This window comes from Myroides sp. N17-2 (assembly GCF_002286775.1).
In the GTDB taxonomy this organism is placed as follows: Bacteria; Bacteroidota; Bacteroidia; order Flavobacteriales; family Flavobacteriaceae; genus Flavobacterium.
Genome location: NZ_NSGJ01000026.1, coordinates 1 through 57,671, shown reverse-complemented (window position 1 = coordinate 57,671; position 57,671 = coordinate 1). Strand labels below are relative to the sequence as shown.

The following is a 57,671-nucleotide window of genomic DNA, read 5'->3' as shown; positions in this document are numbered from 1 at the left end:
TGGCTTTTTAATACTTTAGGAGTATAATTACTCCAACCATAAACAACAATACTATAAATTTACTAATCATGAAAAATAAACTCATTCTATTCCTTTCTTTTATGTTATACTTATCTGTACAAGCACAAATAGGCGCCTCTTCAGATTCGATAGCACAAAGAGAATTATTCTTGAATTTAAAACCTGAGTTTGAGAAATACGAAAAGAAACATGGTAATTACATTCAAACAAATAATGTAAATATGCATTATCTAGAATGGGGAAATAAAAAGAACCCTACCCTTGTTTGGATACATGGCACGTATAGTAATGGCTATGAGTTATATGAAGTTATAGATCAATTGTTAAAATTGAATTTACACGTCATCGCTATTGATTATTATGGACATGGTTTTACTCCTATTCCTAAAAAAGATCTTTCAATATATCATGTAGCAGACGATATTAAATTTCTTTTAGACAAAATGAATATCAAAAAAGCAATCATTGGTGGTTGGTCAAGAGGTGGTACCATAAGTTCTGCATTTTATGATGCTTATCCTCAAATGGTTCAAGCTCTAATACTTGAAGACGGTGGTTCTGTTGCTTGGGACTTTCAGATGCAGTCAGCTAACATCGAAAAAGACATAGCAGAAACCAAGGAATATTATAGCAACAAGAAATCAATGGTTTTTGATAATGATTTTAATGCATATTGGTTTATATATAATAATTGGGGAATAAAAGGGAAAGAAAACACAAAACTAAAGAAAGAGATTTTTACTTCTTATGCCAGAATAAAACAAAATGCCTTTGGGAAATATGAAATAAACCCAGGTGCAGAAGTACTTACAGGTGAGAATTCTGCTAAAGAAAACATTGCAATTATTTACACTCCCTTTACTTCTGAAACGGCTTTCGGTGCCTCAACACATCAATTAAATCCTAAAATTATTTATCGAAATATAAACAAACCTATACTCATTTTTGATCCTGTTAGTAAATATGATTGGTTTGATTTTGAAGAAGAGAATAATAAACTTGCCAATGAACACAAACCTTTTATTATTCATAAGGTATATGAAAAAACAGGGCATGGCGTAAAAGATGAACATCCAGAAAAAGTAGTTAATGACATTAAAGTTTTTTTACTAAACAATAAACTGATAAAATAGTACATGTTTCATATAAAAGCACAAAATTTATAGTTGAAGTCATCTTGATTTTTATTTTTCTGAAATTTGTTTAGTCCTATAACAATAAAAGCTATGAAATTCCACGTCATCCAACTAGACAGTGTGGTATCAAATCTATTGAGTAAAGAACGAAAGCTATCTATCCAAGCATTCGTTCTCTCAATCGCATATCTGTCTTTGTATAGTTGTTCATCAAAATAATCATCTTCATTATTTTGTCCATTTCGTTTATTAGGACAGATGTTAGCTATTATTTCTTTATCACTAAATATTTTTCTAAGTTTCTGTGAATCAAACCTATCATCAGCATTAATAAACAATCCCGATAGAGGTATTTCTGCTTTAGTTAATTGATCGGTTATATCTTCAAAATAGATTTCTATATCAAATAAATCATTGTGATTTCCAGCTATCGGTTCTGACATGGCTAAAGGTATGCCTTGACGATCTGTAAAATATAAGGAGTTTGTCGTCTTACGTTTTTTCCTATCTTGATAAGCAACCTGTACTCCTCCTCTTAAAGCTGTGGTATGATTTCCATCTAAATCTCCACTTGATAAATCAAAAAGAGACTTATTCTTTTTTAATAATTCAGTCTAACAAGATTGCCATACACCAGCTTTACACCAATTACGAAAATGACCAAATACTGTTTTATGACTTAGTACTTGAGTACTAAATAAAACTTGAGCTAGTAAATAACTCCACTGGATACCTGTTTTCAATTTATATAATATAGCATTAACTATCTCATAAAGTGGAGCTTTTGATTTATATCCTCTTTTGGGCAGCGGTAAGTGAAGTATTATATCTAATTCTAAACTATCTTTATAGAGTACTTGGTACATAATGATAGTATCTAAATTCCCTACTAAAGTTATCGTCTATACAAGCACACAAACAAAATAGGGTGACCTAAAAGATCACCCTATTTTGTTTTAAAATCACTAAAAAATCTATTCTATTTTGCCTGCTTATTAGAATTAATACCATCTACATCAGATTGATATATTGCCCAAGCTATAGCATTCGCTGTAAATACGGAATTGCTAACGCTTCTTTTTACAGTATGTCCAAAATTATCTCTTGCTATTGGTTTTTTATTAGCATCTAATAAAAACGGAGAAGACAAGTTATCTGTTGAACTTGAATTATCATTAAATCCTCCTTCTCCTGCCCATACAAAATAATATCCATTTTGGCGTAGCGCAGTATATCCAGGTGTACCTTGGTTAGCGGTCTCATTAGGATCTGTAGTAGGTGTTTCTCCACCAGGATTTTCTGGATCAGGTGGTGACACTACAGGTACAGATTGATCCGTTGCATCAGTATATACTAAAAAATCACTTGTCACTAACTCCTCTATTCTAAATGCAGGTCCATTAGTACCCCAATACTTCCCTCTTATATCTCCGAAAGGTCCATTTAATATTCTATCATTTATCATTGACAGTTTATAACTAGAACCCGCCTTATTAATTAAACTAGGGACTAAATTTTTACTCGAAGTAAGTGTTTCAAAAACCTTTGCCATAGAAAGGTTCCCAGTAAACATTAACACAACCCCTTTCTTCGTTAGATACGTATATAGTTGTTCTATTTGTATATCACTAAGTACTGCCTCTTCTTGTACCACTACAATATCAAAAGGAGAAGCTCCTAATAAGTCTGCTGTTAAATCAGCGTTATTACCCACTTTTTTGATACTCTCCCATCCTTCAAAAGAGACTGTACTTGTTGCTAATAAACCGAAGTTCGTGTCTTTAGTAATCATCTGATTAACCGCTGCATTTGCATTAGCTAAATCATAAGCATTAGCAAGTTTAGTATCTCCTACTATTAACAACTTTTTCTTTGGAAGAGTAACTTTTACTTCAGCATAGCAAATACTCACACTTGTATCGTTCGAATTAGAACGAATACGCAATTTCTTTACATCTGTTGTATTTGGCATTCCCTTACCTGCCAACTCAACTGTTTGTGTAGTTGCTGTTAACTTTCCTGTCCCATAAAAGCTAATTCCATCTACCTCTTCAGACTGAATAATATAGGTCGCCCCTATTGCTTCAGGTTTAACGTCTAATGTAACACTAAGTTTATGTTCTGCAGTTAATGCCTTGTCTATCTTATAAATCCCACGTGTGATAATACTTCCACATACCATCTTATAGTTCGGTTTTACACTAGAGTTTTCGACTTCCACATTAAAAGTACAAGCATTAGCATTATCTAAACCATTTAATTTAACAGTAAATTTATCTACCTGAAATTTATTAGGCACACCCATTGCAGGCACTTTAATTAACACTTTTCCTACTCCTATATATTCTCCTTTCGTAAAATAATAATATCCATTATCACTCTCAGGCAAAGCAGTAATAGAATAAACACCTGGTTTAGTTACTACAATAGGAACCATCAGATAATGATTATTACCGTTTAATGGCATACCTGACAGATACTGCCCATGTACCTTGATATCAGCACAATTCTCTACCTTAAACTCCGAATTTCCTAGATTACCACACACACTACTCCATTTGCCCTCAAGCTTATTCCAGTAGTTAAGACAGTTCTCATCTACATTATAAATACCTAATCCATTCTCAAGATTTGTCAGCTTTAGTGCATCTCTCTCTACTGTAGTTAGACGTGGAATAATAATACCTTTATCCTTTAATGGAGCTTCTATATGCAAAGCGGCATTAGGGTTTATTTGGTGTGTATTAATTCCCGTTTGTCCTAAGACTACATAAGTAATTAGTAAACATATTGTGATATAAAAATTTCTCATCATATTATAACTTTTAATTTTTACCTACTTATTGGAATTAATACCATTTTTTTCTGCTTGCATTAATGCCCAAGCAAAGGCATTAGCTGTAAATACTGAATTATAGACAGGTAATTTAAGTTTTCCATTTCCATAAACAGGTTTGGCAATAGGATAGTTATTCGCATCTAATTTAAAAGGACAAATTGTATTACTTACTCCCCCGTTATCAGAATTAAACCCTCCATCTCCCGTCCAAATTAAATTAAAATCCTTATGTCTAAAAGCAGTTAACCCACCTTTACTTGTCATTGCATCAGAAGACCAGTTATAAGCATCAGAATAGACCATAATAGAACTTGTATCTACCCCTACTAATGTAGTTGTCCTAGATGCATCCTCTCCCCATTGCTTTCCTCTTATATCTCCAAAAGGACCATTTAAGATAGGGTCATCTATATTAGAAAACTTATATATTGTCCCTGCAGTCCCTCCTTTTACTGCTGTTACAGAATTTCCTCCTGTTAATTTTGCCATTAAAGCTGTCATTCCACTATTTGACTCACAGTATGCAAGTACCACTCCTCCTTTTAATAAATAATTTCCTACTACTTCTGCTTCTTTTGCATTCATATTCCAGTCGTAACCAAGAATTAAAATATCAATAGGATTAGGTCCTTCCAACCATTCCGTAAGTTTGGCAACACTTGCTGTTGCACCACCATCTTCTATCACTATCTTTCCTTCATACCCGATTACACTAGTTGGCAGATTACCATAATTACGTATTTCTGCAACTAACTTATTAGAAGCACTGCTAGGTCCTGACCAGTTATATCCAAAACCATTTTTACCTATCCCAATACTCACAATTCTTTTTGTAGGAATTAAGACCCGAACATTCGCATAACAAACAGCGTTAGTTAGTGTACTATTTGTTTTAATTGTAAACTTCTTTATGCTTGTTGTATTAGAAACACCGTATCCCTGAAGACGTATTACCTGTCTAGTTTTAGTTATTTCCTCGCTACCTTTAAAGTAAATTCCATCCACCTCATTTGTCTCAATAACTAGAGTAGCTCCCATAGCAGATGCATCCGCATCTATCGTTACTTCTATATAGTGTGATTGATCTAAAGGTTGGTCTAATTTATAAACTCCTACGACCTTAGTATCTCCACAACGCATTCTAAAATCAGGCTTAATACGAGTATCTTCTACTTTTACTTTAAACGTACACGCAGGTTGTAGTCCATTAGCATCTAGATCATTCAAATACACTTTAAAGGTATCCGTACCAAAATTCATTGGCTCACCTGCTGCTGGTACATTTATTGTATATTTACCTATACTTAAAAACTCCCCTGAGACAGCATAGTAGTATCCATTATGAGGAGTAGAAGAAGCCATAATAGAGTATGTCCCTATTTTTTTCACATCTACCTCCATCGTAATAAAATGCTCATTAGATAATGGAATTTTATCTTTATAAATACCATATACTTTTATCTTATTACAATCCGTAATTGTGAATTCAGATTTACCTACTTTTCCACAGACACTTTTCCATTGATTATCTATTTTATTCCAGTAGTTTAAACAATCTTCATCTATGTTATAAATAGTTAATCCATCCTCTGATTGGGTAGTAACGATAGCATTCCTCTGTGCTTCAGTAAGTCGAGGTATAAGCATACCTTTTCCTTTGGCAGAAGCCTCCACATGTAAAGCGCTATTAACACTAGGCAGCGTGCGATTAACAGCTATCTGTCCGAAAGAAAATATACTAAATAAAAAGAAAACTAGTAACGAATATATATATTTCATCTCTTTATTTTTTTATTGAATTAATACCATTGTGTTCTGCTTGATTTAATGCCCATCCGATTGCGTTAGCTGTAAATATTGAATTAATAACAGCCTGTCTTTTGGCAGCTCCTATATTACCATATCCTGGTTTTTCGATTGGGAAGTTTTTTGAATCTAACTTGAATGGACAAATAGTATTACTTGTCCCACCATCATTTGAGTTAAATCCTCCATCTCCGACCCAAATCAGATTATATACACGATGCCTAAACGCAGTCACTCCATTACCTATGGCAGGTGATTTTTCAGTAGCCATATCAAAGCTATCACTATATACATATACCCCGCTAGTATCCATATCTAAAGCCATTGATGTAGCAGAAGCATCTTCACCCCACATCTTACCTCTCACATTTCCAAAAGGACCATTTAGTACAGTGTCATCTACAGCTGAATATACATACAAGGATCCCAATCCCATACCATTTTTTACACTAAGTGAATTATTAGATGTAACTAAACGAAGAAGATTTGTCATTCCAACATTATTCTCAGAAAAAGCTAACACAACTCCACCTCTTACTAAATATTCCATTATAATATTTGCCTGCTCCACATTAGGTCCCCAACTATAACCCAGTATAACAATGTCATATGGAGCGTTACCTAAAAGCCATGTTCTCAAATCTGCTGCAGATGGATTACCACTTCCATCTTTAATCTCTCCCCATCCCTCAAAAGAAATAACACTACTTTGGTCAGTTCCATAATTTAAAGGTTCTCTAATAAGTTTATTTGATGCAGCTGTACCAGAGAAGTTGTATCCATAGCCATTTTTACTATTACCGATACTTAATATTTTCTTCTTAGGAATAGCTATTCTCACATTTGCATAACATACTCCTGTTGTTATACTACTATTAGATCGAATAATAACTCTTTTTGTATCCGTAGTATAAGGGCTACCCTCACCGTATAAGATAATATCTTGCTCAAGACTAGGACTTGTTACTTTTCCCTGTCCTTTAAATTTAATGCCATCTAATTCATCCGTCTCTATAATATAAGTTGAACCAATAGCTTCAGCACCATACTTTATTTTTACCGAAATAAAGTTACCTTGTGCTAATGGCGTATTTAAAAGATATACACCATTAACCTTAGTATTAGTACAGTCCATTCTAAATGCAGGTTTCTTGTCAGAATCTTCTACTGTAATTTCAAAAGAACAAGCAGGTCCATTTCCATTTGTTTTTTCTCCATTTAATAATACTGTCAATTTATCTTTTTGAGCTACTCTAGGTTGCCCCATAGCAGGAATCTTTAAAGTATAAGTACCTAAACTTAAAAATTCACCTGAACCACTAAAATAATAACCATTATCCTTACCGTCATCAGTAATACCCACTATGTGATATGTCCCTTTTTTTGTAACGTTTACTTTCACTGTGATATAGTGGTTGAGATTTACAGATTCTTTACTCTTATATAACCCAAATGCTTTAACATCACTTCCACAATTAAGTATTTCAAACTTAGCTTTACCTAATTGACCACAAACACTCTTCCATTTTTTCTCAGTTATACTCCAATAATTAAAACAACCTTCATCAACGTTATAGATTGTTAACCCATTTTCATTGGTATTATCAACTTTAATTTTATCTCGATCTTGAGTAGTTAACCGAGGTATTAAAAGTCCTTTATTAGCAAGAGGCGCATCTATATGAAGCGCAGCATTGGGATTCACATCATAAGTATTTATCCCTGTTTGAGCAAAAATACAACATGAAAAAAGGAGTAGTAAAACTGAATATAACTTAATTCTCAACATAGCACTCTGTTATTTCATTAATAATATCTACTTTCAATAATGACATTGAACATATCTGTAGAGATAAACATAAGTTATCTCCTACTTTTGTGTAAGTAAAATATTCACTTACCGCCAAATTCACAAACAGTAATTTCTCCATATAAAATATTTTTTGTAAAACTATAAAAAATATTTAACATAAATTAGTGAATAATAAAATAAATAATAAGGTTTTTTACAATTAAAAATTTATTTATTTATAAATTGATGATGATTATAGTTAGTTTATATTTAACAGTAACATTATTTTATTCCTTTTAATTTTTTTCTAAAATTATTCTCAAAGTAAAGCGTGGTATGCCTATTTAAAAGTAGACTACACATATTCGTTTTCAGTTCATTATAAACAATAAATTAATCTAATACTTTTTTACTAAAAATAAGCTTTTGAACATATGTCTAAAGCTTTATTCTTAAGTCAATAGATTAGTTAATTCCACTCATTTTACACAATAATTAATTAACCATAAAATATTAATTATTAATCACTTATGTTTGTTATAGACATCAGTCTAATTTAAATTCTAATTGTTGTTAAGTTAAAAACCTTTTAGGGATTATGACTTGTTGCCAAACTACAATTAGTTTATTGTTAAAAATTAAAATGGAAGAAAATGAAAAATGAAGAGTTAATAATTATCCGGTCTGATGAGAATGACAAACAAGAAATATCAGATCTACTTAAAGGTGCAGTAGGTGACGGATTAACTACAGAACAGCGAGCTAAGAATGGGTTTGTTCAAGGAGCAATGGATGATGAACTGCTAACCAAGTTTCAGCAAGGTCTCGGGGTGTATATTGTCAAAGTAAATGATAAGACTATAGCCGCAGCATTCACCTCAAAAATAGGAATTACTGCTAAAGGTCCTATAGTGCAAGCAGCACAGAGTATTTTAAACAAATTTAAAGACCTTACTTCAGATGATATTTTTCAATATGGCCCTGTAGTGGTTAGTCCTGATTATAAAGGTAAAGGAGTATTGACACAAATGCTTTTGTTCTTATGTGCTACTATGGATAAAGAGTTTAAGAAAGGTATGGCTTTTGTCGAAGAGGCAAATCAACTATCTCTAGACATTCATCACCATTATTTTGGACAAGAAGAAACTACATTTATATACAATGAAAGAAAGTATTATGTATTCTTATTCGACCCTCAATACTTACTACAAAAGTATAAAAAGACTTCCTCTGCAGATTAATGTAATAAAACAAGGGAGGAGTTCGTTATTTACTTATTATTTAGTAAGTTTCTTTATAACAGCTCTAGCATTGTCATTTTTAGGATTAAGCTCTAGAGATTTTTTATAATTCAGTAATGCTTTTTTCTTATTATTATTTAAAAGATACGCCTCACCTAGGCTATCATATAAATTAGCATTACTTACATCCTCTGAAATCGCTAATTCAAATATTTCAATTGCCTTATCTATTTGATTACTATTAATAAGTTCATAACCAAAATTGTTTAAATATATTGATCCTGATAAATAATGTGAACTATCTACTTTTAATTCTTTATATTTTGCTGATGCAAGCTCAAAATTACTTATAAAATCCATTGCTAATAATGATACTAGATTAATTTTAGGGTACATAATTAACTCTGTTTCAATCTTGTTATATAGATTACTCCAGTCATTCTGAGCTGCTTCAGTATTATTGTTCATAATTAAAATCATTCCATACTTAGAATCTGGACAGATTAATATCCCACTTTGAATACCATTTGATGTTCCCGTTTTTCCATAATAAGCACCTTCTTTCTGACCATAGCCTACATCCCATAAGTATCCCTTATCATCACCATCTTGTTCGTCTTTAAATAATAAACGAGTTGATTCTTTAATTAATGGATTGTTACTCTCTAATTGAAATTGCATAAACTTAGTCAGGTTAGGTAGTGTACTAGTCATCCCATGAGATCCTCCTAATAAAGGATTTTTAAGTAAAGGAGCTACGTTGCCATTCTCACCAAAACTTATTGCTAATTGACTTCTGTATTTTTCATACTCATACAAGTGCGTATGCTGTAAGTTAACTTCTGCTAAGAATTCTTCTAATAATTCTTTATATGACTTATCATACACCTGTTCTAAGATATAAGCCATTAGCTCTGGCCCTACTGAATTATATTCATATACAGTACCTGGCTTTTTATCTAATTCAACTGTTTTTAACTCATTAAGTAAATTAGTCATATTATATTCAAAGGCATTATTTTCATAATATCCTTCTCTTACTTTCTGATATACTCGATCTAATTCTTTAGGAGCTTTATCTTTAAGTCCTAAGGTGTGAGTCAGTAAATTTTGAATAGTAATGGGAGTCCCATCAAATTGTAAATTAGAATAACCTCCTTTCAGATACTTTCTAATATCATCATTTAAGGTTATCTTTTGCTCTAAAACTGCCTTGGCTGCTAGAGAACCCTCAAACACCTTAGAAATAGAAGCAATCTCATAAAGCGTATTATCATTAGGATTCTGCCCTGACTTCTGATCTAATTCTCCGTAATATTGCAGATAGACCTCTCCATTACTATAGATAGCTATAGCTAATGAATTTATATTTCCTCTTTTAAGTGTATTCTCAGCATACTGATCTATTATAGTACACAGTTCTTGAAAAGATTTGTCTACTCCTTTTTTTGTACTTTGAAAAGGGGAATTCTTTTCATGAGCATATCCAAAAAAGGAAATAAAAAACAGCACTAATGCAATAATTACTTTATTTCTCATAATTTAAATATACAATATTTTAGAAGGAATGACTATAGAATCTAAAAGACAAAATAAAAGAGCTTATACAACACATCTTTATTTGTAATTTTACCAACAAAACATCCCTTATGAAGATTAAAGATAAAGTAGTCGATATAGAAACTAACGAGGAGTATATAATTAAAGAAATTATAGAGAAGAATAAGTTTATCCCTGAGGATTTGTACAAACTAACTGCTGTAGTTTCTAAAAAAGAGATTCAGGTGTTTAAGAGTACTTTTGATTCAAGCTTTAAGCTAAAGGAATAACGAAGGCTAGACGCATAGAATGATAAAAGCCCTTTATGGAATCTCCATAAAGGGCTTTGTTCTTCAATATCTTCTATTAACCCAGAATAAGCGATAGCCAAATACTATAGTGCACTGTTTTTAAGAGAAGCCATATCAATAACGAATCGATACTTAATATCTCCTTTTAATAAGCGATCATATGCTTTATTAATATCTTGCATTTGAATTAGTTCAATATCAGAAGTAATGTTGTGTTTACCACAGAAGTCTAACATTTCTTGTGTTTCTTTAATACCACCGATTAAAGATCCTGAGAAGCTAAGTCTATTAATAATTAAACTAAATGCAGATACAGGAAGCGGATGTTCTGGTGCTCCTACTAATGTAAGACCTCCGTCTCTTTTTAATAGTGCTAGATAAGCATTAATATCGTGCTGAGCAGATACACAATCTAAAATAAAATGTAGTGTTCCTGTATTGTTTTTCATTTGCTCTGCGTCTGTAGATAGAATAACATCATCTGCCCCTAGGCGCTTAGCATCTTCTACTTTAGACAGTGAAGTAGTAATAACAACTACATAAGCTCCCATAGCTTTTGCAATCTTAACAGCCATATGTCCTAGACCTCCTATCCCTACAATACCGACTTTCTTACCTGGTCCTACATTAGCTCTTCTCAATGGAGAGTAAGTAGTAATCCCTGCACATAATAACGGTGCTGTAGCAGCTAAATCTAGATTAGCAGGTACTTTTAAAACAAAGTCTTCATCAACTACAACACTTTCTGAATAACCTCCAAAAGTTTGGATATTTAAGTATTTGTCAGGGCTATTATATGTTTGGATATTTCCACTCTCACAGTATTGTTCTACTCCTTCTTTACAACTTTCACATTCACGGCAACTATCTACCATACACCCTACTCCTACTAAATCTCCTACTTTATACTTAGTAACTCCATTACCTACATTTACCACACGCCCTACAATCTCATGTCCTGGTACATTCGGATATTGTGTTCCTCCCCATTCATTTCTAGCAGTGTGTAGATCTGAGTGACATACCCCACAGTATAAGATATCTATCTCTACATCTTTTGCCGTCACTTCTCTACGGCTGATGCTCATTTGTTTTAATTCTGCCTCTGGAGCTTGTGTTCCAAACGCCTTTACGTTCTTTGTGTTCATAATTATATGTCGTTTTATTAATTAACTTTAAATAGTTTTGATAACTTTTGCAGGCACCCCTCCAACTATTACATTATCCGGAACATCTTTAGAGACTACGGCTCCTGATGCGACGATGGTATTTTCGCCAATAGTTACTCCCGGTAATATTGTAGCATTTGCTCCTATCCATGCCCCTCTTTTAATATGAATCGCTGCAGGTACAAGAGATTGTCTATCTTGCGGATTAACAGGATGTCCCTCTGATAGCAAACTAACTTTAGGGGCAATAAGCACATTATCTTCTATGGTAATTCCACCAAGATCTAGAAACACACAATCAAAATTGATAAATACATTCTTTCCTATCTTTGTATTCTTGCCATAATTGATATATAAAGGTGTAAATACTTCTGTTGTATCATCTATCTCAGATGCTGTTATCTGACTTAACAGTGTTCTTATTTCAAGAGGATTACTACTATTGTTCATTTGAATAAGCAATTCCTTAGTCTTATAGCAAGCTTCTCTTAATGTATATCCCTGCGGATCATTAGGCCTGACTATTTCTCCTTTTCTTAATCGTTCAAATATGTCTATTTGCTCTTTTTCCATTTTGATTCTTTTTGTGCTTGCAAATTTAACGGGAGACAGTCATTAAAGCTTTTCTGTAAAGTTCTATTTACATTGCTATAAAGCTCAAATAACTTATTCTGAACTAAACTTCTGTTGGTGGTAGTCCATACTGTTTCTTAAAGGCTGTAGAGAAGTGAGAAGGGTTCTTAAATCCTACTTCTATATATACATCTTGTACTCTGCCACCATCTTCTTTTAACCTTGTGTAAGCTGTTTCTAAACGTTTTTTAATTAACCATTTTTGTGGGGTTAGATTACTTACTTTTTTAAAATCTCGTTTAAAAGTAGCTAAACTTCGGCCTGTATAAATAGCAATCTCCTCTATGGTCAAATCATCCATATAATGATCATTAAGAAACTCTAATACATCTATCTTCCAAGGTTGTGTAAAATCAAATAACAAGGGATAAAACACCTCTGAGTTATTTAACAACGCATAAATCCCTTCTAGTAATTTCAGATGAACTACCTGCTCTGATGGTTTTTCATTCTCATTAAAATAAGGAGTAAGGGATTGGAATAAACTTGTCACATCCGCTTTCTCCTCAATAGGAAAGACATTTTTATCTGAAACAGTTATTTCTTTAGGCAAATCCGCTTTGTTTAACTTGCCATAAAACTCACGTAATACACTGCGATTAAACGTTAGGGATATTCCTTTATAGTTCTCCTTCCCCTTATTGTTTTTATAAAGCGTCAACTGATGATTACGTCTTATAAATACACATTGTCCCGGTTTTATCTTTACTTTCTTATTTCTATCTTCTATTACTAACTCTCCTGAATAGACATAAACTAATACGTGCTCTGGTGCTGCATGCACACATTTTGCACTAAAATCAGTATAACACGAAAAGAATATACCTGAATAACTAATAGTCTTTAATGTATCGTTTGAATTCATATTTTAAGTCCTCTTTTAGAAATATAAAGATACGCAACAGTTTATAGTTTACATTACTCTAAAGCTCATAATACTTTTCTTAAAAGCTCATAGTGACACTATGAACTTATATCGTTTGCAAACGACTACAATCCAATTGATCAAATTATTTACTTTAATTAAATAGATTAACACTAATTAAAACATCTATTACCTATACTCTATTGTTAAATATCTATAAATTACATTTAATTACCTAAAATTCAGTAAGTTTGTTTATATCAGTAACTCTTTAATTTGAAATAATATGAAAGATGAACTTAGATCTAAACTATCAGAAAATATAGAGGATAGTATACTTGATGATATTATGAATAATGCAGATGTTCATTCTTTACAAAAAGGAGAAAAACTCGTTTCCTATGGGCAATTAAAGCGCAATATCTATATTATTCTCAATGGCAGTCTTATATCAAACATTACCACAAAACAAGGCACTACTCAAACTGTCATGTTCCATACTTCAGAGTTTTTACCTATCGTCACAAGCATTGATAGTTATCTTCTAAAATCAACCACAGAATATGATATAGTTGCTAACGAACAGACTACCGTTATGGAGGTTAACTTTAATACATTTAATGATTTAATAGAACAAAATCACGCTCTAGCCATTTTTTGTACTAATTATATGATTAAGAAATACTACATAACTGAAGTCTTTAGAAATAATCTAATCTCTAAAACGCCTAAACAGTTTTTAGAGTTTTTATACTCAGATTACCCCTTTTTCTTTCAACGTTTTTCAGCCTTTAGCATTGCTAATTTTATGGGAATTACACCTGAATGGTTTAGTAAAGTCAAGAAAGAATTGCTTTCTTGAATTAATTCAAGAAGCTAGTGCTTTTAGTTACCTTACTTTGTAAAAAAGAAAACATGGAAATAATAAACAAAATTGTAAATAAGAGAACCGCAACAAGCGAAGAAACTCAACAACTTTTTAATAAATTAGAGACTGTCTCTACTGAGTTTATGATTGGTAAATGGAAAGGCGATGAGATTTTAACAGGACATCCTATGAATGGTTTTTTAGCTTCTTCGGGTTGGTATGGTAAAATCTTTGAAAGCGCTGAGAAAGTACATCCTTTAATATTTTATACTGATGCTACAAGAACAGAAACGTTCATTGCGAACCCTACTGATTTTATGGCTTGGGTAAACAAAAATACTAACAATGATTTGTTCCTTGGTGATTTCCGTAAAGAAATGGAAACGACTGAATTTAAAGCACGTTTACGTAGAACTGAATTTAGAAATACTATTAGTGCTACAATGATATATGATGAATTACCAATCAATGATATTTTCAAGAAGATTGACGAGAATACTGTACTTGGTATTATGGATTTGAAAAATGGTCCTGAGAATTATTTCTTCATTCTAGAAAGAGATAATAATAAATAAGAGATTTTTCTTTTTATATAACACTAATACCTTTTTTAAAAACGAAGACAACCATAGTTGAAAAACAATGGTTGTCTTTTATTATAAAAGTCTATAACTTTTTAGAGCCACATTATATAAGCTACTTCACTTTAGTGATTTGCTCTTGAATTACTTTCCAATCATAATATTGAAAAACCTTTCCATTGCTCATCATCACTAACATTCCTTTTTCAAACTGATTATTTAAGCTTACAGAAGTCGCTTCTAATCCATCACATTCTATAGCAGAGATAGGTAATTTTGCTAATAATGTATGTTGATGTGGATTAGTAGTATCTCCCTCTCTTGGATAGATTAATAGAGAGTTATCTTGTTGATCAGATACGATGATATATCCTGTAGTGTTATCTTTCTTGTAGATAGCGATTCCCTCATGATCTCTCTTTGCATCCTTCTGAGCAAAAAACGCTAGCTGCTCTTTCCCTTTATCAGGATCAGCATAATACTTGCGTACTCCTACTGTCTCATCTGAGTAATATACATAACCTAGCTCTTTATCTACAGCGATAGCTTCTATCTCTTTCTTTCCACTATAGCTACCAAACTTGCGAACCACCTGAATAGTAATATCCCCCTGTGTATCAGTATTTAACTCATACTGCCATAGGTAATCTTCTGCAGGGCCACTTTTACGCCCTACTATAGCATAAAATATCTTCTTATCAGCAGTCTGCTTCTCATACAACGCTATTCCCATAGGTTGATTATAATCCTCTAGAGCCTCTCCTGCAAATACTTTCAGATCACCATTATCGATAGGCGTTAGTTCTGGCAACTTAAAGATGCGTATGGCATTGGCATTTCTCTCTGTTACAACAGCGATGTCAATTAAACCTCCTTTATATGGAAAATTATAGGTAATATCTACATTATTTGGACGAGCCATATCTGTAAACTTATTAATTATCTTCCCATCAAGATCAAAAGCATAGATCCCTCCTCCATTTTCTTTATCTGTACCGATTATCAAACTCTTAGTGTGATCTGTCTTGTTAATCCATATCGCAGGATCATCAGTATCATATGCTGTTTGTTCTGTAGTTACTAATGGTTTTATAGCATCATCAGACACGGCTGCTAATTTATCTTTACATCCTAGTAATAATAGTACACTTGCTAAAGAGCATAAATAGCTATATTTCATTTGTTTTATTTTTTAATTGTATGTGTATATAAGACTTCTGCATTTACTGCATTCGCTTTAACTACCTGAACCTTTAATTCGTTATTAAGAATAGAGAACGTCATAAACCCAGGCTCTGCAGCAGCAAATATAGTGTGTTCCATCGTTCCTGAAAGGCGTACTTCACTAGCTGCTCCTGATAAAAACTGTGTCGTATATCTATCCTTTGGCTTTATGATTTGTAGATCATGTTCATGACCGCAGATATAAGCATCTACTTTATACTTGTCAAACAGTCCTGAGAACTTCTGTTCAAAGCCGATAGTATCTTTACTTGTTTTGCGTTTACCTCCACTGTACATAGGGTGATGCCCTACTACTATTTTCCACTTGATAGATGGGTCAGCTTGACCTAAAGTCTCCTCTATCCACTTTAACTGCTTTTGAGTATCTTGTTTGTCTAAATCACTGTATTTACCTGTTTTTTGATAACTATCTATAAATGGATTCGTATCTATGACCACAAGTAAGGCTTTCTCCTTATTATCTAATGTAAAGACTTTACTATAGTAACGATCAGGCATATTCCATCGTCTACTTATATTAGAATAATCTATCTGTGCCTGTACATTACCGTGATAATCATGATTCCCTAAGGCTACATACCAATCTGCATATAAGGATGGATTAGTATATATACTTTCATAAGAAGAAATCCAATGGTAATCCTGCGTGCTACTCACTCCATTAGGATAAAAGTTATCTCCTACAGATACTACAAATTCTCCATCCATAACGACCATAGCATTACCCAATTCTCTTGCTACGTTTTTCTGATAATAATCTCCTACTCTACCGAAATCTCCTAATACAAGGAAGTTAAAGCTGTTATCTTTATAAACTAAACTAGGAATATCACTACCCGAATAGCCTGTACTTTTCTCTTTTTCAAAAGGAGTTTGCCCCTGTATATTCAAGGAATAAGCTACAAATGATAGTACTAATAATATTTTTTTCATATCGTGTTTAAATTATACCTTAAATCTGCAACTAACACTTCAAGTTTACATGTTATCTGCAGATTTAAGGTTATAAAAAACATACAGCGAATGGGTACTCACTGTATGTTCTAATTATGCTATTTTATTAAAAATCAAACTTAAGTCCTAATGTGAATTTAGGTTGGTAATACTCCATTTGCTTCACACGACTACTAATACCTTGATAGTATCTCAATGGTTGATTAGTTAGGTTATTTGCTTCTGCGAATACACGTAGATATTTTGTTATTTTATAAGACGCATTTGCATCTAAGAACAATTGCTTATCATAGAAGCTATCTTCAAAACTATTTCCTCCTAATGCATCTAAGTAATCAGAAGTATAGTTCATAGAAATACGTGCTGAGAAGCGGTCATTCTCCCATGATAATGATCCGTTAAACATATGTGGTGCCGAACCTGGTAACTCCATATTCTCTCTGATATCTCCATCAGCATTAGTAATTCCCTTAGCTGTAGAGTGTGTATATGTATAGTTCACATATACTCCGAATCCCTTTAAGAACTTCCCTGGTAAGAAGTCTAACTGTCTTTGGAATGCTACTTCTACTCCATATAAACTTACTTGATCTCCATTGCGTTGTTGCATAAACTTCCAATTCTCACCATCTTTTATTGGGTTTACCTGATCTGGGAATAAACCATTAAAACCATCTTTAGTGAACGAATCTGATCTATAAGTATAGATAAAATCATTCAAGTTTTTATAGAATACTCCTGCAGAAAACATCCCTACAGACTTAAAGTACTTCTCCACCATTAAATCAAAGTTATAAGCATAAGTTACTTTTAAATCTGGATTACCTGCTGCTATACTATTATCTTGAGAAGCAACATTAATGTAAGGAGCTAATGCATAATAATCTGGTCTAGCTAAAGCAGTAGTAAATGCCGCTCTGTAGATCCAATCTGTATCTGTATGGTACTTAAAAGTAATACTAGGAAGTACATTTGTATAACTATTCGTATTACTTAATGTCCCCTTTAAATCACTTTCATCTACGATGTGATTTCCTGTATAATCTATACTTGTGTGTTCTATACGAGCACCTACTATCATCGAAAGGTTCTCATTAAAATCCTGATCCCAACGAATATATCCTGCGTAGATATTCTCCTTTGCTTTAAAATTCAGTGCTAAATATTCTGCTGGAACAGCTTCTTTTTTAAACAATCCCGAATTGTGTAAGTCTAAACCACCTAAGTACTGATTTGATGCAAAATAACCTGGTACATACTTACTTCCCGGTTGAAAATCATTTCCGTTATAGTAGTTATTAGGTACTGCATCTAAGTTACCTATAGCATTACCTGCTAATGGAGTAAACTCATAGAACATATTATCTCTCTTCTTATCCTTTAATCTCAATCTACCTCCAAATCTTAATCTACCCTTTTGATCTTCGATAACAGAGAATGGAATTCTGAAGTTTAACTTCGCTCCGAATTCACTATCCTTAGTAAAGTTATCATTCTCAGATAGTTTTCTAAAGCTAAACTTCTCAGGAGTATCTTGAGCAGAAGTCACCATAGGGAATTTGCCATCAGAAATATGCTGTGTCATAGATACTTTCTTATTTTGAAAGTCAAGATAACGCTCTCCTGGACGATCCTCAGATGCACGAGAATAATTAACTGACCAATCCATATCTAGGTTACTAGACCATAAGTGTGTACCACTTAATGAATAGTTCTGAATTCTCTGATCTTCTAATCTTGTATTCTTATTTCTATTATTATCTAATCCTCCCTTAGTCTCTCTTCTAATATCTCCTGTAAAACCTGTGATATTGTCTTCAGTATCATACTTTGGTTTGATACCTCTATAGCGAACGCGGTAGCGATTCTCTCTATCATCTCTCCAGTTGTAGATTGCACTTGCATAAATAGTGTGATTCTCATTAATCTTATAATCAAAAGCCCCTGAGAAACTACGACGCACACGCTGTACATCATACTTGCGGATATCATACTCTCCTAAATATACATTGCCATGCTTATCTTGAGACCAAACTGCCTCCACATTATCAGATCCGAAATTATTATTGTTGTATGATCCACTTAAAATCATCCCAAACTTAGAGTCTAAAAAGCGATTGCCATATACAAAACTACCTACGTAGTTTCCCTTGTCTCTAATGGGATTAAAACCTCCTGCTACTGTAGCTGATATACGCTCTCCATAAGGTGAAGCACGGGTAATCAAATCAACAGATCCACCGATAGCATCTGCATCCATATCAGGCGTTAATGTCTTATTCACTTCAATAGAAGAAATCATATCTGATGGGATAAGGTCCATCTGTACATTTCTATTGTCTCCCTCTGCAGACGGAATACGGTCTCCATTTAATGTCACTGAGTTTAAACTAGGTGCTAATCCTCTAATAACTATATTACGAGCCTCTCCTTGATCATTTTGCATTGTGATACCAGGTACACGTTTTAGGGCATCACCGATATTAGAATCAGGAAAACGCCCTACTTGATCAGCAGATATAACATTGCTAACATTTACATTATTCATCTGTTGATTAAGTGCTTTAGCCTGTCCTTTTAAGCGTTCACCTATCACCACGATACCTTCTAAAGTCTCTACATCAGTAGACAAGTCTAAATTTAGCACTGTATTCTGACCTGCTATAACCTCTATTTGTTTTTCGATATCTCCATATCCTATATAACTTACTGATAAAGTATACGCTCCTGCAGGAATATTTAAAAACTCGTAATACCCATTGGTATTGCTGACAGTATATTGTTTGCCTTTGTCTAATAACACTGCTGCTCCAGGCAATGAACTTTTATCTGTCTTATCGATAACACGACCAGATAGAATACCTGTTTTTTTACTAGTGCTCTGTCCTTGGGTAGACCAAGTCAAACAAATAGCAAATAAGAATAATAAGTACTTTAATTTCATAATTATAATGTTGATTGATTTTCAAGCAAACTTAAGAGCAACCTCTAAAGAGAATGTTTCTATATCATTACTATTACAAATACCTAAATCAAAACATTTAATGTATTTCACACACACTTAATAATTAAAAAAACCATTAAATAGACAGTAAAACAGAATTATCACAACACTATCTGTGTAATAATTAACTTTATAACAATAAACACTACTTTAATTAGGCGTTAATTATACTTTCTAAAATTAAGAAATGGTTAAGTGGGGTTAACCCAAAATAAGTCTTATACCAATAAACGAAAACTAATTATGTAAGGTAAGTCTTTCTTATATACTCAATTTAAATTCGTAAATTTGCCTCATCTTCTACTTTCTATTTCATTAGAAATCAACGATATTAATCCATCTAAAGGTTATACCTCTTATCACTTCTCTCAATAAAAAAAGAAACCGCCTTATTATCAATTTCTATCTACGTAGTTACTATGTGGATTCATATGAAAGTATATCGACAGCATTGTGCATCCATAGTGACTCCATTAAAAAAGCTGTTCTAATGGAGTCACTATGGACTCATTATGGACTCACTATGGACTCAGTCAACCCAAAATAGCATAAAGATGACTATCTTACCCTATAAACAAATAATCTGATTATTTTTAAATATTAGCCTCGAAGATCGGCCTAAAAAAAAGTATTAAGCATTAACATTTAATACTTTACAAAGATAGATATTTTAAATTAAATAGTTTTATACAACCTTATTTTTGCTATAAATTTAATAACTCAATGTTAAATCTATAAAATCAAGATGGCTTCAGACTAAAATCTTTTAGTAAGGCTTGACTACTGTAGTAAAATACGTATTCTCTATAAAGAATAACCGTATCTTTGCCCTAAAATATAGATATATGCATACTTCTAAAGACCCCTTACACGGGAAGAAACTAGTAGACATTCTAGAAGAACTAGTAGAGTACTATGGTGGTTTTGAAGGTTTAGGAGATCAGATTAATATTCGTTGTTTCACACACGATCCAAGTATTAATTCTTCTTTAAAGTTTCTTAGAAAAACGCCTTGGGCAAGAGAGAAGACGGAAAGTCTTTACTTATATGTACTCCGTCAAAAAGCAAAACAAATTAGATCTCAAGAATAACCTTGAGATCTACTTTGTTTATAGCACTAATCTACCTTTATCAAATAACTTATTTAATTCTCTGTTTCGATAAAGTAACAGAGTATATTATCTCCTCTTTTTAGTATCTCTACTGACCTCTTCTCCCTTTATAAGTCTTTATATAATTTGCAATAAATATCTAATCAGTTAGATACCTTATATACTAGCACCATCTGCTGTCAATACGGCGAATAGCTTTACTCAATAAAAGAATCTATTCACCCAAATATATGTATAGTTAACTGTACAATTCATTACATTTAAAACGTAAAAAAACAGACCATTCTGTGATATAAAAGCATAATTTTATTATTTTTACTAAACAAACATTTATTATAAATAAAAATAACAACTAAATATATATTAAATACAACTAACAATTTAAAACTTATAGCTTGTTTAAGTATAACACAATAAAACAGTTATAAGTTCACCACCACATTTTTTATTCCTTACTACACCTTTTACTAACCTATGAACAATACGAATACACCTGAAAAATTAAAAGAATTAGCCTTAAGTGCTAATACACCTAAGTATGATCTGATTATCTCTAAGCTTGAAGAAAGCGCTTCAAAAGGTCATAATTATGTCTTAGTTGAAGATATACCTGAACTATTACAAGCCAAATTGATAGAGAATGGATACTCTGTAAAGCCTTACTTCAAGTATAAACTAGATTTGTTTTTCAGACGAAAAAAGAAGAAGTTTTATATGATTAAGTTCTAATCTAATACTAAGCGAATCTCAATAACTTTGAGGTTCGCTTTTTTTTTGCACCCTAAATCTGCAGATAACATTTAAACGAGAATGAATTATACAAAACAGAGCGAGATTAGTGATGAAAGCACACTGTAGTGTGGTTTTAGAGCTAATTGAAGCTATGTAAAGTAGAATTTATTCGCAGTAAAGGTAGTTACAGATTTAAGGTGGTACTTGACTATCGCTAATTATTTGTTTTGTTATCTCACTATTTTAAGTAACTTTATTAGATTGAAACGCAATTTGAATACCCATCAGAAGGGAATTATCTCCTATTAGACATAATGATCTTCTTTTATTACTCATTTACTATGATGACAAAATCCACTGCACAAGCTTTTATAGAGAAAAACTTCTCTTTAGACTTTATTGAAAAGGCAAAGAAGCAGACTATTGTTATTCTCAATACACTATACTATGACTTTAGTATTAAGAAGTATGAAGAACTACAGAGTATTCCTACAGATGACTTTAATACAGTTAATTGTGATGATGGTTATCCTTCTGAAGATACTTCTGAGCTAATCAACACATTTCTTCACAATAGAAAGTTTGACGAAAACGAGATACTTTACTTAACTATATCATTTATCACTAGCTCTAGATTCCAAAACTTAATAGACAACATCACGATATATGATAACGAAGAGTTTGATCATGATCTTCTAGAAGTACTATTAGCTAAGCATGTGTCAAAACAGCTTCCCCTATATCTATTTGACTATTTACGAGCTTCTGTTATCAAGTTTTGTAGCGAATTCGATATGTCAGATGGGTTAATAGAGAACGAACATTTCGAAGATATGCAGGAGTATTACAGTTTCTTATTAGCAAAATAAATAAGAGGCTGCCTTTTAGGGCAGCCTCTCTTTCTCTATTAGTGGTTAAAAACTAACAACATAGTATTTTTTCCTCTTTTTACGCAAGAGATAATCGTATTTATATGTGACATAAGGCTTTACAGAATAGCCCTCTTCAAGCAATTTTAATTGTACAACTTCTGGAAGTTCTTCTACTTTGATAGAGCTATTTCCTTTACTCGCATTTGTTTTTAATTCTCTAATGATAGTTTCATATTTATTTAGTGAAGCGTTAAAAGCGATATCTTTTAATTCTTCTGGAGTTATTGGGTTATGCATATTGTTTAGTGTGAGGATAAGGTGAATTCAAAAAACATTTAACTACTTATAAATTAAATGAATATCGCAGTTTAATACCTACGTTATAGTTCTGCAATTTATTATTCTTATTTTCTGTTTGTGTCCATAGACTACTAAACGCTAATGGATTGTCTAAATCTGAAGTAATAGCGACAGGAATGTGATTATTCTTATCTATATTTTTCCCCATATCATTTAAACCTAAATCAACAAAAGCACCTATGTAAAAACTCTGTTTGTTTCCTAAATCTTGTTTAATTCCTGTCTCAAACAACCAAGAGATTCTGTTCTCTAGCTTTAGATCTACTTCTTGCTTTTGATGTCCAAAAGAACCAAACCCCATAAAGCTAGGCCCATTTAACTCTGCATTCCACTCCGGATAATATCCTGAAGTACGCAAGTCATTCATCTTAATGGTAGACTTCTGATTGCCTGTAAGAATTCCTATTCCTACACCTGTCTGTACGTACCATCTAACAGTTCCTTGAGTCTCATATTGTATAGTTATAGGAATCTGAAGTGTATTATAAGATACCTGCTCTTTTAAGTTTTGCGTTTTATATCTAAACTCATACATATCATTATCCATATCAGTAGTAGACAGGCTTCCCTTAGCATTGCGCTGTATAAAGTCAAGATTAGTATGCTGATAGTTTACCTCAGCACCTATGCTCCATTTAGGACCAAGATAATATCTATACCCCACTCCTACTCCATACCCCATAGAAGTATTCGAATCATAGTGAGCAAGGCTCTTAGCACTATTCGTAAAATAACCCAATGTAGATACATTAATCTCTTGGGCAAAGCCTGCCGTACTTCCAAGTACGACAAGCATTAATCCACATATATTTTTTCTATTTAAGTTCATCTTAGTTAGGTTTTACTATAAATCTAAATGTCTTATTCTTACCATCAATTTTTATAATCATAATATATGATCCCTCTACTAAAGTATATGGTAAGACTACTTTAGAAATGCGCTCTTGTAGTACAGTTTTGAATAAGAACTGACCTGTCACACTATAAATAGAGGCTGTAACACCCTTCAACGACGAGTCTGGATAATCAATCGCAATCTCTAATTCTCCCTGTTTCACTATTGGATTAGGATATAGCTTAATGCTGTTCGTATTTGAATATCTGACTGTAGAAGAACAACTGTGTAGCACCTCTCCTTTATCTGTTGTTAATTCAACACTATATAATGCATCTCTATCTAATAGATCTTCTTTATTATTACCCACAGAATAGATCTGTCCTGTACCTATTAATTGTCCATTTCTAAACCATCTATACCCTGTGAATGTATACCCACCGTTAGTCAGTGGATTATTATTAGCGATTAATGTATTATTAAACTTCTGCGTCACTATTTCGTCAAAAACAAAAGGTCGCTCTATCTCTATTACATACTTCTTACTCGCCTTTTCACTTTGAGATTTAACGATTATTTCTTGTCTATATATACCCGCTTTAGGAGTGCGTATCACAAAGTTATTGCCTGTGCTTACATTAGCTCCTGCACTTGTTTTTAACGCTATACTAACTTGACTATCGATATCTTCACAATCAATGATAAAGTATTCATTAGATGACATTTTACCCATATCACTTCCATTAATACTTAACCATTCTATATCCGCTTCATCATTCTGAACAAGTAGTACTTGACTCACATTTTGAGCAGGTTCATAGTTATTATTTCCTGCTTGTTGAGCAGTGATAACGATACTACCTGGTTTTAGTATTTTAACTAATCCTAATGGATCAACTATAGCTACACCTACCTCATCACCTGATGAGTATGTTATAGGCAATCCTGAACTACTAACAGCCGACAATTGCAGTTGAAAGTTTGTATTATAAATCACAGGTGATAACTTATCAAACTCAATATGCTGCTTAGCTTTAGTGATGGTTAATTTAGCCATAAGTGTTAAGTCCTTATAATTAGCTCCTGTTACTAACGCTGTTATTTGATATACACCTGCTTCTGTTTGTTTATTTGCAGTATAAGACACCTGCATATCACTAGGCAAATTACCTTTAAGTATTAGTGTTCGCTCTGTTCCATCATAAGTGTATATAGCATCCGTTAGGCTTAATCCACTAATCGTAGCAGGTGTAATAACTAGATTATTACTTACATAACTTAATGAGTAATTACCATTCGCTTTTAAGTCACCCTGAGTAATAGCATAGCTTCCTACATTCTCTCCTATAGCACGAGATAAACCTCCTGATAATACAGCAGTCTCTTTATCGTTATTTACTAATCCTGATACTACATAATCAAGCTTAGGATCAACTGCTCCGTATACCTTAGATTGTTTATTAGCTGTCACTGTTAATAGTGCTGTACCAATAGTTAGATTGGCTGTCTTAAAATCTAATGCATAATTACTATTCGCTTTTAAGTCATTTTGATTAATAGTATAACTTCCTACATCCTCTCCTGTAGCACGAGATAAACCTCCTGTTAATACAGCAGTTTCTTTATCTGTAAACTGTAATCCTGATACTGTATAATCAAGCTCAGGATCAAATGCTCCGTATACTTTAGATTGTTTATTAGCTGTCACTGTTAATGGCGCTGTACCAATAGTTAGATTGGCTGTCTTAAAGTTAAGTATGTAGTTACTATTCGCTTTTAAGTCACCTTGAGTAATAGCATACGTACCTACATTTTCTCCTTTAGCACGAGATAAACCTCCTGATAACACAGCAGTCTCTTTATCATTATTTACTAGTCCTAATACTACATAATCAAGCTTAGGATCAACTGCTCCGTATACTTTAGATTGTTTATTAGCAGTCACGGTTAATGGTGCTGTACCAATAGTTAGATTAGCAGTCTTAAAGTCAACTGTATAGTTACTATTCGCTTTTAAGTCATTTTGATTAATAGCATACACTCCTACATTCTCTCCTGTAATACGTGATAAACTACCTGATAAGACATCCGTCTCTTTATCGTTATTTACTAATCCTGATACTACATAATCAAGCTTAGGATCAACCGCTCCGTATACCTTAGATTGAGGATTAGCTGTCACTGTTAGTTTAGCTGATGTAATAGTCAGGTTCGCTGTCTTAAAGTCTAATACATAATTACTATTAACAATTAATGCTCCTTGAGTAATAACATACGTACCTACATTCTCTCCTTTAGCACGAGATAAACTACCTGTTAATACAGCAGTCTCTTTATCATTATTCACTAGTCCTGACACTGTATAATCAAGCTTAGGATCAACTGCTCCGTATACTTTAGTCTTAACAGAAGCTGTTACTGTTAATTTAGCTGATGTAATAGTCAGCTTCGCTGTTTTAAAGTCAAGTGTATAATTACTATTAACAATTAACGCTCCTTGATTAATAACATACGTACCTACATCCTCTCCTATAGCACGAGATAAACTACCTGTTAATACAGCAGTCTCTTTATCATTATTCACTAGTCCTGACACTGTATACTCAAGCTTAGGATCAACTGCTCCGTATACTTTAGATTGAGTAGTCGCTGTTACTATTAATGGTGCTTTACCAATAGTCAGATTAGCTGTTTTATAGTCAAGTGTATAGTTACCATTCGCTTTTAAATCACTTTGAGTAATGATATAGCTTCCTACATTCTCTCCTTTAGCACGAGATAAACTACCTGTTAATACAGCAGTCTCTTTATCTGTAAGCTGTAATCCTGATACTGTGTAATCAAGCTTAGAATCAATTGCTCCGTATACCTTAGATTGAGGATTAGCTGTCACTATTAATGGTGCTGTACCAATAGTCAGATTAGCTCCAGTAAATTCAAGCGTATAGTTATCATTAGTCTTTAAAGTTCCTTTTCCTATCGCATAAGAAGCTACGTTCTCTCCTAAAGCACGTGATAAACTTCCTGTCAACACATCAGTTTCTTTGTCATTATTCACTAATCCTGATACTACATAATCAAGCTTAGGATCAACTGCTCCGTATACCTTAGATTGAGGATTAACTGTCACTGTTAGTTTAGCTGATGTAATAGTCAGATTAGCTGTTTTCAAGTCTAATGCATAATTACTATTAACAATTAACGCTCCTTGAGTAATAATATAGCTTCCTACATTCTCTCCTTTAGCACGAGATAAACTACCTGTCAACACATCAGTTTCTTTATCTGTAAACTGTAATCCTGATACGGTATAATCTAACTTAGGGTCAGTAGCACCGTATACCTTAGATTGTGTGTTCGTTGTTACGGATAATTTAGCTGGTGTAATCGTCATATCAGCTCCAGTAAATTCAAGCGTATAGTTATCATTTGCTTTTAAATCACCCTGAGTAATAGCATAGCTTCCTACATCCTCTCCTTTAGCACGAGATAAACTACCTGTTAATACAGCAGTCTCTTTATCATTATTTACTAATCCTGATACTACATAATCAAGCTTAGGATCAACTGCTCCGTATACCATAGATTGAGGCTTAACTGTCACTGTTAATGGCACTGCACCAATAGTAACTGTAATCTTTTCTAAAGGGCTTTCACATCCAAATTGATTAACCTGACTAACATAATAAACCTGCTGACCTACTTTACTAGTCGATGGTGTAGGTGCAATTAAACTCACTTTACTTAGTGTACCATTCTCTTCTGTATACCAATTAAGTTTATTCCCATTTAGACTAATAGCAGATAGTGGATGTGGAGCATCACCATATTTATATGATAAACTTGTTTCTGTAATAGGCTTAGTTACTACATCTCCATCAATAATAGTAACACTCTGTGTAGTTGTACACCCATTCGCATCAGTTACTGTTACTATATAACTACCTGCGGTTAAGCCTGTAGCTTTAGCTGCTGTGCCTCCTGATGGAGCCCATGAATAGGTATAACCTCCCGTACCTCCTGATGGAATCACTGTAGCTGTACCATTAGTACCTCCACTACAACTCACATTAGTCGCAAAGCCTATCGTAGTTAAAGCTGTAGGTTGAGTAATAGTAACACTCTCTGTCGTCGTACATCCATTCGCATCAGTTACTGTTACAGTATAGTTACCTGCTATTAAGCCTGTAGCAGTAGCTGCTGTGCCTCCTGATGGTGCCCATGAGTATTTGTAACCATTAGTACCTCCTGATGCAATCACTGTAGCTGATCCATTACTTCCTCCATTACAACTTACATTAGTTTGTGAAACTAATGATGCTTTTAAAGCTTCTCTAGGTTCAGTAATCTTAAAACTCTGTGTTGCTGAACAGCCATTCGCATCTGTAATAGTTACAATATAAGTACCTGCTGTTAAGCCTGTAGCTGTAGCTGCTGTACCTCCTGATGGTGACCATTTGTAAGTATAACCACCCATACCCCCTAATACATTTACTGAAGCTGTACCATTAGCTCCTCCATTACAACTTACATTAGTCTGCGATGGTGTGGTTGTTATAACAGTTGGTTGAGTAATATTAAATGTCTTTGTTATTTGGCAAAGGTTAGTATCTGTAACTGTCACTTCATAAGTACCTGCTGTTAAGCCTGTAATTGACCTAGTAGTTGCTCCATTATTCCACAAATAGGTATAACTTCCTGTTCCTCCTAATGGAGTTACTGTTGCTACTCCATTACTTCCTCCATTACATAGTACATTAGTCTGTGAAGTTGTAGCTGTTATAGCAGTTGGTCCTGTAATAGTTACCTCTTTTTCTATAGAACATTTATTAGCATCTGTAATAGTCACAGTATAGTTACCTGCTTTTAGTCCTACAGCTGTAGCTGCTGTACCGCCTGATGGTGACCATGAATAAATATAAGGAGGAGTTCCTCCTGATACGCTAACTGTAGCTGTACCATTAGTGTGTCCAAAACAACTTACATTCGTTTGCGACATTGTTGCTGTTAGTGCTTTTGGTTCGGTAATCGTAATACGCTGTGATTTTGTACAACTATTAGCATCTGTAACAGTCACTTCATAAGAGCCAGCTGTTAGTCCTGTAATAGTCTGAGTAGTTGCTCCTGTACTCCAGAAATAAGCATAAGGAGCTGTTCCCCCTGAGACAATTGCAGAAGCTGATCCATTAGCCCCTCCATTACAACTTACAATTGTTGATGCAATAGCTGTATTTAATACTGTTGGTTCAGTAATCGTAGATTTTACTGCTATTTGACACTGGTTAGCATCTGTAATAGTCACCGTATAAGTACCTGCTCTTAGTCCTGTAGCCGTAGCTGCAGTTCCGCCTGAGGGAAACCATGAATAAGTATAAGGAGGAGTTCCACCAGAGGCAATTACAGTAGACGTACCATTAGCACCTCCATTACAACTTACATCTGTTTGTTTGATTGTGGCGGTTATTGCAGTTGGTCCTGTAATAGTTACCTCTTTTTTTATAGAACATTTATTAGCATCTGTAATAGTTACAGTATAAGTACCCACTTTTTGGTCACTAATTTTACTAGTAGTTGCTCCTGTATTCCATAAATAACTATAGCCACCTGCTCCTCCTGATGGAGTTACTGAAGCTGTACCATTAGCTCCTCCATTACAACTTACATTAACCTGTACAGTTGTTGCTGTTAGAGCAGTAGGTTGAGTAATAGTAAACGTTTTCATTATTTGACACCCATTCCCATCTTCAATTGTCACAGTATAAGTACCTGCTGTTAAACCTGTAATAGAACTAGTAGTTGCTCCTGTACTCCATAAATAACTATATGGAGCAGTTCCTCCTGATGGATTCACTGAAGCTAATCCGGTACTTTCTCCATTACAACTTATATTAGTCTGTGCCGTCGTTGCTAATAATATAGGAGGTTGTGTAATAGTAAATGTCCTTATTATTTGGCATACGTTAGCATCTGTAACAGTCACTTCATAAGTACCTACTTTTAGTCCTGTAATAGTCTGAGTCGTTGCTCCATTACTCCACAAATACGTATAATTACCTGTACCTCCTGATGGAGTCACTGTAGCTGATCCATTACTTCCTCCAAAACAACTTACATTAGTCTGTGAAGTTGTAGCTATTATAGGATCTGGTTGGGTAATAGTAACTGTTTTCGTTATTTGGCATGTATTTGCATCTGTAATAGTTACCGTATAAGTACCTGCTGATAGTCCTGTTGCAGTAGCTGCTGTACCGCCTGAAGATGTCCATGAATAGGTATACGGAGCAGTTCCGCCTGAGGGAATCACTGTTGCTGTACCATTAGCACCTCCATTACAACTTACATTAGTCTGTGCAGTTATAGCTGTTAAAGCTTCTGCAGGTTCAGTAATCGTAACACTTTGTGTAGCCGTACAAGCATTCGCATCTGTGATAGTTACAGTATAAGTACCTTTTGATAGTACTGTTGCAGTAGCTGCTGTACCACCTGATGGTGACCATGAGTAAGTATAAGGAGGGGTTCCACCTGAGGCAATTACGGTAGCTGTACCATTAGCCCCCCCTTTACAACTCACATCAGTCGAAAAACCTATAGTTTTTAGAGCTGTAGGTTGAGTAATAGTAAATGACTGTGCTGTTGTATAGTTATCAGCATCTTTAATCGTCACTGTATATACACCTGCTGCTAAACCTGTAGCCGTAGCTGCAGTTCCGCCTGAGGGAAGCCAAGAGTAAGTATAAGGAGCTTTTCCGCCTGATACTTCTACTTTAGCTGTACCATTAGTACCTCGATAACAACTTATATTCGTTCCTGAAATTGTTGCTGTTAAATCAGATCCTTTAACAATATTAGAATCCTTCACCCATGTAAATGCATCTAAACCAAAATATCTATACCCTCCATTAGCTGTAAGTTCTAACTCATCTATAATAATATTACTATAGTTCTGACCATTCAGATTCGTCAAATCTATTAATGTATAACCATTAGTCATTCCTAATGCAGTAGCAAAACCACTCGTCTTAGTTTGCATAAATTTAGTTACTCCACTTAACTTTCCTACAACAGTCAAACTTCCTGCAACGCTTAAATCAAGATTCAATGCAGATAGGTAAACCCAAAAGCGATTTACTTTAAATAAGTTTGAGGTAGTCTTAATGCTAAAAGATGGTGGAAATGACGAGTCATTACTATTATCTATATAGCGATTATCATTAGCTGTTCCATTCCATCCTGTCCCCGGAAAGTTAGCTTGTATATCAAATAAACCAACCTTTGAAATAATATTAAAGATCACCCCATTATCAGTAAAGCTAGCGGAGGCATTGCTTTCTGTTTCGAAAACCTCTATGCTCGTCTGTGCGAAAAGCATGGGGCTAAGGGTTAAAAAAAGTAAGAGTAGTAGTTTGTTCATGGCTGTTGTTTTATAAAAGTTTTGTATGTTTTAATTTAAACCACACAGCCAACTATAGCTAATGAATAGTAAAGTCATTAGCACTAAATCTAGATTGCTATTCGTTGAGTGTGGTGATATTCAATAATTAGCTTCAGTATGTAAAAGTATAATTAGTAACGCATTCTTAGTATTTAAAGGGGGTGGACAAAGAGGTGGACAAATCACAACCACTTCATAAACAACTCTTTTATAAATACAAAAAAGGAACTACCTATACAGATAATTCCTTTTTAAATATTCATATAATGATTAGTTAGTACTTCTATTCCTGATTAAATATCATTGTATATTCCTCTCCATACTTCTTTCTCAGTCGCTGTTTTGCTTTCTTAATTGCGTCGATAGTCACCCCTAATAGGTTAGCTGTTTCTAGATTAGTCAGCCCCATCTTCTGTAATAATACGATGCGCAAATTAGACTCTGTCAACTCCGGAAAGTGGATAGATACATATTCTAAATACTCCCCTTGCTCTTCTCTAAAAGTAGCTTTAAACATTGTCCAACTCTCCTCAGTCATTAAGTGTGAACTTAACAGTTCTTCTAATGCTGGGCGTTTATCTTTTAAAAATTCATTAGACGAGTTTTTAACCCTATACAGTTCTCTTTCTAATTTATCTATCTGTTTAGTCTTTTCAGTTAGATAGACCTGGTATGACGCTAAGGAAGCATGTGTCTCCGTTAGCTTCTTTTCAGAATTTACCTTCGCTAATTGAAAGTCTAATAGCTTCGCTTGATAACTTCTTGCTTGAAGTTTCACAATGCGTTTATAGAAAAAGTAAACGATGAATATAATCACAAACAATAGCGATGAGATGCTCAGTAGTAACAGTCGCTGATACTTCACTTTCTCAGAGATGTTCTTCTGTATCTCTAATTCCCAATTCACTCTATCTAGACTAGCCTTCCAATTAATCTCTTTGATAACCTCATCTCCTTCTTTATCTTCTATAAGACTATCTAACCGCTCTAACTCCCTGCGATAAGACAGTTCCTCTTGATCCCTATTCTGAATTTTACTTACTTCAAGTAAACATGTTATTATCTCTCTTTGGAATCCCATCAAATAGCTTTTAGAGTTAGCTACTTTATAGGCCTCTTTCCACGACTGCTCTGCTAGATCATACTCCTTATTCTCAAAATAGAACTTCCCTAACTGAATCTGAATATACATCAGATTCTTCTCTTCATCTAACTCCCTTGAGATAGAGATATCCTCTTTAAAGTAAGATATGGCTTTCTCTTTATCTCCTTTCTTTTGATAGACTAAGGCCAGTCCTCCTAGACTTTTAGCATATCTTAATGTATCCTTATGCGCTAAGGCTTTCTTACTCGCTAATAGAAAGTAATTCTCTGCTTGAGATAAACTGTCTGTTCTGAAGTTACTTTCCCCTAATGACCACAGTGTAGCACTATTATTTATATTTTGATCTTTCGTTAATTCAAGTACTTTTTTATAATAGGCAATAGACTTATCATACTTCTTCATCGTTTCAAAAAAGTAAGCTGTCTTCATCAGAATACTTATAGGCTGTATCTCTAACACAGAGCTATCACTATCTATCACTTTAGATATCTTGATAAAATAAGATGCTGCATCATAATAGTGACTATAGGTATAATAGTAAAACCCTACTTCACTATATACCCATTGCTTTAACGCAACATTAGTTCCTTTAGTAACGATATCAACACTCTCAAGATACAATGAAGTACTCACTGTATTAATACTATCATTGTTCTCTAAATGCTGTTGCGCTTTAAAGACATTATCTATAGCCTGTCGCTCTTTACTGTCTCTAATTTTAGCTTGTTTGAATACACCACTTTCCTTATAGTGCTTGATAACTTGATCATAATCAAGATTAGTATTGATCTTATTATCAGAACAACTACTTAATATAAATACAAAGAATATGGCGAAGAGTCTAAGTGTCATTTAATCACATTTTGTACAAAAATAGAGTATTATAAAGAACATTGAGCAACTTTATTACATTTACATACTTATAATCATATAAAGTCTATCCTACACTAACAATATCACTATTCAAATATTTAGATATTGTTTATCCAAAAATATTTACTTTCTTTGTATCGTAAATTCTCGATATATAGAAATGACTGAACTATTTAAAGCTTTATCAAACGAACACAGAGTACAAATCTTAAAGTGGCTTAAGACTCCGCACGATTTCTTCGAATTAGAAGACATCGAGCCTGAAGTACACGAATTTGGAGTGTGTATGAGTGTAATCCAAAAAAAAGCAGGTCTTTCTCAGTCGACTACTTCTGCCTATCTAACGACTATGGTAAACATCGGACTACTTACTTCTATCCGAAATGGTCAGTGGACGTACTATAAACGCAATGAAGCTAAAATAAAAGAGTTAGCTAGTTATATCCAAAACACACTGTAACAACACTATATAATAAAACCATAACCATATCACACTATAACATATCGTTAATTCTAGATATCTAAATACTCCAAATAATGGAACACAAATTCAACAACCATAAGACTTTCAATAAAGTCTTTCATCCAGGCAAACTAACCTTAGGGATATTCCTTCCCCTAGAGGTATATGATAATGATATTTCAATCTTTAATCAACACCTGAAATACATAAAGCAAATAGACCAAAGTGGTTTTGCTTCTTTATGGGTAAGGGATATCCCGATGTATGATCCAGGCTTTAGAGATGTAGGGCAAGTCTATGATCCTCTAACTTATCTCGCTTATATAGCAGGTCAGACGACTGATGTAGCATTAGGGACAGCTAGCATAGTTCTACCTCTTCATCACCCTATTTCTTTAGCAAAAACAACTGCCTCTATAGACCAACTATCTAATGGACGTTTATTATTCGGTGTAGGATCTGGTGATCGATATGCAGAGTTTCCTGCATTCAATAAATCATTTGATAAAAGAGGAGAGCTATTTCGCGAGGTAATGCAAGACATACAGACATTGCACACCATAGATACACCCAAAATGGATTCAAGTATCACGAAGATGCAAGAGTTAAACTTAGTGCCAAAGCCTTTGCATCATAATATACCTACTCTAGTCACAGGGGCTAGTCAGCAGTCTTTAGAGTGGATAGCCAAAAATGCTGATGGATGGATCACATATCCTGGACCAACGACTACTAATGAGGATACCCTAAATCTAGAGCAAAAGATTAAAGCATTTAGAGATTTGATTCCAAAAGGAACATTTAAACCCCATATGACTAATGAATGGATAGAGTTAGATGAAGATCCTTATTACCCGAGAACGCCCTTAAGAGGTGGTTTTGTATTAAAGACAGGTAGACTTGGATTAATAGACTTATTACATAAGTGGGAAGAAATAGGTGTTAACCACGCCGCTATAGGTATCCAGTTTGGCAAAAGAGATATAGGTGAAACACTAGATGAACTTGCAACAGAAGTATTGCCTTACTTTAAGGCAAATACACTTTAACTCAAAAAGAGCATAATCAGATAGGTCTGATTATGCTCTTTTGTCTTATCTTACTTGAGTTTATCCTAACTCTCCCAAGCTATATCAAGTAGATTACCTAAAGCATCTACTTTAACCACTAATAACTGGTCTGAGATATTCTGGTCAATACAGTAATCAAATACTGCAAAACTAGTACTGCCATATTTGCCATCAGGATACATTCCTATCCTTACTAGTTTTAGCTTTTTAATAAATTGTATATTTTTATCCTCTGCTTGTAAATCTATGCCTATTTCTTCACTAATCTCTTCGCCTATCTCTTCTAAGTGAAAACTTGCAAACTCTAAAGCTTGACCATCTTCTTCTTTAGCATAATCTGCATCTATGTATTCTCTATTTCTTATATCATAAGCTTCAATATTATTGAGAACATTCTTCATTTGAATTGCAATAGGCTCCTTAATAGAAGACTCTTCTATATTCAAGTCTAATCGAACAATGTTATCTTTATATGAAATCTCTTCATTATAATATTCTTCTACATTATCAAGATCTATCTCTCCAAAGTAGGGTAAGGTAAACTGTTTCATATCTGTTTGTTTTTGTATAAAGATAAATTTAATCTCACAATCTATGGAAGAATTATCACGATTTATGTAAATGCTTTACTGTTCTAACTCTTCCCAATAGTTAGTCACTTGCGGATTGCGTGACCTATGCCTTAATCATTCTTGCTGAAAAAGCCTCCCTTAGCTTGTATTCTTCAAGGATTCCCCACAAAAACCGCAACAACTTAGAATAGGAACACTATTTATTTTAGGTGTGGTTATTGATGTAAGTTGGTAAAGTATATTCATTACTTTAGATTTTAACATTTATCGATTGATTATTTATCATTTGATAATTAGTAAAACAACGAGAGACTATACTTTTGACTCATTAAAATAAGAGATTGATTATGACACAAGACAATGTAAACAAAGGGTTATCCTTAGCGAGTATTTTTCCAACCAAAACAAGAATGCGCTTAATAGGTGTATGGCTTATCGTAATACTGTTTATGGTATTCGGAGGAGCTATTACAGGAGACTCACTCTCTCCCCTAGTAGCGACAAGTATTTTCGGAGTACTACTATTGACAATTATAGTAGCTGCTTTTGGCGTAGTAAAAGAAGCGGATGAGCTAGCACATAAACTAGGAGAACCTTTCGGAACACTGATTCTGACTTTATCTATTGTATCTATAGAAGTAATTTTAATCTCGGCAGTAATGTTAGGCCCTGGTGAAAACCCTACTATTGGTAAAGACTCTATCTTCTCTGTCATGATGATTATTATGAACTTGGTGATAGGGCTGTGTATCCTATTAGGTGGGCGCAAATATGGAGAGCAGGAGTATAATGCACAGGGAACGATGTCTTACATCGCTATGATTATAATGTTAGGGGGCATCGCTTTATTACTTCCTAATTTTATACAAGGAGCTGGTGGAGGTATGTTTAGCAATACACAAGCTATCGTATTAGCAATCTTTATTATTGTACTTTATGCTGTCTTCTTGTATTTCCAAATGACAGGGTATAGACATCTATATGTACAACCTAAAGAGGGATCAATGGAAATTCCCTTTAAGGATAGAGCTATAGCTAATAATGTAACCACACATAGTGAACACAATGCTACTGATGGAAAGAAAGAGATATGGATACGCTCTATTATCTTAATCGGAATGATACTCCCTATTGTACTATTATCTCATAATATGGCTGTGGTAGTGGACTATGGTATTAAAGCAGCTAATCTACCGACACTATTAGGAGGTGTATTAATCGCTATTATCGTATTCACACCCGAATCTATGACTGCTGTCAAAGCAGCTCTAAATAATGAGTTTCAACGTGCGATAAACCTATGTCATGGAGCATTTGTATCTACTGTAGGACTTACAGTACCCTCTGTTCTTATCATTGGGCTAATCACAGGTAAGACTGTGTTATTCGGGATGAACAGTACAGAAACAATTTTATTTGTCATCACACTACTATTAAGCCTAATGACTTTTTTAGGTAAACGTACTACTCCTATTATGGGTATTATGCACTTAGTCTTATTTGCAGTGTTCACACTACTAATATTTAATCCCTAATTAATATTTATAAATAGAGGTGCCTAGTTGGTTCACTTAAGCTTTTAGCTTATTTAAAAGGCAACTCCATTAATTAAAAAACACTCCTTACAGCTACTGCTCTAAGGAGTGTTTTGATTTAATCAGTAATCCATGTTCGCTAAAATACTGCAAAGCAACTCTTTCATTAGCTCAGAAACCATACTGTTATTTTGCTTTTATCACTTATTATTAATTTAAAAGACTATATCACTTATAATCATATTATGATCTGACAACGCATTCATCTGATAAGTATCCTGTCGGACTATCTGTACTTTACTATCTTTTGATTTAGTTATAAAGTCTATTTTCTTTGTACTCTGATAGGCAGGAATAGTCATTTGTTTATCAAATCGACTATCGAAAGAGAAAACTGAACTTAATTCATTAAGTGGTTTTGAAGTTAATATTGCATTAAAATCACCTGTCAGCAAATCAAAAGAGAGTGCTTTTTGTATCTCTGTAATACGCTTAGCCTGTACTACTCTACTTTCTTCGTGAGAACTAGACATATGCGTAGTAGCAATACTAAGAGATCTACTATTCCCCATATCTATTTTACAAACTAATATCCCTCTCTGTTCTTCTGTTTTCTCTATATGAGGAAGTTTATAGAAGTGTTCTTCTTGTATAGGAAACTTAGAAAGAATAGCCACGCCATAATCTCCTCCATCATATGCTATCGTTTTGCCAAATGAATAGTACATACCTGTTTTCACTGCTAACATTTTTACTTGATTAAGATATTGCCCAGAACGCATAGTGTGTACATCTACTTCTTGTAGAGTCACAATATCTATATCATCCCTATTAATAACAGCAGCTAATGAATTGATATCAATTAGATGATAGCTGTCATAAGCTGCTGCAAAATGATGAACATTATAATTAAGTATCCTTACTTCACTTTTTTTTTAAAAACTTTAGTTGTTGGTTCTACCCATCTAAATTCTGTCATTACTGGATAGTGATCAGAAGCAAATAAAGGCCCACGTTGAATATCTAATTCTCTATACTTAATAGGAGCTAGATTATATCCTTTTAAAAAAATATAGTCTATTCTACTAGATTTAGGTGCTTCTATCTTCCATGCGTTATGTGTATACCCTAGCTCTGAACGATACATCGCTGCGTCTCTAGTATCGACATATTTACTTTCTACTATTTTCTGATAAGGTAAATCTGTCGGAGGTAAATTAAAATCCCCTGTGAACACAATCGTTTCTCCTTTCGTAATTTTTGCTAATTCTTGATTTATAACCTCAACACTATTCTTGCGTGCTTCTGGTCCTCTATGATCAAAATGAGTATTTAAATGAATAAATACTTTACCTGATTTTTTGTCTTCAAACCTAGCCCAAGTAGCAATACGAGGCAGAGAAGAGTCCCATGATTTTAATCCTTTTTCGTGTGGTGTTTCTGATAACCAAAAGGTTCCACTATCTAATACTTTAAATCTATCCTTTAAGTAAAAAATAGGGCTATATTCTCCTTTAGTTCCCCCTTCTCTACCCTCTCCAACATAATCATAATGAGGAAGCAAAGTCTCTAAATCTACTAATTGATTGTGTAATACCTCTTGCATTCCTATAATATCAATATCATTAAAGAACACAATCTCAGATACCCATTCCTTTCGATTACTCCATTGATTTATTCCATCATTAGGCGTATCCATTCTAATATTAAAAGTCATTGCTCTTAATGTCTCTGGTTGTTTCTCTTGCGCGAATATGCTCGTTCCTATAAACAAGGCACATAATATTATTGACTTTACCATCCTGGGTTTTGTTTTAGATTTGTATTTAACTGTAGTTCCTGTATTGGCAATGGGTATAGATAATCCTTCTGCTCATTCCATGTACGATTCTTAAACGTAGGGAATGGATCTATCATATTATTCGAATTAAGCTTAATATCACTTCCTAATTTTGCATAATAAACTCCTTGTTCATTCTCATTAGGTCTAGTCCCTTCATATAAATAGATATCAGTTTTACCATTGTTGTCTAAGTCATATTTACCAGGTCCATTAAAATACATTCCCTCTATGTTCTGTACTAGTTTTTGTCCTTCTTTCCAACGAGCTATATCATCCCATCTTTGGTTCTCCATAAACAATTCAATACGTCTTTCTCTTCTTAATTCTAATAGAATTCCCTTATTAATACCTGACACATTTTTATATTGAGCAGCTAGATAAGCATCAGGATGACTATTCGCATCCGACATAATCATGTCAGGCATACCAACGCGTTTTCTAAGTGAGTTTACTGATAAATCTAAGTCACTTTGTTCTAGTATACCTAATTCTGCTTTAGCTTCAGCATATGCTAAAAGCACTTCAGCAAATCTAAACAAAGGCAAATCAACAATAGCTGCATTATTCGTGTCATACTGTGCTTCTGCCACATACTTAATCAACTGATAACCAGTAGTAGCTGCAGAAAAATCAGGAGCTAACTGTATCGTACTTCCCATGCGAGTATAACCAGGTGTACGTATAGTTTGGCTTAAACGCAAGTCTCTATTCTTTACCTCGTCAACAAATAATATCTTATTATAGTTCATACGATCTGTAAATCGGCTACCATCTTTCATTAAGTAACTATTGATTAAGTCCTTTGGCATAGAAGGTCTTCCATAAGAAGCAGTCACTGTATAATAGTTAACATTATGGCGTACGTTTAACTCTGTAGAAAATTCCCTTGCTAAAATAATTTCATCTGCTACAGCATTATGAGAAGCGAACAAGTTCTGATAATCTTTACTAGGATTTCCTGTTGAGTACACTTTATATCCTGATTCTTTTATCAAAATCTCTGCAGCTTGATAGGCTTGCTCTAAATATGTTTGATATCCAGGGATACCTCTGTACTTCATATGAGTTCCCTCATATAGGCCTACACGTACTTTTAAAGCAAGCGCTGTCCATCTTGATACACGATATGTATCTTTAGTTGAACGCATATTTTCTATAGCATAATCTAAATCTTTAAGAATATTATCTACTACCACCTTACGAGGGTCACGTGGTTTCTGTAAAGCAGCTTCATCTTCTGCTGTAATTAAAAAATCATACCAAGGGACATCCCCAAAACGAGTTACTTTATCAAAGTAGAAATATGCTCTAAAGAATCTAGCGACTCCTCCATAATGCTTAATTAATGTCTGATCTCCTACTTTTTCAAAATTGACTAAGAAATAATTAATATCTCTTAAGTGGCTCCATGACCAACCACCTCCTGATGGCGGTACTACACGTCCACCTCGCATCTCATCAGATAAAATATTCTGAATAATATTATCTGTTCTATAATCACCATTATACACAGATGTAGTTGGGAACATTCTATAAAATGAGTTAGTGAAGAGTATTAAATCACTCTCCTTAGTAAAGAAATTATCACTAGTAACAGAAGAAATAGGATCACGTTCTAAAAAATCCTCACTACAAGAACCTAGAAAACCCGCTGTTAATAATAAGACAAGTATTTTATATCTTTTCATATTCGTTGTTTAGAAATTAAGTTGTACTCCAAAAGAAACAATCTTTGAGAATGGGAAGTTTTGACCATTGGTGCGTTTACGAGCAGAACTAGGGCTGTTAAAATCAAAAGCATTACTAGCAGCTTCTGGGTCGATGTAGTCTGTAAGATTAGTAAACGTAAATAGATTCTCTCCACTTACATAGATTCTTACCTTATCCATCTTCACTCTTTTCACTAAATCTTGAGGCAAAGTATATCCTAAAGTAATATTCTTTAGACGTAGGTAAGAAATGTCTTGTAGGTATCGATCGTTTTGTACTCCTAACTGTCTATTACTTCCTAGCGAAGTATACCCCACTAGACGTGGAAAGTAAGCATTTGGATTCTCTGGCGTCCAAATATCATTCGCTAAATCTTGGCGAATAAATGAGTTATATGGTCTATTATATGGTCCCCAGAACATTCTACTATCTGTATCAGGATACCAATCTTGCTTACCGACTCCTTGAAAGAATGCTGCGAAATCAATTCCTTTCCAATCAAATGCAAGGCGGAAATTATACTGGTATCTAGGTGCTGTATTCCCAATCTTACGCATATCTCCATGATTCTCTAATGTATTAGCTCCTTCACTCACGATACCATCTCCATTTAAGTCCTTAAACATAACATCACCAGGCTGTAATCCTCCATTAGCAATTATATGAGCAGATACACGTGATTGGTCAGCATGATTAGCTATTTGATCTGCACTTGAGAATAATCCTTCAACTGAATATCCCCAAATCTCGCCTAGCTCCATTCCTTCGTAATAGTCTGTCAAAAGACCTGTAGGATTGTCAAAACGAGTAATCTTAGTCTTAGAATCAGCAAGTCCTACAGACAATGAATAATTAAAATCACTATTCCCTAACTTAAATGAATCATTATAACCTACAGAAACTTCAAATCCTTTTGTCCTTAAGTCTGCTGCATTTTCACGAGGCGATTCTGTTCCAAGTACACCTGGTAGCGTTCTTCCTTTTGTTAACATTCCTTCAATGTCCTTTTGGAAATAATCAAAACCTACATTTAAGCGATTCTGAAAGAAGCCTAAATCAAACCCAATGTTCGTAGTAGCTACAGTTTCCCAGGTAATATCTCTAGGATTTAAAGAAGGGGCTTGCATATACTCTAACAATGCTCCATCTATCGCATAGCCCTTATCTATCGCTTTATTTAAAGTAGGGATATAAGCGTATGCACCGATAGCTTGGTTACCTAATTCTCCATAAGAAGCGCGAATTTTAAACTGATTCCAAAACCCGAACGTTCGTTTAAAGAATGGTTCATTCGCTACATTCCAACCTAAAGAGACAGAGGGAAAGAATTGCCATCTCTGTTCACTAGGAAACTTAGATGTCGCATCATAACGACCGTTTAACTCTACTAAATATTTACCAGCATAATCATATGAGAAACGATAAAAATATCCTCGTAATGCCCATTCATAAGCACTTCCTACTACTGTAGGATTAGACGAACCTAATCCTAAATTAGTCAAATCATCAGAGATTAAATTCTGAATACTCATAATACGATTATCGTTCTTAAAATACTCTTGATTATATCCTCCCATTACTTCAAAATTATGATCTCCGAAGTCTAGACGATACTGACCATAAATATTAAGAGCATTATAATCTTCTATAGTCTCGTTTACATTCAATTTATTCTCACCAAAATATTGGATCTGATTAGGGAAAATAGAATAAGGAACTAAAGTAGAGCGTTCATTGATATCTCTTGTATTTTTCTTATATGCATAACTCGCATGAATGTCAAAATCTTTTGTTGGCTTAAAATGAAAAGCATTAATAGTAGAGAACTCATCTCTCACTGCAGTTCTATTCGATTTGCCATGTAATAATGAAGCAAAATAACCATCTCCAATAGTATAATTATTAAGTTCTGTCCGCCATAGTGCTCCACCATCAGGGTTCACAGGTACATAAGATGGTAATGCGTGTACTAACATCTCACTAGTCCACGGGTCTCTCCAGCCATACTGTGTACCTCCATGCACTAAATCAGATGATTTAAAATATTGATTATTTGTAGAGAAACTAATCCAATCATTAATTTTAATATCAAATTTAGCACGTAGGTTATTCTTCTTATACTTATCGTCTTGTACTTTTAATAAACCATCAGCAGAGTAGTTTCTATAAGAGAAATATCCTTTTACTTTCTCACTTCCTCCTGATATACTAATATCATTAATATAAGAGTAACGAGTATCTTTCCAGAAGTAGTTCCACCAATCTGTACTACCATAGTGTACATACTGATCACGTCCATTTCTATTTTGAATCTCAACACGAGCTAATGATGGGTCTTTAGATACTGCTTTTAACTGTTCATAGTCATATTCATTATATCCTGTATAACTACGACCACTACCAGTGATAAATGCTTGATCTACTATTTTCGCTGCTAAGTAAGGATCTGTAACAAAATCTGTATTCTGAGTTTGAGACAAAATATTCATAGAGGAGTTAACACTTACTTTAATCTGTCCTACTTCAGGGTTCTTAGTTGTAACTAATACTACTCCAAAAGCACCACGAGCACCATATACAGCAGCTGCTCCAGCATCTTTTAAGACACTAATATTTGCGATATCATCTGGATTAATATTAGATAAGTTTCCCTCGACACCATCAATTAACACTAAAGGACCTCCCCCATTGACAGAATTAAAACCACGAATATTAATATTTGCTTCTGCATCTTCTTTACCACTAGAGTTTGTGATATTTAGTCCAGGAGTAGTCCCTTGTAAAGCAGACACAGCATTTGACAAAGGTCTATTTCTCAATGTCCTAGTGTCTACCTCAGTGACCGATGTAGTAATGTTTTGTTTCTTTTTATCACCATATCCAATAGCTACTAAAGTAATGTCTTCTAGTTGGGTATTGAATTGATCATTTTTTACGGTAATCTCACCATTGCCATACGTGACTGTATATCCAGTCTGCATAGCTATCGTTTCTAAGACATCCTGAAGCTTTGTTGCCTTGACTTCATAAGCAATAAGAGGAGTCTGTTTTAAAGATTGGTCTTTGATGATTACCTTAGCGCCTACTTTAGATGCTAATTCTGTTACCACGCTTCCTAAGCTTGCATCCTGTTCGATCACTATCGAAACTAATGGGGTACTGACTGGTGGTTGATGATCTTGAGCAACAAGATAACCAGAGTAAAATAGGAATGCTATATAGCAACAGACCTTGAATTTCTTCATAATTACAGGTGTTAATGTTTATTTTGCTAAACATAGTACCATTAAGTAATTAGCTAATCCATCCTCAGTTTAATAAAACATTAAGCTTCCATAAAGCTATTACAATCCCATAACATCTGTTATACAAATAGATAACATTATACAATCGCCTATAAACTTATATAAATCAAATATTATCTAGTAATTATTTCTTTTAGACCCTAGTAAAACTTAATACTTCGTTTTATCAATAAACACTGACAAAAACACACAAATTATTAGGACAAAACAGTTGTTTTTTTTGTTTACTAATCAGAAGCTCACTAAAAACAAACAAAATACAAATATTCAGTATAATAATACAAAATAAGTTAGTAACCTCTCATTACTTTGTATTAGTACTCTATTTATACATAATAGAATAAGATCAGTTTTCAAATACTATGACTTGGTATTTACCTATATTTAATCTACCTCCCCTCTTAACCTTGTCATAACATAGCAAACAATAAACCAAGTCCACATCTTCTCATACAATCCAAGTTGTTTCTAAAAATAATATTGACTATTAATAAATAACCTACCTTTTACAAACATCTCTTAATTATTTTATCAATCTTACTAAATAATCAATAAAAAATATCACTTAACCCTTTGATAACATACCAATAACTCACAGATTACAATTAGATAGGTACTTTGTCCTCGATGAAAAAACACTATTTATTTGTAAGAAGAGGTTTATTAGTCTTTTCTTCCTTATTATTACTTTCTTGCGGTAACAAGAACCATTCAATCAAAATGAAAGGATCTGATACCGAAGTGAACTTAGCAGTTAATCTGGCCGAGAAATACACTCAAATAGATGCTGAATTTAGTATTGCCATCTCTGGTGGAGGATCTGGTATAGGAATTACTTCCTTATTAAATGGCCAAGCAGACATCGCTAACTCTTCTCGTCCTTTATCGGACAAAGAAATCAAACAATTTGAAGACAAGAACATCAAAGTACACACTGTCGTATTTGCTGAAGATGCTACTGCTTTTGTCGTGCACAAAGATCTACCGATTAATGAAATAGATCTTGAAACACTAGCCAAGATTCTAAAAGGAGAGATTACTAATTGGAATCAAGTCACTACAGTAGATTTACCTATTAACATCTATGGTCGCCAAAGTAGCTCTGGAACACATTCCTTCATTAAAAAGAAACTAAAGATAGAGTTCTCTAATGCAGCTAAAGAAATGACAGGTAATGCTCAGATCTTAGAAGGAGTAAAAGCAGACAAATCAGGGATAGGCTACGTCGGTGCAGGATATATCTCACACGAGGTATCTGCTAATCCTACTGTAAAGATTCTTAATATTAAAGAAACTGCTACTTCTCAAGCTTTCTCACCGATAGATGCAGCAACGATTAATAACAGTCTGTATTTCTTCCAAAGACCACTATACCAATTCATCTTAGAAGACTCTTGGGAGAAAGTAAAGCCTTTTATTGACTTTGAAAGTAGCGAAATAGGTAAGAAAATAATCATTGATCACGGATATTATATCATAGAACGACCATAAAATGAAATATAAAATTAGAATAGGCTTAGATATCGCGTTCAAGTATATCTTTAAAGCAACTGGTCTTTTAGTGCTTTTCTTATTAGGAGGTATATTAGCAATGTTAATCTATAACTCAATATCTTTCTTTATGGATGTTAAACCACTTGATTTCATCACTGGGATGGAGTGGAATCCTACAGGTAAGAATCCTCAATATGGAATGCTTCCACTTATATTAAGTACGACAATAGTAACCTTTGGGGCTATGCTTATCGCTATTCCTCTTGGTATCGGAACAGCCGCATTTATCTCTGAATACGCAGGCAAAAGATTAAAGAACATCCTGAAGCCGGCAGTTGAAATGTTAGCAGCTGTACCATCAGTAGTAATCGGTTTCTTAGGTATCGTAGTAGTAAGCCCTGGATTAGCTGATATGGCTAATCTACCAAACGGTTTAAATGCTCTAAACGGAGCGATATTACTTGCTATTATGGCATTGCCTACTATTATCACGATTGCAGAAGATGCTATACACGCTGTACCTAAAATGTACAAAGAGGCAAGCTACGGTGTAGGAGCGACCAAATGGCAGACACTACGCAAAGTAATTATCCCTGCCGCAGGCCCTGGTATTATATCAGCGATTATGTTAGGTGTCGGTAGAGCTATCGGAGAGACGATGACAGTACTGATGGCTACAGGTAACGCCGCTCTAATTCCTACAGGGTTCTTTGATTCAGTAAAAACGATGACGGCGACTATCGCTATTGAGATGGGAGAAGTTCCTTATCAGACTACACACTACTACGGATTATACGCATTGGCAACAGTACTGTTCTTTATGACGTTAATCGCCAACTTAGTAGGAGAATATTTTATAAACAGATTAAGAAAATACCATGCTGCATAAAAGATTTAGATTTTCCTCTATCATTGAATGGGGAACATTAGTAGGAACAACACTTATCGTGTGTTTCTTCCTTGTAGTGATCATCCTTGAGATTGTCACTAAAGGAGTAGGTAGCTTATCATGGGAGTTTATCACTTCTATTCCTAAAGAAGGAATGACTAAAGGTGGTATCCTTACTCCTATTATCGGTACAGTATTAATCACCCTAATCACTGCGCTATTTAGTATTCCATTTGGTGTATTCTGTGCCATCTACTTAAACGAGTATGCAGAAAACAATTGGCTAACGAAGATTATCCGTGCAGCGATACGTAACTTATCAGGAGTACCTTCTATTATCTACGGATTATTTGGATTAGCCTTGTTTGTACAGGCATTATCATTAGGTACATCCCTATTAGCAGCAGGTCTTACTTTAGGGTTATTATCTCTACCCTATATTATTACCACAACAGAAGAGGCTTTAATGCAAATACCAAATAGTACAAGAGAAGCTGCATTAGCAGTGGGGGCTACTAAATTTGAGACTATCAAAGATGTAGTGATACCTTCTGCTGTACCTGGAATATTAACAGGAGTAGTACTAACGCTGTCAAGAGCGGCTGGTGAGACAGCTCCTATCCTATTCACAGGTGCTGCATTCTATATCAGTGATACGAATGGATATGTAAACCAAGAGTTTATGGCTCTTCCTTATCACTTATACATGTTATCTACACAACATCAAGCTATTGATGAAGTTAGACCTATCGCCTACGGAACAGCATTAGTACTAATCTTAGTCGTGTTCCTATTAAACTTAAGCGCATTTTATATCCGTTATAAATTCAGAAAAAATGAAAACTAAATTATCTGCACAAAACTTAAGTATTAGTTTTGCAAACAAGCAAGTTTTAAAAAGTGTAAACGTCGAGTTTGAAGAGAATAAAATAACTGCCCTTATCGGACCATCTGGTTGTGGTAAGAGTACTTTACTTAGAAGCTTTAACCGCATGCATGACTTAGTGCCTTATGCTAAGATCAACGGAAAGATCATGCTTGAGGATATTGATATTTATTCAAAGAATATTCCTGTAACAGAGATTAGAAAGCGCATCGGAATGGTGTTTCAAAAAGCAAACCCTTTCCCTAAGAGTATCTATGACAATATCGCTTACGGACTAAAGATAAACAACTTACCTCACGATAAGAGTGTAATCGAGAAAGCCTTAACAGAGGCCTTCTTATGGGATGAGGTAAAAGACGATTTAAAGATGCCTGCTCACCGCCTATCAGGAGGACAACAGCAACGTCTGTGTATCGCTAGAGCAGTTGCTCTAAGACCTGAGGTTATCTTGATGGATGAGCCATGTTCTGCTCTTGACCCTGTGAGTACGCTTAAAATAGAAGAGCTTATTCTACACCTTAAAGAAAAGTACACGATCGCTATCGTAACACATAATATGCAACAAGCACAGCGTATCGCTGATCAAACGTATTTTATGTATTTGGGTGAAGTGAAAGAAAGCGGATTGACTCAAGATATCTTTGAGAACCCTAAACATGAAATGACGAAGAACTACATCAATGGTGTCTTTGGATAATATAATAATAGTAGACCACTTACCTACTTAGTCATTAATAAGTCAACTTGTTAATAAAAAAGGCACTCCTTATCAGAGTGCCTTTTGGTTTTTATAATACCTTAAATCGGCAGATAACATTTTAACGAGAATGAATTATACAAAACAGAGCAAGATTAGTGATTAAAGCACACTTCAGTGTGGTTTAAGAGCTAATTGAAGCTATGTGAAGTAGAATTTATTTGCAGTAAATGGTGGTTGCAGATTTAAGGTAGTACCTGTGGGTTAGCTATATTTACTGGATTACCATTAATATAACTTATCACATTTTCGAAAGCTGTTCCGAAATATATCTCATAACTAGATTCTTCCACATAGCCTATATGAGGTGTACAAACTACATTCTCAAAATGTAACAACTCATAATTGGTATCATAGATTGGCTCTTCTTCATATACATCTACTCCTACTAACAGTTTCTGTCCGCTATTTAATACATTTACTAGTGCTCCGCGTTCTATCAACTCTGCTCTAGCTGTATTGACCACTACTGCATTCTCCTTCATCAGTTTTAGATCAGCTTCTTTCACTATACCGTAAGTATCCTTGTTTAGTCTTAGGTTAACAGTAATAATATCAGCTGTACTAAAAAACGCCTCTTTAGTATCTGCACTCATAAAGCCATCTTCCACAGCTTTAGCTCTTGAAGATTCACTTCCCCATACTAATACTTTAGCATCAAAAGCCTTTGCATATTGAGCTAACTTCTGCCCTATCTTGCCATATCCCCAAATACCAATAGTCTTACCACTCACATTAGTACCAATATTAATTTGCCACTTCCCTTCTCTCATGCCTTGTATAGCTTGAGGAATTTTTCTAACTGTATTTAGTATCAATGCCCAAGTCAACTCTGTAGGAGCGACAGGAGAACCTATACCCTCTGCTACAGCTACGTTATACTGTGTGCAAATATCTAGATTAAGATGGTTAGAGATCTTACCTGTTTGACTGATCAACTTTAGGTTGGGTAACTTACTCAACAATTCTTCCGTTATCTCAGTTCTTTCTCTTGTTAGCACTAAAATCTCCGTATCCTTTAATAATTCAACTAACTTAGCATTATCTTTCTCTGACTGGTGCAAGACTTTTACCTCTTGTCCCTTTAATAAATCAAAGCATTCTAGGTTTTTGATTACATGCTGATAATCATCTAATATCGTTATTTTCATTTCTTTGAGTTTTATAAATTTACGATTGTAAATCATTTATATCTTTAAAGGTAAATAGCCCATTAGACCTACTTCCTTTTCGTAAGGAAAAGTACAAAAAACGAAGGTATATCCGTGCTATTATTAGAATATCTTAACGTTGTTTTTTATTCTACTTGTAACTGAAGTCATCTTGACTTTTTAATTTTATTTTATAGCAAAAAACAAAGATGTACAAAATGTTTTGGTTTTAATATGTATCTTTACAAAGTATTGATTTTAAGAACTCAATAGCTTTTTTTATGCCAATCTTCTAGGCGAATATCTAAAAATAATCAGAATAATATACGTTAATAGGAAAGATAGCCATCTTTATGCTGTCTTGGTTTGACTGAGTCCATTGTGAGTCCATAATGAGTCCATAGTGAGTCCATTAAAACAGCCTTTTTAATGGACTCACTATGCACGCAGGATGCTGTCAATATACTTTCATATAAAACCATATAGCAACTGCATAACTAAGAATTGATAAGTAAAGGAGTTTCTTTTTTTTTGAGGTAAGTGATAAGATAGGTAAGCCTTAGAGCGGCTAAAAACATTGATTTCTAAGTAAATAGATGTTAGGCAAAGTTACGAAAGTAAATTGAACATATAAGAAAGGAGCTGACTTAAATGGACTAAAAGCAATAATACACTAGAGTTAATCACATTACAAGTCTATACAGAGAATGCCGCAGGTATCAATCTATATAAGAATTTAGGCTTTAAAGAAGTAGGTGTTATTACTAATTTTATTAAAGACAATGGTAGATATTATGAGTATGTGGTTAGGGGTGAGATAGGGTTAAATAGCTTCATTATACTTACGATTATATTCTTCTCGCATTTTAGTCTCGCCAAGTTCTTCATATAAATCTGTCAACTCTTTGTAAATATAAAGAGAAGATACGCCTACTGATTCACTGATTTTAAAAGCCTCGATTGCTTCATTAATACATTGTTCATCTCGATAAATATAACCCAAATCTTCAGCAATAGCGCCATAATCATTAGATTTATCAAGTCCTACTCTTAGAATATTAATCCCTATTATTGGGGTATCTTCTAAGTAATATAATTCATAATTACCATAACTCTCACAAGCAACTAAGGGAATAAACTTATCATTAGAAGTATAAATATTCAATATCTCTATTTTGCTATTCTCCTCCTTTTCAAGAGCTATTTCACTTATTCGTTCTGGCAATAGCATATTCATATTGAGTAGCTTCAACCTCCCATTCAAGTATATCTTCATTATCTTGATTAACAATGGTAAATACTTTTATTTCTGAATTATTATATATCTCACTTACTTTCATATGAATTACTTTTTAGTATTGTGTGTTTTATAACTAGTTTATGAAATGATCAAATCTACCAAACCACAGACTCCTGCTCCACCTATTATAGTCCAGGAGAGTATATCTTTAAACTCATTATTTTTATGTTTTAAATACACAAGATGAAGACAAAGATGAACCAACATAAAAGTACTTCCATAAAAACTAAATCTATCTATATCTTCAGTATTACTCAATCCCCAAAATAGAGCTAAAAACAAAGGTAGATGTACTATGATGAATACAACTTGCCCTACCTTATCACTTAAAGAAGAAAGCCCTGGAAATATTCTCCATTCTTTACAGCGGACAGCATCCATCTCATGCATTAACATAAATGATAACCCTAAGTAAAAGAAAAAATGATGTGTCATAAATGTGTTTTTAATCAATAGTATAGCCTATGTTCTTACATGCCTTTCTAAAATCTTCTTTAAAAATTATAGCATTAAAGCCTCCTAAACTTTTCTGTTTCTTGTGCAATACTTTCATTGAAGTATAAAGCAAATTAAAAAAATACTTACAAATAGCCTCTTCTGTCTTAAAATTTTTTAATTCATTAAAATCCGGAGCTATGCTGTAATGTCCTACATTATAAGAATAAGGATTAATATAAGAACTAGAACTCTCTACTCTCTTTTGAAAGCGGAAGGGAAATACTTTTTCTACTTCGCTTAAATTAATATTTATCCATAGATGTTCCATTACACCCCCATAATCTCTATTTAATACAAGTGCTATTTCTTTTAAATATAAATCAATAACTCGTGGTATATGTTTGGTTTGCTCATCTACTATATTAGCATAAAATGCAACTTGTAAAAGTGTGTTGGGGGTTCTTTCACGACTTTTAGGGAACTCTGTTATAATTCCTACTTTATACACACCATACATAGTAAAATGGATAATTCGATCAAGCGATTCATTAATAAGCCCAACCTCTTTCTTATGGAGGGAGGTACTAATTTCGCTCACTGCCTCTTCCTTTGAAACTAAAAGACTCTTAGTTGACGAACAACATAAATACAGATTCTCTTCCTCTTTAAAAAAATCACTAATTAATTCGACAACCTTTTCGTACTTAAAATCATCATTTACACCACAATAAACCCATTCAACATCTCCATCACTTTGGGCAATAACACCTGCTTTATTAAACCAATTAGCTGAATGGAATTGTTTATTATATATTCTAAATAATTGCTTTGAATCCATATTTACTTACTATTATCACTGTTATTCTTAAACCTTAATACCCCACTCCCCTAATGCTGAAATAACACTAAACCTGAGGGTAGTAAACTCATAGTGAAAGTCCCTTCTTTCTCTCTTTCATTGCGTCAATATGTCGATGAGGTTGGTCTATTTTACCGTGTCCTCTCACCATATCTAACATATCCTTCTGTGTCTTCCATATAGAGAAAGTAGATATTGTATGAGGAAATCGAATAGACGCTGTCGCAAATAGGACTCCTGGATGATCACGTACAAGCTTCTCTACAGGCCTACCCCATTTAATAAACCTTGGTATCTGCAAGAACTTCATTCTAGCTACTGTAATCGCTACTACAGTTGCATTCTTATCTTCAACAATACCCTCTAAATCATCAGGAGCGAATCCTGATACATATCCCCACTGCCGTGTCAACTTTAAGCGAAGATGTGTGCCTTTAGCTAATTCCTTTCCTAATTTATCCTTCGTTAGAAAATCATTAATATCACTCTCTCCTTCCCACTGAGCGAAGAAAGCTACTTCTCTAAATATAACACGAGATAGGGAGAATACAGGTGATCCTAATATCATCGTAGGCATTACTTCTGCGTGGATCAGCCCCTTTATCTTACTTAATCGATGAGGTAAAAACAAATGCTTTAACCCATCCAAGAAAGAAACTCTCACTAAGTGGTACGTGTAAATCGTCATAAAAACTAAACTAGTGCCATAAAAATACCTTATTTATCTTAAGATACAATAATAATCAGATATTTGCACAGAAGTATTAATCAGCCATTTCCTATTATGACAAAAATAAAGAGAATAACTCCACTTGACTTTAGAGGAGAATATATGTCAGAGATGTCTACTGACTTCGCGGTATTAAAAACACCTATTCAGATTCACAACATAGCACAGACCTCAGGGTTCATAAAAGTGCCTACACCACTACACAGACCTGAGTTTAACTTTATCGTTCATATTACTAAGGGAACTGCTGTACAACAAGTAGATGCCAATCAAATAGCCCTAAAAGAAAATGAAATCTTATTCGTAAGACAGGGTAACGTAACTGCTCTAAATGCTGTAAGTCCTGATGCTGCGGGATATATAATCCTGTTTGAAGATCAGATACTCAATCAAATATTGTCAAAACAAGAGTTAATTAAGCTCTTCTCTGTCAATATGGTGATTAACCTACCTCAAGAAACAAGTGTATGGCTTAATGCATTATTCGAATTGCTAAATGTAGAATTATATCAGACAAGTCCTAACCTTGGTATTTGTTACTCGTTGTTTCAGGCGGCGTTACAAAAGGTATTTTCTTCTACTACTGAATTAAATACGACTATGAACAGAGGTGCCGAAATTACCTTTCACTTTAAAGAATTAGTCTATAAACACTATCAAGAGCAAAAATCAGTACTTTTTTATGCTACTGCGCTATCTGTATCTGAGAACTACTTACACCGATCTATTAAACAGACTATCGGTGAGAGCCCTAAAGAATGGATAAACAAAGTGAGCATCTTACAGAGTCAACTACTTTTACAGGATTTGACTAAGAGCATTTCAGAGATAGCTTTTGAGTTAAACTATGGAGACCCAAGTTACTTTGGGAGATTGTTTAAGAAGATCACTGGAGTAACTCCGTCAGAATACAGAACTTCTATTACGCAAGATTTGTCCGAGTAAAGCGTGGTTTAGTTTTAATGATTGAGACGTTTTCAATTCATCTTTGTATCAGTAAATACAACGTGAAATGAAAACAACAATTATTGTGAATAGCCGTAAAATAAATGATAGGCACCGATCTACTTTTGATTCTAAAACTAAGCTCCCCTCTAAATGGGTAAACCTTTCTTTAGTTGCTATTACTTCTATTTTCTGTAACCAAATAGTCTATAGTCAGATTATTCAGGATATAGGGGGAGTCTCTTTTACAGCACACACTAAAGCTACCTTTAAGGATATGCCATCGGCTGACGCTACTAATGCTGATACTAAGTTTCAGTTAAATACTTATGACGCCTGGCTACCTCTACCACCGGTGACGATAGGCAAAACCACTATTTTTAGCAATGTTAACTATCGTCTTCTAGATTTTAACTATGAGGATAGTAATACCGAAAATCCTAATCACGTACAGAAGATACAAGAGATCAAGTCTGTCATCATCCTTAGACACCCTATTTCGACTAGATGGTCTATTCTAGGTATAGCTATGCCTACACTTGCTTCAGATACGAAGAAGAATATCTCTTTTGAAGACTTTTATATGGATGGAATACTTGGTGTATCTAAGCGATTTGGCAGATATGCTAATTTAGAAATAGGTTTCGGAGTACACCTAATGTATTCATATGGAGAGATGATTATCACTCCGGGGATATCTATAGATTATCACAGTATGGATGATAAGTGGATCGCTCAGTTCTATTGGCCAAGGCTAAATGTACTCTATCGCCTAACCCCTAATACACAAGTTGGCTTTGCGGGTTCTATTGATTGGACGCGTTTTAATCTAAAAAACTACTATGACAAGGATAAGGAAGTAGACTATGCACAGTTCTCTACAGTACACTTTGGGCTACAAGCACATCAACACATCGCTAAGGGGATTACTCTACAACTTCAAGCAGGTATGGGGTTAATCAATAGTTATGAGTTATATGACAGCAATCAAAAATCTGTAAACAAATACACTGTTTCTAATCTTCCCTATGCTAAAGTAACCTTGAGTTATCGTCTAAGTGGCCAAGCTAATAGTCCTAAACGCAGATAATCTACTTTACAAATCATTTAAACCCATTAATCACTATGATAACTAATAATCGCCACAATACAGCATTTACCTTAAAAGCGTTAGTATCTGCTACATTACCCGCTTACTTCTTCCCTACTGTTATGTCTTTCGCGTCTGGATATATAATGCAAAACCCTGAACTAATGACTGCTAGTTATACGACTATAGGGCTATCCTCATTGATTGCTACTATTCTAAGTTTCTTAATTCTTAGACAATTTGAACACAGACAAATACTAATACACAATAAGGCAATAAGAGCCTTGCTTATTATCCCGTTTATGGTTGGTTTAGGAGCGTTAACTGCCTATGCCTTACACTTACCATCAGAGTACTTTAATATTATGTTATCTGCCTTTATAGGAGCTACAATTATCACTATTCGTCAAAAAATAACTACTTATACCTATGAGAACAATTAAACCTACTATAGTCGTTTTTGGGTGTACAGGAACTGTGGGTACAGAAGTAATGCGCCAATTACAATACTTAGAATGCAATGTACGAGGTGTTTTAAGAACAGCTAATCGCACATACCCTATCCCCTTGAGTTCAACTCCCTCTAATATTACCTACATAAGTGCAAATCTAACTGATAAAGCACAACTTCGCAATGCCTGTTTTGGTGCGGATGCAATCTTCCTATTAACAGCCACATCACCTAAGCAAGTAGACTATGAAATAAATATCATAGATGCTGCCAAACACTGTGGAGTTAGAAGAATAGTAAAGCTATCTGCTCCTGTTATTCAACCCTCTGCCTACGTAGAAGTAAGCCAATGGCATCATCAGATAGATAATTACCTAATAGATCAAATGGAGGAATATTGCTGTCTGAGGCCGCATTCATTTATGCAAAATTGGGAACGAAATACCTTTGCTATTCAATACTTTGGCAAGATATACGCCACCTTAGGTACGGCAAAGAGAAACTATGTAGATGCACGTGATGTGGCTACTGTGGCAGTTAATTATTTACTAGAAGAAACGGAAGTTAGAGCCATCTCGGTTTGCTTAGCTGGCCCACAAGCTATCAGTAATCAGGAGATGGCTAGCAAGCTATCCTTAGTCACAGGCCGAGAGATAGAATACATCAATCTTACACCAGAAGAGTTATTTAAACAACTATCCAAAAGAGCCAAACTACCTATGTGGTTAGCTAATCATATCGTAGAATTAGACAACCTATCTATTCTGATTCCTGAACCGATCACAGATAGCATCACTAATCTCATCGGTAGAAAACCGCGTACAATGGATGAATACCTACAAGAGAATAGACACTACTTTAATAGAAAACCCTTATGGAAGATGTTGTTTTAGGTGATTTAGACACAGAGATATAATAGTTGATAATCCTTATCTACCTACTTCAGATAAGGATTATCGTCCTTATCCTGTTTTACCCATAGTAAACGAGAGGTGTCATACCCTACTTCTTTTGCAATCTCTAAATACTTAGTTTTGATATCCTCAGGCAAGCTTTTCTCTCTAGACAATATCCAAAGATAGTCTAGATTCTTCCCTGCTACCAAAGCATACTTATAGTCTTCATCTAAAGCGATTACGTTATATCCTGAATAGAATGGCCCAAAGAAACTAACCTTTAAAGCAGCAGTTTGTTTACTTCCTCTAAACTTAGCCTTGCCATCTGCCTTAGTCCATTCCTTCTTTACATAATTATATCCACTGTTTAATACCTCTACATTACCCTCTTTATCTAAACGATATTGAGCAGAAGTATTATCTAGATCTTTCTCAAAGCGGAAATCAAACCTTGCTATTTCATACCACGTTCCCAAATAATGGTCAACTTCAAAATCAGTAACAGGGACAGCCTTATCTGGCATTACACTACTGCTACACGCAACAAAAGAGCCTATTACACTAAGTAATAAACCAAAGCGAAAAAATGAATGTATAGTCATATTTAATTGAGTTTCTTTCAAAAGTATAAAACTCTTTTTAATGACCAATAGTTATTTAGAATTATTTTAAACAGAATGCAAACATTGATATTCTTTACAGATAGATGCAATTATCATTGTGCTATTTTTGAGAAAAAACACAGAATAAATGGAAAGATTATAAATAGGATAGATTACTATATACTATACCATTTATCTACTTTTTAAAATTTAAAATATGATTTCTAACATCATTTCTAAAGATTTCTAGCATATCTTTTTTAGTTACCACATAATCATTATCTCTATCGTTATCAGTCTGTTGATACCAATAAATATCTTCTTTTATAATTTTAATATTATTAGGTAACTCTTTTATTTTAATAAAGACAGATTCCCCATATATATCAATTATCTTTTCTGCATAATCATTTCCTGTAGATTTTTTATACAGGCTCCTTAATTGTCTATTTAGTTTATTGGGAAATGCAGTATGTGTTTCTTCATAAACAAACCCCACATTACTCTTCTCTGAATAACAAATAGCTATGATATAGTCATTTTGTTCTAACTTTACTATTCTAAAATCATTAACCCATTCAAATCCTGCTTTTTCCATTTCTTCAACTAATATTTCAGCTGCTTCTTTTTTATTTAACCATGCTGTAGTTAGCTTATCTCCTTTCACCTCATTAATAGTTTTATAAAAATCATAGTAATTCTCTGGAGTTAACTTTTGAGAATATATCCAAGAAGAAAATGTAATAACATAGAAGAATATTATTGTTCTCATATCTAATATTTATTAGTTTATACTATAGTTTTTTTAATATAGCTTTGTACTGTTGTTAAGTGACTTTACCAATTTTCTTACTACTTCAATATCAATCTTAGTTACCGTTTCTAAACACACCCTATCATTAGAATAAATAACTAATACAGCTTTTTTATCCTCTTCATAGCCAACCTCTTTCAAGTCAAATTTTATATCTGTATAAGTAAACTCTTTTAATTTATCTTTAAAATACTTATAATCTACTACATAATTTATTTTCCCATTCTTAAACTCAATAATCTCTCTGCCATAAGTATTCCACAGACACATTCTAAACATTCTAAAAAAGAGTAATCCAAAAAGGAATAAAACAACAATATTCATAAATTTAATAGCCTCTCCTATATAAAGATTAAATACAAATCCTCCTAAAGGAAGTGTCATTGTCAAAAAAGTAATAAAATATAAAATAATCCTTACCCATAAAGAGGGCACTGAAAAAGTCTTCTTTTTCAACATAGAGGTAAAATAGAAAGCTTAAGCTTTCTATTTTACCTCTATGTTTTTTTAGCTTTGTAGTGATCAAATAAGAAGCAATGGTAAGTC

General features: G+C 33.9%; 48 protein-coding genes and 2 pseudogenes. 20 read left to right on the top strand and 30 right to left on the bottom strand.

The window, feature by feature from the left end; all coding sequences use genetic code 11:
- Nucleotides 1-68 precede the first annotated feature (68 nt).
- Complete coding sequence (locus tag CF599_RS11855; RefSeq protein ID WP_121966233.1) at nt 69-1,154, top strand: alpha/beta hydrolase; 1,086 nt, start codon at nt 69-71, stop codon at nt 1,152-1,154.
- Nucleotides 1,155-1,162: 8 nt separating this feature from the next.
- On the opposite strand, the pseudogene CF599_RS11850 reads toward CF599_RS11855, so the two are convergent.
- The 5 genes and pseudogenes from CF599_RS11850 to CF599_RS19530 all read right to left on the bottom strand — a co-directional run bounded on the left by CF599_RS11850 (nt 1,163) and on the right by CF599_RS19530 (nt 7,733).
- Nucleotides 1,163-2,023: pseudogene (locus CF599_RS11850) on the bottom strand (transposase).
- A gap of 113 nt (nt 2,024-2,136) precedes the next feature.
- On the bottom strand, nt 2,137-3,972 hold the full coding sequence (locus CF599_RS11845; RefSeq protein ID WP_121966232.1) for a hypothetical protein: 1,836 nt from the start codon (nt 3,970-3,972) through the stop codon (nt 2,137-2,139).
- 21 nt (nt 3,973-3,993) lie between these two features.
- Entirely contained in the window at nt 3,994-5,775 is a 1,782-nt protein-coding gene (locus CF599_RS11840; RefSeq protein ID WP_121966231.1) for a hypothetical protein, read from the bottom strand.
- A gap of 4 nt (nt 5,776-5,779) precedes the next feature.
- The gene (locus tag CF599_RS11835; RefSeq protein ID WP_143824819.1) at nt 5,780-7,591 is read right to left on the bottom strand and encodes a hypothetical protein; all 1,812 of its coding nucleotides are present in this window, start codon (nt 7,589-7,591) and stop codon (nt 5,780-5,782) included.
- Nucleotides 7,578-7,733 carry a hypothetical protein gene (locus tag CF599_RS19530; protein ID WP_158221783.1) on the bottom strand — a complete coding sequence of 52 codons (156 nt, stop codon included), beginning with the start codon at nt 7,731-7,733 and terminating at the stop codon, nt 7,578-7,580. The genes CF599_RS11835 and CF599_RS19530 overlap by 14 nt, the downstream gene beginning before the upstream one ends.
- A 514-nt stretch (nt 7,734-8,247) precedes the next feature.
- On the opposite strand from CF599_RS19530, the gene CF599_RS11830 reads away from it, so the two are divergent.
- On the top strand, nt 8,248-8,835 hold the full coding sequence (locus CF599_RS11830; RefSeq protein ID WP_121966229.1) for a hypothetical protein: 588 nt from the start codon (nt 8,248-8,250) through the stop codon (nt 8,833-8,835).
- 36 nt (nt 8,836-8,871) lie between these two features.
- On the opposite strand, the gene CF599_RS11825 is transcribed toward CF599_RS11830, so the two are convergent.
- Complete coding sequence (locus CF599_RS11825; RefSeq protein WP_121966228.1) at nt 8,872-10,374, bottom strand: serine hydrolase domain-containing protein; 1,503 nt, start codon at nt 10,372-10,374, stop codon at nt 8,872-8,874.
- A 110-nt stretch (nt 10,375-10,484) separates the two neighbouring features.
- On the opposite strand from CF599_RS11825, the gene CF599_RS11820 reads away from it, so the two are divergent.
- Entirely contained in the window at nt 10,485-10,664 is a 180-nt protein-coding gene (locus CF599_RS11820) for a hypothetical protein (RefSeq protein ID WP_121966227.1), read from the top strand.
- A 104-nt stretch (nt 10,665-10,768) separates the two neighbouring features.
- Here the strand turns inward: CF599_RS11820 and CF599_RS11815 are convergent, their stop codons facing one another.
- The 3 genes from CF599_RS11815 to CF599_RS11805 all read right to left on the bottom strand — a co-directional run bounded on the left by CF599_RS11815 (nt 10,769) and on the right by CF599_RS11805 (nt 13,352).
- Nucleotides 10,769-11,833, bottom strand: coding sequence for an NAD(P)-dependent alcohol dehydrogenase (locus CF599_RS11815; protein ID WP_121966226.1), 1,065 nt, complete (start codon nt 11,831-11,833; stop codon nt 10,769-10,771).
- A 27-nt stretch (nt 11,834-11,860) separates the two neighbouring features.
- Entirely contained in the window at nt 11,861-12,427 is a 567-nt protein-coding gene (locus CF599_RS11810; RefSeq protein ID WP_121966225.1) for a sugar O-acetyltransferase, read from the bottom strand.
- A 103-nt stretch (nt 12,428-12,530) separates the two neighbouring features.
- Nucleotides 12,531-13,352 carry a helix-turn-helix domain-containing protein gene (locus CF599_RS11805; RefSeq protein WP_121966224.1) on the bottom strand — a complete coding sequence of 274 codons (822 nt, stop codon included), beginning with the start codon at nt 13,350-13,352 and terminating at the stop codon, nt 12,531-12,533.
- 286 nt (nt 13,353-13,638) lie between these two features.
- Between CF599_RS11805 and CF599_RS11800 the strand changes: the two genes are divergently transcribed.
- Entirely contained in the window at nt 13,639-14,214 is a 576-nt protein-coding gene (locus CF599_RS11800) for a Crp/Fnr family transcriptional regulator (protein WP_121966223.1), read from the top strand.
- Between the two features lie 53 nt (nt 14,215-14,267).
- Entirely contained in the window at nt 14,268-14,795 is a 528-nt protein-coding gene (locus CF599_RS11795; RefSeq protein ID WP_121966222.1) for a DUF4334 domain-containing protein, read from the top strand.
- 121 nt (nt 14,796-14,916) lie between these two features.
- Here the strand turns inward: CF599_RS11795 and CF599_RS11790 are convergent, their stop codons facing one another.
- The 3 genes from CF599_RS11790 to CF599_RS11780 form a co-directional block, all read right to left on the bottom strand.
- Nucleotides 14,917-15,981: a phytase gene (locus tag CF599_RS11790; RefSeq protein ID WP_121966221.1), complete on the bottom strand. Its 1,065-nt coding sequence runs from the start codon at nt 15,979-15,981 to the stop codon at nt 14,917-14,919.
- Between the two features lie 5 nt (nt 15,982-15,986).
- Complete coding sequence (locus tag CF599_RS11785) at nt 15,987-16,979, bottom strand: metallophosphoesterase (RefSeq protein ID WP_121966220.1); 993 nt, start codon at nt 16,977-16,979, stop codon at nt 15,987-15,989.
- Nucleotides 16,980-17,106: 127 nt separating this feature from the next.
- A complete protein-coding gene (locus CF599_RS11780) occupies nt 17,107-19,944 on the bottom strand; it encodes a TonB-dependent receptor (protein WP_121966219.1) in 2,838 nt (945 codons plus the stop codon).
- Nucleotides 19,945-20,849: 905 nt separating this feature from the next.
- Here CF599_RS11780 and CF599_RS11775 point away from each other — a divergent pair.
- The 3 genes from CF599_RS11775 to CF599_RS11765 all read left to right on the top strand — a co-directional run bounded on the left by CF599_RS11775 (nt 20,850) and on the right by CF599_RS11765 (nt 22,717).
- Nucleotides 20,850-21,095, top strand: a complete 246-nt coding sequence (locus tag CF599_RS11775; RefSeq protein ID WP_121966218.1) for a VF530 family DNA-binding protein — start codon at nt 20,850-20,852, stop codon at nt 21,093-21,095.
- A gap of 495 nt (nt 21,096-21,590) precedes the next feature.
- Nucleotides 21,591-21,845 carry a hypothetical protein gene (locus tag CF599_RS11770; protein ID WP_121966217.1) on the top strand — a complete coding sequence of 85 codons (255 nt, stop codon included), beginning with the start codon at nt 21,591-21,593 and terminating at the stop codon, nt 21,843-21,845.
- Between the two features lie 344 nt (nt 21,846-22,189).
- Nucleotides 22,190-22,717, top strand: a complete 528-nt coding sequence (locus tag CF599_RS11765; RefSeq protein WP_143824818.1) for a hypothetical protein — start codon at nt 22,190-22,192, stop codon at nt 22,715-22,717.
- Between the two features lie 45 nt (nt 22,718-22,762).
- On the opposite strand, the gene CF599_RS11760 is transcribed toward CF599_RS11765, so the two are convergent.
- The 4 genes from CF599_RS11760 to CF599_RS11745 all read right to left on the bottom strand — a co-directional run bounded on the left by CF599_RS11760 (nt 22,763) and on the right by CF599_RS11745 (nt 33,304).
- Complete coding sequence (locus CF599_RS11760; RefSeq protein ID WP_121966215.1) at nt 22,763-23,017, bottom strand: hypothetical protein; 255 nt, start codon at nt 23,015-23,017, stop codon at nt 22,763-22,765.
- Nucleotides 23,018-23,063: 46 nt separating this feature from the next.
- Complete coding sequence (locus tag CF599_RS11755; protein ID WP_254050292.1) at nt 23,064-23,909, bottom strand: outer membrane beta-barrel protein; 846 nt, start codon at nt 23,907-23,909, stop codon at nt 23,064-23,066.
- A 1-nt stretch (nt 23,910) separates the two neighbouring features.
- Nucleotides 23,911-31,284: an MBG domain-containing protein gene (locus CF599_RS11750; RefSeq protein ID WP_254050291.1), complete on the bottom strand. Its 7,374-nt coding sequence runs from the start codon at nt 31,282-31,284 to the stop codon at nt 23,911-23,913.
- 346 nt (nt 31,285-31,630) lie between these two features.
- A complete protein-coding gene (locus CF599_RS11745) occupies nt 31,631-33,304 on the bottom strand; it encodes a tetratricopeptide repeat protein (RefSeq protein WP_121966213.1) in 1,674 nt (557 codons plus the stop codon).
- A 181-nt stretch (nt 33,305-33,485) separates the two neighbouring features.
- Between CF599_RS11745 and CF599_RS11740 the strand changes: the two genes are divergently transcribed.
- Nucleotides 33,486-33,785: a helix-turn-helix transcriptional regulator gene (locus CF599_RS11740; RefSeq protein ID WP_121966212.1), complete on the top strand. Its 300-nt coding sequence runs from the start codon at nt 33,486-33,488 to the stop codon at nt 33,783-33,785.
- A gap of 77 nt (nt 33,786-33,862) precedes the next feature.
- Nucleotides 33,863-34,837, top strand: a complete 975-nt coding sequence (locus CF599_RS11735) for an LLM class oxidoreductase (RefSeq protein ID WP_121966211.1) — start codon at nt 33,863-33,865, stop codon at nt 34,835-34,837.
- Nucleotides 34,838-34,902: 65 nt separating this feature from the next.
- On the opposite strand, the gene CF599_RS11730 is transcribed toward CF599_RS11735, so the two are convergent.
- Complete coding sequence (locus CF599_RS11730; RefSeq protein ID WP_121966210.1) at nt 34,903-35,409, bottom strand: DUF2004 domain-containing protein; 507 nt, start codon at nt 35,407-35,409, stop codon at nt 34,903-34,905.
- Nucleotides 35,410-35,777: 368 nt separating this feature from the next.
- On the opposite strand from CF599_RS11730, the gene CF599_RS11725 reads away from it, so the two are divergent.
- Entirely contained in the window at nt 35,778-36,965 is a 1,188-nt protein-coding gene (locus CF599_RS11725; RefSeq protein ID WP_121966209.1) for a calcium:proton antiporter, read from the top strand.
- A gap of 215 nt (nt 36,966-37,180) precedes the next feature.
- On the opposite strand, the gene CF599_RS11720 is transcribed toward CF599_RS11725, so the two are convergent.
- Genes CF599_RS11720 through CF599_RS11705 form a run of 4 tightly spaced genes read right to left on the bottom strand, consistent with a single transcriptional unit; the run spans nt 37,181 to nt 43,763 of the window.
- On the bottom strand, nt 37,181-37,882 hold the full coding sequence (locus CF599_RS11720; RefSeq protein WP_121966208.1) for an endonuclease/exonuclease/phosphatase family protein: 702 nt from the start codon (nt 37,880-37,882) through the stop codon (nt 37,181-37,183).
- A 2-nt stretch (nt 37,883-37,884) separates the two neighbouring features.
- Nucleotides 37,885-38,766 (bottom strand): endonuclease/exonuclease/phosphatase family protein, encoded by an 882-nt coding sequence (locus CF599_RS11715; protein WP_121966207.1) that lies wholly within the window; start codon nt 38,764-38,766, stop codon nt 37,885-37,887.
- Nucleotides 38,760-40,496: a RagB/SusD family nutrient uptake outer membrane protein gene (locus CF599_RS11710; protein WP_121966206.1), complete on the bottom strand. Its 1,737-nt coding sequence runs from the start codon at nt 40,494-40,496 to the stop codon at nt 38,760-38,762. Before CF599_RS11710 ends, CF599_RS11715 begins: the two co-directional genes overlap by 7 nt.
- A 9-nt stretch (nt 40,497-40,505) precedes the next feature.
- The gene (locus CF599_RS11705; protein ID WP_121966205.1) at nt 40,506-43,763 is read right to left on the bottom strand and encodes a SusC/RagA family TonB-linked outer membrane protein; all 3,258 of its coding nucleotides are present in this window, start codon (nt 43,761-43,763) and stop codon (nt 40,506-40,508) included.
- Between the two features lie 687 nt (nt 43,764-44,450).
- Between CF599_RS11705 and CF599_RS11700 the strand changes: the two genes are divergently transcribed.
- The 4 genes from CF599_RS11700 to pstB are packed head-to-tail and all read left to right on the top strand — an operon-like array spanning nt 44,451 to nt 47,789.
- Nucleotides 44,451-45,314 (top strand): PstS family phosphate ABC transporter substrate-binding protein, encoded by an 864-nt coding sequence (locus tag CF599_RS11700; RefSeq protein WP_121966204.1) that lies wholly within the window; start codon nt 44,451-44,453, stop codon nt 45,312-45,314.
- Nucleotide 45,315: 1 nt separating this feature from the next.
- Complete coding sequence (gene pstC / locus CF599_RS11695; protein WP_121966203.1) at nt 45,316-46,206, top strand: phosphate ABC transporter permease subunit PstC; 891 nt, start codon at nt 45,316-45,318, stop codon at nt 46,204-46,206.
- On the top strand, nt 46,196-47,053 hold the full coding sequence (pstA, locus tag CF599_RS11690; RefSeq protein WP_121966202.1) for a phosphate ABC transporter permease PstA: 858 nt from the start codon (nt 46,196-46,198) through the stop codon (nt 47,051-47,053). The genes pstC and pstA overlap by 11 nt, the downstream gene beginning before the upstream one ends.
- Entirely contained in the window at nt 47,043-47,789 is a 747-nt protein-coding gene (pstB, locus tag CF599_RS11685; RefSeq protein WP_121966201.1) for a phosphate ABC transporter ATP-binding protein PstB, read from the top strand. The genes pstA and pstB overlap by 11 nt, the downstream gene beginning before the upstream one ends.
- A gap of 245 nt (nt 47,790-48,034) precedes the next feature.
- Here pstB and CF599_RS11680 read toward each other — a convergent pair whose 3' ends face one another.
- Complete coding sequence (locus tag CF599_RS11680; protein ID WP_121966200.1) at nt 48,035-49,000, bottom strand: D-2-hydroxyacid dehydrogenase family protein; 966 nt, start codon at nt 48,998-49,000, stop codon at nt 48,035-48,037.
- Nucleotides 49,001-49,670: 670 nt separating this feature from the next.
- Here CF599_RS11680 and CF599_RS19865 point away from each other — a divergent pair.
- Nucleotides 49,671-49,892, top strand: a pseudogene (locus tag CF599_RS19865) (GNAT family N-acetyltransferase); the annotation flags it as partial.
- Here the strand turns inward: CF599_RS19865 and CF599_RS11670 are convergent.
- The 4 genes from CF599_RS11670 to CF599_RS11655 all read right to left on the bottom strand — a co-directional run bounded on the left by CF599_RS11670 (nt 49,824) and on the right by CF599_RS11655 (nt 52,285).
- A complete protein-coding gene (locus CF599_RS11670) occupies nt 49,824-50,276 on the bottom strand; it encodes a hypothetical protein (RefSeq protein WP_254050290.1) in 453 nt (150 codons plus the stop codon). The pseudogene CF599_RS19865 and the gene CF599_RS11670 overlap by 69 nt on opposite strands.
- 102 nt (nt 50,277-50,378) lie before the next feature.
- The gene (locus CF599_RS11665) at nt 50,379-50,735 is read right to left on the bottom strand and encodes a DUF6713 family protein (protein WP_143824817.1); all 357 of its coding nucleotides are present in this window, start codon (nt 50,733-50,735) and stop codon (nt 50,379-50,381) included.
- A 10-nt stretch (nt 50,736-50,745) separates the two neighbouring features.
- Complete coding sequence (locus CF599_RS11660) at nt 50,746-51,576, bottom strand: hypothetical protein (protein WP_121966198.1); 831 nt, start codon at nt 51,574-51,576, stop codon at nt 50,746-50,748.
- Between the two features lie 88 nt (nt 51,577-51,664).
- Nucleotides 51,665-52,285 (bottom strand): hypothetical protein, encoded by a 621-nt coding sequence (locus CF599_RS11655; protein WP_371514465.1) that lies wholly within the window; start codon nt 52,283-52,285, stop codon nt 51,665-51,667.
- Nucleotides 52,286-52,381: 96 nt separating this feature from the next.
- On the opposite strand from CF599_RS11655, the gene CF599_RS11650 reads away from it, so the two are divergent.
- The 4 genes from CF599_RS11650 (at nt 52,382) to CF599_RS11635 (ending at nt 55,706) form a co-directional block, all read left to right on the top strand.
- Nucleotides 52,382-53,272 carry an AraC family transcriptional regulator gene (locus tag CF599_RS11650; RefSeq protein ID WP_121966197.1) on the top strand — a complete coding sequence of 297 codons (891 nt, stop codon included), beginning with the start codon at nt 52,382-52,384 and terminating at the stop codon, nt 53,270-53,272.
- A gap of 67 nt (nt 53,273-53,339) precedes the next feature.
- Entirely contained in the window at nt 53,340-54,362 is a 1,023-nt protein-coding gene (locus tag CF599_RS11645; RefSeq protein ID WP_121966196.1) for a DUF6268 family outer membrane beta-barrel protein, read from the top strand.
- Nucleotides 54,363-54,397: 35 nt separating this feature from the next.
- Nucleotides 54,398-54,805: a hypothetical protein gene (locus CF599_RS11640; protein WP_121966195.1), complete on the top strand. Its 408-nt coding sequence runs from the start codon at nt 54,398-54,400 to the stop codon at nt 54,803-54,805.
- Nucleotides 54,792-55,706, top strand: a complete 915-nt coding sequence (locus tag CF599_RS11635; protein WP_121966194.1) for an NAD(P)H-binding protein — start codon at nt 54,792-54,794, stop codon at nt 55,704-55,706. The genes CF599_RS11640 and CF599_RS11635 overlap by 14 nt, the downstream gene beginning before the upstream one ends.
- A 44-nt stretch (nt 55,707-55,750) precedes the next feature.
- Here CF599_RS11635 and CF599_RS11630 read toward each other — a convergent pair whose 3' ends face one another.
- The 4 genes from CF599_RS11630 to CF599_RS19725 all read right to left on the bottom strand — a co-directional run.
- The gene (locus tag CF599_RS11630; RefSeq protein ID WP_121966193.1) at nt 55,751-56,311 is read right to left on the bottom strand and encodes a lipocalin family protein; all 561 of its coding nucleotides are present in this window, start codon (nt 56,309-56,311) and stop codon (nt 55,751-55,753) included.
- A 196-nt stretch (nt 56,312-56,507) separates the two neighbouring features.
- A complete protein-coding gene (locus CF599_RS11625) occupies nt 56,508-57,083 on the bottom strand; it encodes a hypothetical protein (RefSeq protein ID WP_121966192.1) in 576 nt (191 codons plus the stop codon).
- A gap of 33 nt (nt 57,084-57,116) precedes the next feature.
- Entirely contained in the window at nt 57,117-57,509 is a 393-nt protein-coding gene (locus tag CF599_RS11620; RefSeq protein WP_121966191.1) for a hypothetical protein, read from the bottom strand.
- Nucleotides 57,478-57,671: hypothetical protein (locus CF599_RS19725; protein ID WP_216821874.1), on the bottom strand; the 194-nt coding region annotated here is incomplete at its 5' end. The genes CF599_RS11620 and CF599_RS19725, both read right to left, overlap by 32 nt.

Excerpts from the sequence above, each read along its gene's own strand:
- CF599_RS11855 (WP_121966233.1), top strand. The coding sequence starts at position 69 with ATGAAAAATAAACTCATTCTATTCCTTTCTTTTATGTTATACTTATCT.
- CF599_RS11845 (WP_121966232.1), bottom strand. The coding sequence starts at position 3,972 with ATGATGAGAAATTTTTATATCACAATATGTTTACTAATTACTTATGTA.
- CF599_RS11840 (WP_121966231.1), bottom strand. The coding sequence starts at position 5,775 with ATGAAATATATATATTCGTTACTAGTTTTCTTTTTATTTAGTATATTT.
- CF599_RS11835 (WP_143824819.1), bottom strand. The coding sequence starts at position 7,591 with ATGTTGAGAATTAAGTTATATTCAGTTTTACTACTCCTTTTTTCATGT.
- CF599_RS19530 (WP_158221783.1), bottom strand. The coding sequence starts at position 7,733 with ATGGAGAAATTACTGTTTGTGAATTTGGCGGTAAGTGAATATTTTACT.
- CF599_RS11830 (WP_121966229.1), top strand. The coding sequence starts at position 8,248 with ATGAAAAATGAAGAGTTAATAATTATCCGGTCTGATGAGAATGACAAA.
- CF599_RS11825 (WP_121966228.1), bottom strand. The coding sequence starts at position 10,374 with ATGAGAAATAAAGTAATTATTGCATTAGTGCTGTTTTTTATTTCCTTT.
- CF599_RS11820 (WP_121966227.1), top strand. The coding sequence starts at position 10,485 with ATGAAGATTAAAGATAAAGTAGTCGATATAGAAACTAACGAGGAGTAT.
- CF599_RS11815 (WP_121966226.1), bottom strand. The coding sequence starts at position 11,833 with ATGAACACAAAGAACGTAAAGGCGTTTGGAACACAAGCTCCAGAGGCA.
- CF599_RS11810 (WP_121966225.1), bottom strand. The coding sequence starts at position 12,427 with ATGGAAAAAGAGCAAATAGACATATTTGAACGATTAAGAAAAGGAGAA.
- CF599_RS11805 (WP_121966224.1), bottom strand. The coding sequence starts at position 13,352 with ATGAATTCAAACGATACATTAAAGACTATTAGTTATTCAGGTATATTC.
- CF599_RS11800 (WP_121966223.1), top strand. The coding sequence starts at position 13,639 with ATGAAAGATGAACTTAGATCTAAACTATCAGAAAATATAGAGGATAGT.
- CF599_RS11795 (WP_121966222.1), top strand. The coding sequence starts at position 14,268 with ATGGAAATAATAAACAAAATTGTAAATAAGAGAACCGCAACAAGCGAA.
- CF599_RS11790 (WP_121966221.1), bottom strand. The coding sequence starts at position 15,981 with ATGAAATATAGCTATTTATGCTCTTTAGCAAGTGTACTATTATTACTA.
- CF599_RS11785 (WP_121966220.1), bottom strand. The coding sequence starts at position 16,979 with ATGAAAAAAATATTATTAGTACTATCATTTGTAGCTTATTCCTTGAAT.
- CF599_RS11780 (WP_121966219.1), bottom strand. The coding sequence starts at position 19,944 with ATGAAATTAAAGTACTTATTATTCTTATTTGCTATTTGTTTGACTTGG.
- CF599_RS11775 (WP_121966218.1), top strand. The coding sequence starts at position 20,850 with ATGCATACTTCTAAAGACCCCTTACACGGGAAGAAACTAGTAGACATT.
- CF599_RS11770 (WP_121966217.1), top strand. The coding sequence starts at position 21,591 with ATGAACAATACGAATACACCTGAAAAATTAAAAGAATTAGCCTTAAGT.
- CF599_RS11765 (WP_143824818.1), top strand. The coding sequence starts at position 22,190 with ATGATGACAAAATCCACTGCACAAGCTTTTATAGAGAAAAACTTCTCT.
- CF599_RS11760 (WP_121966215.1), bottom strand. The coding sequence starts at position 23,017 with ATGCATAACCCAATAACTCCAGAAGAATTAAAAGATATCGCTTTTAAC.
- CF599_RS11755 (WP_254050292.1), bottom strand. The coding sequence starts at position 23,909 with ATGAACTTAAATAGAAAAAATATATGTGGATTAATGCTTGTCGTACTT.
- CF599_RS11750 (WP_254050291.1), bottom strand. The coding sequence starts at position 31,284 with ATGCTTTTCGCACAGACGAGCATAGAGGTTTTCGAAACAGAAAGCAAT.
- CF599_RS11745 (WP_121966213.1), bottom strand. The coding sequence starts at position 33,304 with ATGACACTTAGACTCTTCGCCATATTCTTTGTATTTATATTAAGTAGT.
- CF599_RS11740 (WP_121966212.1), top strand. The coding sequence starts at position 33,486 with ATGACTGAACTATTTAAAGCTTTATCAAACGAACACAGAGTACAAATC.
- CF599_RS11735 (WP_121966211.1), top strand. The coding sequence starts at position 33,863 with ATGGAACACAAATTCAACAACCATAAGACTTTCAATAAAGTCTTTCAT.
- CF599_RS11730 (WP_121966210.1), bottom strand. The coding sequence starts at position 35,409 with ATGAAACAGTTTACCTTACCCTACTTTGGAGAGATAGATCTTGATAAT.
- CF599_RS11725 (WP_121966209.1), top strand. The coding sequence starts at position 35,778 with ATGACACAAGACAATGTAAACAAAGGGTTATCCTTAGCGAGTATTTTT.
- CF599_RS11715 (WP_121966207.1), bottom strand. The coding sequence starts at position 38,766 with ATGGTAAAGTCAATAATATTATGTGCCTTGTTTATAGGAACGAGCATA.
- CF599_RS11710 (WP_121966206.1), bottom strand. The coding sequence starts at position 40,496 with ATGAAAAGATATAAAATACTTGTCTTATTATTAACAGCGGGTTTTCTA.
- CF599_RS11705 (WP_121966205.1), bottom strand. The coding sequence starts at position 43,763 with ATGAAGAAATTCAAGGTCTGTTGCTATATAGCATTCCTATTTTACTCT.
- CF599_RS11700 (WP_121966204.1), top strand. The coding sequence starts at position 44,451 with ATGAAAAAACACTATTTATTTGTAAGAAGAGGTTTATTAGTCTTTTCT.
- pstC (WP_121966203.1), top strand. The coding sequence starts at position 45,316 with ATGAAATATAAAATTAGAATAGGCTTAGATATCGCGTTCAAGTATATC.
- pstA (WP_121966202.1), top strand. The coding sequence starts at position 46,196 with ATGCTGCATAAAAGATTTAGATTTTCCTCTATCATTGAATGGGGAACA.
- pstB (WP_121966201.1), top strand. The coding sequence starts at position 47,043 with ATGAAAACTAAATTATCTGCACAAAACTTAAGTATTAGTTTTGCAAAC.
- CF599_RS11680 (WP_121966200.1), bottom strand. The coding sequence starts at position 49,000 with ATGAAAATAACGATATTAGATGATTATCAGCATGTAATCAAAAACCTA.
- CF599_RS11670 (WP_254050290.1), bottom strand. The coding sequence starts at position 50,276 with ATGAAGATATACTTGAATGGGAGGTTGAAGCTACTCAATATGAATATG.
- CF599_RS11665 (WP_143824817.1), bottom strand. The coding sequence starts at position 50,735 with ATGACACATCATTTTTTCTTTTACTTAGGGTTATCATTTATGTTAATG.
- CF599_RS11660 (WP_121966198.1), bottom strand. The coding sequence starts at position 51,576 with ATGGATTCAAAGCAATTATTTAGAATATATAATAAACAATTCCATTCA.
- CF599_RS11655 (WP_371514465.1), bottom strand. The coding sequence starts at position 52,285 with ATGACGATTTACACGTACCACTTAGTGAGAGTTTCTTTCTTGGATGGG.
- CF599_RS11650 (WP_121966197.1), top strand. The coding sequence starts at position 52,382 with ATGACAAAAATAAAGAGAATAACTCCACTTGACTTTAGAGGAGAATAT.
- CF599_RS11645 (WP_121966196.1), top strand. The coding sequence starts at position 53,340 with ATGAAAACAACAATTATTGTGAATAGCCGTAAAATAAATGATAGGCAC.
- CF599_RS11640 (WP_121966195.1), top strand. The coding sequence starts at position 54,398 with ATGATAACTAATAATCGCCACAATACAGCATTTACCTTAAAAGCGTTA.
- CF599_RS11635 (WP_121966194.1), top strand. The coding sequence starts at position 54,792 with ATGAGAACAATTAAACCTACTATAGTCGTTTTTGGGTGTACAGGAACT.
- CF599_RS11630 (WP_121966193.1), bottom strand. The coding sequence starts at position 56,311 with ATGACTATACATTCATTTTTTCGCTTTGGTTTATTACTTAGTGTAATA.
- CF599_RS11625 (WP_121966192.1), bottom strand. The coding sequence starts at position 57,083 with ATGAGAACAATAATATTCTTCTATGTTATTACATTTTCTTCTTGGATA.
- CF599_RS11620 (WP_121966191.1), bottom strand. The coding sequence starts at position 57,509 with ATGACACTTCCTTTAGGAGGATTTGTATTTAATCTTTATATAGGAGAG.